The sequence below is a fragment of the Serratia sp. TSA_105.2 genome, assembly GCF_052692115.1.
On sequence record NZ_JBQZFT010000005.1, the window covers coordinates 1 to 56478 of the forward strand.

Genomic DNA, 56478 nt, shown 5'->3' on the forward strand with positions numbered 1-56478 from the left:
CGCCAGCCGATAAAAAAGCCGGTCATCGTGACCGGCTTTTTTTATCGGCGGAACCCGCGCTTACGACGCGGCGTTGGCGCTTTCGACGCTGCGCAACCGGTCGTAAGCCGCCGCCAGCAACAACACCAGCAGCGTAGGCTGCAGCCAGACCAGACCCTGTTCGGCCAGCGGCAGCTTATCGAACCAGGCGGGCAGCAGGCCGCTGAAGCTGGAGGCCTTCAGGCCGTCGGCGAGGCCAAACACCAGGCTGGTGGCGATCACCGGCGCGAAGACGCGCTTGGCGCTGCGCCAGCGGTTCTGGCTGAAGCTGAGCAACACCAGCGCGATACAAGGTGGATAGATCGCCGTCAGCACCGGCAGCGAGATGCGGATCAGGTTGGCCAGCCCCATGTTGGAGACGAGCATGGCGAAGAGGGCGAGGATAACCACCAGCGTGCGGTAAGAGAGCGGCAGATAGCGGGAGAAAAAGTCCGCGCAGGCGCAGGTCATGCCGATCGCCGTCACCAGGCAGGCGATGAACATCAGTACCGCCATAAAGACGCTGCCCAGATCGCCAAAGGTGTGTTGCACGTAGGCGTGCAGGATTGCCGCGCCATCCTGAGCGCCACTCTCGACCAGGCTGCCGCTGCCGGCGCCGAGTTTGAACATGCAGATATAGACCAGCGTCAGGCCGACGCCGGCGATCAGGCTGGCCCACAGGGTGTAGCGCAGCAGCAGGCCGCTGTCGCTGACGCCGCGCGAGCGGGCGGCGGTGACGATAATCGAGCCGAACATCAGCGCCGACAGCGTGTCCATGGTTTGATAACCCTGCACGAAGCCGGTGGAAAACGCCGATGCCTGATAGCTGCCGACGGCGGAGACCGGTTCACCGGCGGGCCAAACCAGGGCGGCGATGCCGAGCGCGGCCAGCGCCAGGATTTTCAGCGGCGCCAGAATATGGCCGACGTTATCGAGCAAGCGGCCGGGATACAGCGAGACGATCATCGCCAGGGTAAAGAACAGCAGGCTGTAGATGAACTGCGGCAGGGCGCCGTCGCCGGTGAAGGGCGCGATGCCGAGGGCGAAAGAGACATTGGCGGTTCGCGGCGTGGCGAACAGCGGGCCGAGCGCCAGATAGCAGACGGTCGCCAACAGCAGGCCGGCGGTGCGGCCGATGGGGCCGGTCAGCAGGCTGATGCTGCCGCCGACGCGCGCCAGCGCGATCACGGCGATCACCGGCAAGGCGACGGCGGTCACCATAAACCCGAGGGCGGCCGGCCACAAATGTTCGCCGGACTGCAGCCCCACCAGCGGGGGGAAAATGATGTTGCCGGCGCCGACAAACAGGGCGAAGGTCATAAAGCCCAGGGCGATAATGTCTTTCGGGGATAAACTCTTGGTCATAACGGTATGGCACTGCCTGTATTCATGAAATAAACGGCCTGCTGCGGAATGGATAACTGCAGAGGGCAGGCTCAGGGGGCAGCGAGCGCCCGCAAAATTTTCGTCTGGCAGGATATAATAATTCGGCGACAAAAACCTGATTAATCCAGCGCTGTTTATCCTGGCGTGAACCGGCCGCACAGAGGGATCATGGCGGCCGGCCCGGCTGCGCGTTAGCTCGCGCGCGCCACCATGTCTATCGACAGCGGGATTTCGATATGCGGTTTGAAAGAGTCATACGCGAAAGAGACGTGGCCGTCTTCGACCGGTTTGCGGGTGAAAAAGATCAGCATATCGCGGGTCGAATGCCGGCGTTTGTCCTGCGCTTCCACCGGTGAGAGGCTATGTTTGCGTTCATGATCGACAATCAGCAGGGTATCGAGGAAATGCCGATGCTGTATTTCGCCCAAAATCCATTCTGGCCGGGCCCGATCGAATTTGATCCCGCTGGTTTCGCGCATATCGTGAATAAAGGTCTTGGCGCTGTCGTCGGTCATGTTGTCGCAGCCGAGGAAGGTCGTCATGGTGTGGTCGACGCCGTCGCTGTGCACGCCTTCCAGTGCCGGTTCGCCCAGCATCTGCGGCGTGGTGACGGTGCGCAGGTTGAACACCGTGCAGACGAATTTGTTGATCTCCTGATTAAGCCGGGCGCGCGGCGTCACGCTCACGCCATCGATCACGTAGGCTTTGAATTTCATCAGCGCCTGGAATGCCGTATTCAACTGCAGATCGTCGTTGATGCCGCGGAAGTGGCGCACCTTTCCCGAATCGTAACGGATGAAGTCTTCCTCGACCGAGAGCACGAAAGGTTGGAACTCCAGCCGCTCAATCTGGGCGCGATCGAAGTCGAAACAGAAGCGGCCGTTTCTGGACTTGCGGAAAGGCAGCGTGGGATCGTCCGCCAGATTGCCGCTGACCTGCTGCAGCTTGGCGAAATCTTCCGGCCGCGCGCCCAGCGCCAGCAGGATCGCTTGCATGGTGGCGCCGGGGATAAAGGCTGAACGGTGTTCCTGGTACGCCTTCTTAACTTCATCAAGCAGGGATAACTGTCGCATTTCTCGGTGGCCTCACGAATGATGTGGCGATTATAAAATCTTGCTGCCGATCTCCACGTCGAAATCGGTTTTCAGCAAGACGGTGCCTTGATCCCGGGTGACCGCGGCAAGTACCAGCACTTCGGATTTAAATCCAGCAACCCGCCTGGCGGGGAAATTAACGACGGAGATGACTTTTTTGCCGAGCAGATCATCTTCCTGATAGTTTTCGCATAATTGCGCCGAGCTGTTTTTAATGCCAATTTCTTCGCCGAAATCAATGCGCAGCTTATAGGCGGGCTTTAACGCCTTGTCGTTATATTCCACGGAAATAATTTCGCCAATACGCATATCGAGTTTCATAAAATCAGTGATTTCGGCCATAAGTCAGTCCAGTTAATTAAGTGGCTTCAGGAAGGCTAGCAAAGGGGAATTATTCCGACAATGTTGCCAAGAGGGGAGAGTTATACCTGATGTAGCAATTAATTTACATTATCGTAACGTGGTGGGGTTAATTATAAGCTTGGTGAATTATATAAAGTTGAAACGTCATTATTTCCCGCAAGTGTATTCATTACGCAGGCTTGAGGGGGCGGCGTCGGTGCTGTTAAGCCGGTGTTAAATTGGTTAGTATGTTCCGCATTAATTCATCAGCCGCATTTTTTCAGGTAGTGATATGGAAATAACCCAGCGCGAAAAACGCGATCGGCGAAAGGCATTTATCGCGCCGTTTTTCCTGATATTAATTTGGTCGACCGGTTTTATTGCCGCGCGAGCGGTGGCGGATCATGCCGATCCCAACCTTTTCCTGACTTTTCGCTTTTTGATCGCCGCTGCGGTATTCGCCCTGCTGGCGCTGCATTGCGCCTGGCCAAAGGGGCGACAGTTCGTGATGCACCTGCTGACCGGCATGCTGATGAACGGCGTCTACCTCGCCGCAAGCTGGTGGGCGGTGGCGAACGGCCTGGCTGCCGGGGTGATGTCGCTCATTGGCGGATTGCAGCCGCTGTTCACCGCGCTGATTTTCGCGCTGGTGCTGCGTAAGCCGATAGGATTGCGTTCATGGGCCGGGCTGGCGGTCGGTTTTATCGGCGTTGCGCTGGTGCTCTCCCCTCGGCTGACCGGTATCGACGTCGGCAATATGGCGCTGTTGCCGATTCTGATGGGGTTTGGCAGCATCGTCGCGCTGACGATCGGCATCATGGTGCAGAAGTCTTCGCTGGCGGCGGCCGATCTGCGGGCGGCAGGCGCTATTCAGCACCTCGGCGCCGCGATCGTAACCGGCGTGCTGGCGGCCGTGATGGGCTCCGGCGCCTGGGATAATTCGCCGACGCTGTGGTTCTCGCTGCTGTGGTCGGCCGGCGTGTTGTCGCTGGGCGGCACCGCGCTGTTTATCTGGATGGTGCGCCACGGCGATTTGACTCGCATTACCGCGCTGATGCTGCTGGTGCCGCCGGCGGCGGCACTGCAGGCGTACGTGCTGTTTGGTGAGGCGCTGTCGCTGCTGCAGCTGGCAGGATTTGTGCTGACGCTGCTGGGAGTCGCCATCGTACAGCGAATTCGCCTGCTGCGGCGCTCTCGCCTGGCCGAATAGTCTGCAATAAGAAGTGCCGTAAAGCCCGCTCTGCCGGGCTTTTTTATTGGCTGAAAAATGGCCAACCTCACAAAACGGAAAGATAACAAAGCAACGGCGTTGCCTCGTCACACTTATTAACTATATGTTAATTTTTGGTTTATTAAATGTGATCAGGGGATGGATGATGATGAAAAAAATCAGCGCTACCGTAGCGGCAATCACCTTACTGGGCTCCGTTTCCGCCTATGCGGCCTTCCCGGCGGGCTACCCCGCCGACTATCAGAAGCGGGTCGACGGCGCGAAGAAAGAAGGCAAGGTGGTGATTTACTCGACCACCGACACCAAGGCGGCGGCGCCGCTGATCCAGGGGTTCGAGGCGTTGTATCCGGGCATCAAGGTCGAATACAACGACATGAACAGCACCGAACTGTATAACCGCTTTATCAGCGAGCAGGCGGCAGGCGGCACCAGCGGCGACGTGGTGTGGAGCTCGTCGATGGACACCATTTTGAAACTGGCGGGCGATTACGCACAGGAATACGCCTCCCCCGAGCAGGCTCAGCTACCGAAATGGGCGGTATGGCAAGATAAGGTGTATGGCACCACCTATGAGCCGGTGGTGTTTATCTATAACAAACGCCTGATCCCGCAAGGCGATGTGCCGGATTCGCACGCGGCGCTGGCTAAGCTGATCGCCGGCCAGACGGACAAATTCAAGAAGAAAGTCACCACGTACGACATCGAAAAATCCGGCGTCGGCTTCATGCTGTCGGTGCAGGACTTCAAGGCCGATCCTAACTACTTCAAAACGCTGGCCGACGTGGCCAAGGGCGGGCTGGCGGTACAATCCTCCACCGGCACCATGATGGAGCGCGTCTCCTCCGGTGAAAACCTGATCGGCTTCAATATCCTCGGTTCGTACGCCGAGGCCCGCGCCAAGAGCGATCCGTCGCTCGGCATCGTCTATCCGAAAGACTATACCCTGGTGCTGTCGCGCGTGAGCTTCATCAGCAAAGAGGCCGGCAATCCTAACGCCGCCAAGCTGTGGTTCGACTACGTGCTGTCGGAGAAAGGGCAAAATATTCTCGCCAATCAGGCGGATATCCCCTCGATCCGCAACGACATCGAAGGCAAGAACGACATCGACGGCATGACCAAGCTGCTGGGCAACGCGCTCAAGCCGATTCCGGTCGACGACAGCCTGCTGGAATACCTGCAGCCGGCCAAACGCCTCGACTACATCAAACAATGGCGCGCCGCCGCGGCGAAATAACAGGGACTGCATTCGGACGCGCGCCTGCCTTAGGGGCGCGCGCCCTTTGGTCGGCGTTTACAACCATAGGGAGCATTTATGCAAGCATGGCGCAGAAAGTGGCAGAGCCTGCCGCGCGGCCTGGTGGTGTTGATAACCGCACTGGTTATCTATGTCCCCCTGTCGTTTATCATCATTCAAAGCTTCCTCTCGGCACCGTTCTTCTCTCCCTCCAAGGTCTTCAGCCTGGAGGCCTTCGAGTTCATCTTTACCGATCCGGATTTCTACAAGGCGCTGAAGAGTGGCTTTATTCTGGCATTCGGGCTGGTGATCATCGCCATCCCGCTCGGCGGCATTTTGGCCTTCCTGATGGTTCGCACCGATCTGCCGGGGCGGCGGATCATCGAGCCGCTGATTCTGGTGCCGATCTTCGTGTCGCCGATGGTGCTGGGCTTCGGCTACGTGGTGGCGGCGGGGCCGGTGGGCTTCTTCTCGCTGTGGGCGGAGGCGTTGCTGGGCTTCGTGCCGTGGAACATCTATTCGATGGCCAGCATCGTGGTGATTGCCGGATTGACGCACGTGCCCCACGCGTATCTGTATATCTCCTCGGCGCTGCGCAGCGTGGGCTCCGACGTTGAAGAAGCGGCGCGCACCGCCGGCGCCACGCCGCTGCAGGTGATGACCGCTGTCAGTCTGCCGATGGTGCGGCCGTCTATCCTGTATGCCGGAGTGCTGCTGTTCTTTCTCGGGCTGGAAGTGTTCGGCCTGATGCTGGTGCTGGGGGATCCGGAGGGCAACCTGGTGCTGGCGACCTACCTGTACCAGTTGACCAACAAGCTGGGCACGCCGTCTTACCACCTGATGGCGGCGGTGGCGGTGGTGCTGATCTGCATCACCATTCCGCTGGTGATGCTGCAGCGCCGGCTGATGCGCACCGCCAACCGTTTCGTCACCGTCAAGGGCAAAGCTTCGCAGGCCCGCGCACTGCCGCTGGGCAAATGGCGCTGGGTGGCCGGCGCGGTGGTAGTGTTCTGGCTGACCGTCACCATCGGCGTGCCGCTGATCGGCGTGGTGCTGCGCGCCTTTATCTCCAACTGGGGCGTGGGCGTGTCAGTCTGGGACGAGCTGTCGATCAACACCTTCCGCACCATCTGGGCGCAGCCCAACCTGCTGCGCGCCATCGTCAACTCAATGGCGATTGGGGTAATCGGCGGGGCGCTGGCGGTGGCGTGCTACCTGTTTATCGGCATCGCCATGCACCGCAAGCCGGATGGCGCCACGCGTTTCCTCGACTACAGCGTGCTGGTGCCGCGTGCGGTACCGGGGCTGCTGGCCGGTCTGGCGTTCCTGTGGGTGTTTCTGTTCCTGCCGATGTGGCTGGACAAATCGCTCAAGGAGGGTTGGCTGTCGGCGCTGCCGATGGCCGAGTGGCTGCGTGCTAACTGGATTGTCTGGTTGCGTTCGCTGCGCAGCACTATCTTCAGCGTCTGGCTGGCGTACACCGTGGTGTGGATGGCTTACGGCCTGCGGCTGATCTCCTCGACGCTGCTGCAGGTGGGGCCGGAGCTGGAGGAGGCGGCGCGCAGCGCCGGCGCCAGCCGTGGCCAGATCACCCGCCACGTCACCATTCCGCTGTCGCGCTATGGCCTGATCGGCTCTTGGCTGCTGATGTTCCTGATTTTCGAACGCGAATATTCCACCGGGGTGTATCTGCTGTCTCCGGGCACGGAAACCATCGGCTCGATGCTGGTTTCCCTGTGGGCCGCGGGCGCTATCGATATCGTCGCCGCGCTGTCATTCATCAATATCCTGCTGGTGGTGCTGGGGTTGGGGATCGCCTTGCGCTTTGGAGTGAAATTACATGATTGAACTTTCGGTAGAGAATCTGCATTTGACCTATGGCGACAATCCGGTGCTGAAAGGGGTGTCGATGGATCTGAAACGGGGCGAAGTGGTCTCGCTGCTGGGCCCGTCGGGCAGCGGCAAAACCACGCTGCTGCGGGCGGTGGCCGGGCTGGAGAAACCGAGCCAGGGCCGGATCGTCATCGGCAATAATGCGGTGTACAACGGCAGCGCACGCAGCGAAATTCCCGCCGAAGAGCGCAACCTGGGGCTGGTATTTCAGTCCTACGCGCTGTGGCCGCATAAAACGGTGTTTGAGAACGTCGCTTACCCGCTGAAGCTGCGTAAGACCGCCTCGGCGGAAATCACCCAGCGGGTGCAGGCGGTGCTGGATCAGCTCGGGTTGGGGCATCTGGCCAAGCGCCATCCGCACCAGCTTTCCGGCGGCCAGCAGCAGCGCGTGGCGATTGGGCGTGCGCTGGTCTACAACCCGCCGGTGATCCTGCTGGACGAACCGCTGTCCAACCTTGACGCCAAGCTGCGCGAAGAGGCGCGGGTATTCCTGCGCGAGTTGATCATCAAGCTCGGCCTGTCGGCGCTGATGGTGACCCACGATCAGAACGAGGCGATGGCCATCTCCGATCGCATCCTGCTGCTCAATAACGGCAAAATCGAGCAGCAGGGCACGCCGCAGGAGATGTACGGTTCGCCCACCACGCTGTTCACCGCCGAGTTCATGGGCAGCAACAACCGCTTGCAGGGCAAGATCGTGGCGCTGGAAGGCGACCGGGCGCGCATCGAAGGCAAGGATTGGGCGCTGTGGGGCAAAGCGGGCGAAGGCGTGCAGGTCGGGCAGGAGGGCTCGGCGGTGATCCGCGTGGAGCGTGTGCGGTTGGGCGAAGATCCGCAGGGCAACCAGCTTGAGCTGCCGCTGTTGACCAGCATGTATCTCGGCGATCGTTGGGAATACCTGTTCCGCACCGTGGCTGAGGATTTCGTGGTGCGCGCCTATGGCTACGAAGCGCGCGATCGGGCGCTGTGTCGGCTCTCCCTGCCGGCCGAGCATCTGTGGATATTCCCGAAAGCCTAACCAGGACGCCCGCAGGCGCGGGCGCTCCGTTTACAGAGTTAAACCGCTAGCGGCGATCTTTTCCGGGCGGTGTACGTTTCCCGGTTGGCAACGTCGGCGAAAGTGCGGGTGACGGTCGAATTTTTGCGCGACTATTTCCGCGAGCACTACGGCGAAACGGGGTCGGCGAGCGAAAATCCGCCGCGGCCTTGAGGCCAAAAATGTGCGCCAGATCATCTTATGCTCGTAAAACTCCCCTCCGTTACTTGTGGAACTGTTGCACCTGTTCCTTTTGCCAAAACTTTGGTTTATGCTCAGCTGAAGCGTTTCAGTTGAAGCACTCTTCGACAGAAATGCCGATGTGGCGGCGGCGAAAAGCCGCTGAAGCGCGGGAATAATGCAAACGCGGCGATTCACAGCGGGCGGTGCGATCCACTACTCTATGCGGGTTAGTGGGACAACCAGTCAGCGCCGGCCCGGCGCCGGTGAGTCAGCCCGGCGGGAACGGCCCTTTTTCAGGAGCAGCATGACCATCCGCATAGCGATAAACGGCTTTGGCCGCATCGGCCGCAGCGTATTGCGCGCATTGTACGAATCGGGACGACGGGCGGAAATCTCCGTGGTGGCGATCAACGAGCTGGCGAATGCCGAGGGCATGGCCCATCTGCTGAAGTACGATTCCAGCCACGGTCGCTTCGCCTGGGATGTGCGGCAAGAGTGCGACACGCTGAGCGTCGGAGACGACGCGATTCGCCTGTTGCATCAGCCGGCGGTGGAGCAGTTGCCCTGGGGCGAGCTGGGCGTCGACGTGGTGCTGGACTGCAGCGGCGTGTACGGCAGCCGGGCGGATGGCGAAGCCCATCTGGCGGCGGGGGCGAAGAAAGTGCTGTTCGCCCATCCGGGCGGCAACGATCTGGACGCTACCATCGTGTTCGGCGTCAACCATCAGACGCTGTTGGCGGAACATCGCATCGTGTCCAACGCCTCGTGCACCACCAACTGCATTATTCCGGTGATCAAGCTGCTGGACGACGCCTACAGCATCGAATCCGGCACCGTGACCACCATTCACTCGGCGATGAACGATCAGCCGGTGATCGACGCGTATCACGCGGATTTGCGGCGCACCCGCGCGGCGAGCCAGTCGATCATTCCGGTCGACACCAAGCTGGCCGCGGGCATTACCCGTATCTTCCCGCAGTTTTGCGATCGCTTCGAGGCTATCTCGGTGCGCGTGCCGACCATCAACGTGACGGCTATCGATCTTAGCGTCAGTGTGAGCGCAGCGGTGAAGGTGGCGGAGGTCAACCAGCTGTTGCAAAAGGCCGCACGGGAATCATTTCGTGGTATAGTTGACTACACGGAATTACCATTGGTCTCGATCGATTTTAACCATGACCCGCACAGCGCTATCGTCGACGGTACGCAGACCCGGGTCAGCGGGCAGCACCTGATAAAGACCTTGGTCTGGTGCGACAATGAATGGGGCTTTGCCAATCGGATGTTGGATACAACACGGGCAATGGCCGCCAGCGGTTTCTAGTACGGCGGCGCCGGCGTGATTGGCGCGCTGCTCAGGCAATTTTATAGAGATTCAATAAAGAGGGTTCACCATGTCTGTAATTAAGATGACCGATCTGGATCTGGCGGGTAAACGCGTACTGATCCGCTCCGATCTGAACGTGCCGGTAAAAGACGGTAAAGTGACTTCCGACGCGCGTATCCGCGCTTCCCTGCCGACTATCGAAGCTGCGCTGAAGCAAGGCGCCCGCGTGATGGTAACCTCCCACCTGGGTCGTCCTACCGAAGGCGAGTACAACGAAGAATTCTCCCTGCTGCCTGTGGTCAACTACCTGAAAGATCACCTGAAATCCCCAGTGCGTCTGGCAAAGGATTATCTGGATGGCGTCGACGTCGCCGAAGGCGAACTGGTGGTGCTGGAAAACGTCCGTTTCAACAAGGGCGAGAAGAAAGACGACGAAACCCTGTCCAAGAAATACGCGGCGCTGTGCGACGTGTACGTGATGGACGCGTTCGGCACCGCGCACCGCGCGCAGGCTTCCACCCACGGCGTGGGCAAGTTCGCACCTGTCGCCTGTGCCGGCCCGCTGCTGTCCGCCGAGCTGGAAGCGCTGGGCAAGGCCCTGGGCAACCCGGCCCGTCCGATGGTCGCCATCGTGGGCGGTTCTAAAGTGTCCACCAAACTGACCGTGCTGGATTCCCTGTCCAAAATCGCCGATCAGCTGATCGTCGGCGGCGGCATCGCCAACACCTTCGTGGCGGCGCAGGGCAACAACGTGGGCCAGTCCCTGTACGAACCTGACCTGATCCCGAACGCGCAGAAACTGCTGGAAACCTGCGACATTCCGGTTCCGACCGACGTGCGCGTCGCGACCGAGTTCTCCGAAACCGCGACCGCAACCGTGAAGCAGGCCAACGAGATCCAGGACAACGAGCAAATTCTGGATATGGGCGACGTCTCTGCCGAGCGTCTGGCCGTTATCCTGAAGAACGCCAAGACCATTCTGTGGAATGGCCCGGTTGGCGTATTCGAGTTCCCTAACTTCCGTAAGGGCACCGAAATTGTCGCCCGCGCGATCGCCGATAGCGACGCTTTCTCCATCGCTGGCGGCGGCGACACTCTGGCAGCCATCGATCTGTTCGGTATCGCTGACAAAATTTCCTACATCTCCACCGGCGGTGGCGCATTCCTGGAGTTCGTTGAAGGGAAACCGCTGCCTGCAGTCGTGATGCTGGAAGAGCGCGCTAAGCAGTAATTCAGACAACGGGAGGCGAAAGCCGCCCGTTTGTTTTATACCGCGCGGCTAAGGCTGCGCGGCGTGAAAACATCGATTTACATCCATCTACGGCCGACGAAACAGGACAAAGTAACATGTCTAAAATTTTTGATTTCGTAAAACCGGGTGTCATCACGGGTGATGACGTTCAGAAAGTCTTCGCAGTTGCTAAAGAGAACAACTTTGCGCTGCCAGCGGTAAACTGCGTGGGTACCGACTCCATTAACGCAGTGCTGGAAGCCGCGGCTAAAGTGCGCGCGCCGGTCATCGTTCAGTTCTCCAACGGCGGCGCCGCGTTCATCGCCGGCAAAGGCGTGAAGACCGATGTGCCTCAGGGCGCAGCGATTCTGGGCGCCATCTCTGGCGCACACCACGTTCACCAGATGGCTGAACACTACGGCGTGCCGGTGATCCTGCACACCGACCACTGCGCGAAGAAACTGCTGCCATGGCTGGACGGCCTGCTGGACGCCGGCGAGAAGCACTTCGCCGCTACCGGCAAACCGCTGTTCTCTTCCCACATGATCGATCTGTCTGAAGAGTCTCTGGAAGAAAACATCGAGATCTGCAGCGCCTACCTGAAGCGCATGGCCAAAATCGGCATGACGCTGGAAATCGAACTGGGCTGCACCGGCGGTGAAGAAGATGGCGTGGACAACAGCCATATGGACGCATCCGCTCTGTACACTCAGCCGGAAGACGTGGCTTACGCGTACGAAAAACTGAACGCCATTAGCCCGCGCTTCACCATCGCTGCCTCCTTCGGTAACGTGCACGGCGTGTACAAGCCAGGCAACGTCAAGCTGACCCCGACCATCCTGCGTGATTCTCAGGACTACGTGTCCAAGAAATTCAACCTGCCGCACAACAGCCTGAACTTCGTGTTCCACGGCGGTTCCGGTTCTACCGACGCAGAGATCAAAGAGTCTGTGGGTTACGGCGTGATCAAGATGAACATCGACACCGACACCCAATGGGCGACCTGGGATGGCATCCTGCAGTACTACAAAGCGAACGAAGCTTACCTGCAGGGCCAGCTGGGCAACCCGAAAGGGGCCGATCAGCCGAACAAGAAATACTACGATCCACGCGTATGGCTGCGCGCAGCGCAGACCAGCATGGTGACGCGTCTGGAACAGGCTTTCAAAGATCTGAACGCGGTAGACGTTCTGTAATCTTCGGCACCTGTTGCACGATGCAAAAGGCTCCCTGCGGGGAGCCTTTTTCTTTTTCAGCCCAGCAGGCCGGCGCCGACGTTGATAGACAGGCCCAGGATCAGCATGTTGAACGCGAAGGAGATCACCGACTGCAGCAGGGTGACCTTACGCACCTCCGCCGCCCCGACCGCCACATCTGCGGTCTGCGACGCCACCGCGATGGTGAAGGAGAAGTAGGCGAAATCCAGATAGGTCGGCTCGGTGAGGTTGCCGGGGAACAGCAGCGGCAAAGGATCCTGCTGCGCACCCTGGCGATAAAATTGATGGGCGTAGTGCATGGTGAAGGCGGTCGGCAGCAGCAGCCAGGAGACCGCCAGCGTTCCGCCGGTTAACGCCAGATGCAGGGTTTTCAGCGAGTCGCTGGCCTGTTTGGCGCTGCTCAACTCGAACAGGATCGCCAGAATGCTCACCAGACAACCGAAACTAACCAGCGCCAACACCGTGCTGGCGCTTTCGTCCTGCCGCCGAGCGATCTGGCGAATGTGCTGCGGCGTGCTGACCAACATCAGCCGCCAGAGAAACAGCAGGTAAAGCCAGGCCAGCGTATTCCAGCCGATCATCAGGCGCTGTAGCAGCGAGAGCTGGGCGGGCAACAGCAGAAAACACAGCAGCCCGGCGCCGACGGAAAACAGCAGCCTGGGCCGCACTTGCCAATAATGTTTGAGCGAAGAGCGAACGTGCATGATTAACGGATCCCTTGTCGTGAAATGGCCAACGCGCTGTTCTCAGCATAGAAGAAGCGGCGGGCGGTTTCGGCTATTTTTAACGCTGACGGTTGGCATGAGCCTTTAATGTTGGTTACCCTTAGGCGGTGGTTTCCTACTGGCTGCCGAGGCCAGTGTATTTTTGCGAGTTTCTCCCGTTAGGGACTGAGTTAGGACGACACGAATGAAAGATTTGAATGTAGTAGACGGCATCAACGGTGCCGGCAACTGGTTGGTGAAGAACCAGGATCTGTTGATCCAATACGCGGTGAATATCGTCGCCGCCATCGTTATCCTCATCATCGGTTCGATCGTGGCCCGCGTAGTCGGTAATGCGCTGAACCGCGTGATGAAACTGCGCGGCATCGACGCCACGGTGGCAGACTTCCTGTCGGCAATCGTGCGCTACGGCGTGCTGGCGTTCACCTTCATTGCCGTGCTGGGGCGCGTCGGCGTGCAGACCACCTCGGTGATCGCCGTGCTGGGTGCCGCCGGTTTGGCCGTCGGCCTGGCGCTGCAAGGCTCGCTGTCCAACTTCGCCGCCGGCGTGCTGCTGGTGATCTTCCGTCCGCTGCGCGTGGGTGAATATGTCGATCTGGGCGGCGTGGCCGGTACCGTCGATCAGGTGCAGATTTTCTCCACCACCCTGCGCACCGCAGACAACAAAACCATCGTGGTGCCGAACGGTAAAATCATTGCCGGCAACATCATCAACTATTCTCGCGAGCCGAACCGCCGCGTGGATATCGTGGTAGGCGTGGCCTACAACGCCGATATCGACGTGGTGAAGAAGGTGCTGGGCGACGTGATCGCCGCCGACAAGCGCATCATGCACGCCAAAGGCGTGACCGTGCGTCTGAACGAGATGGCGCCGTCTTCCCTGAACTTCGTCACCCGTTCCTGGACCACCAACGCGGAATACTGGAACGTGTACTTCGATCTGATGGAAAACTTCAAGCGCGCGCTGGATGCCCACAACATCGGCATTCCGTTCCCGCAGATGGACGTACACCTGTATCGCACCGAAGACGCTTCCGCCAAGGCGGAATAACAGAGAAGGGGGCCTTGGCCCCCTTTTTCATGAAAGGCCGAGACGCCATCGAAGGCGTCTCGGCCTTTTCTTTTCTGCGAGCTTAGGCACCGGTAACCGGCGTGGAGAGCGATGTGCGGCGGTGCAGGCTGAGGCGATAGAGCAGGAAGATGGCGACCGCACCCAGCAGCGCCGGCAGCGCCAGCCAGAGGAAGAACACTTCCGCCGATCCGGCGGCGGTCATCATCCAGGCGCCGAGCATCGAGCCGACGATCGAGCCGAAGCGGCCGTTGGCCATGGCCCAGCTGACGCCGGTCACGCGGGCTGCGGTCGGGTAAAGGGTGGCGGAGACCAGGTTCAGGCCGTTTTGCGCACCGGCCACGCCGAAGCCGATCAGGAACACGACGGCGGCCAGCGTGTAGACGTCGCCCATCAGATACCCGGTCGCACCGATCACCAGCGCGGCGCCCAGGTAGGAGACGGCCAGCACGCGGTAGGGCCCGACCCGGTCCATCAGCAGCGCCATCAGAATGGCGCCCAGGGTGCCGCCGAGCGGCACCATCGCGCCGATGCGCGAGGCGTGGGCGATATCGTAACCGGCGTCTTTGAGGATCGTCGGCAGCCAGCTGGTGAGCAGGTAGAACACGAACAGCGAGCAGAAGAACGCCGCCCACAGCAGCAGGGTGCGCACGGCGCGCCCTTCGATAAACAGGTGTGAGATCGGCGACTTGGCCTGTGCCGGGCGCTCGTCATCGACGATGGTGACCCCCGTCCAACGCTGGCCGGTGATACGCTCGACCACCCGGCGCAGCCGATCGGCATGTTTGGCGTTGGCGGCCATAAAGCGTACCGACTCGGGCATCTGCCAGGCCAGCAGCGGCAGCAGCGCCAATGGCGCAATGCCGCCGACCAGCAGCAGGCCGCGCCAGCCGAACGCCGGGATGATCTGCCCGGCCAGCAGGCCGCCCAGGGCTAGCCCGGCGGTAAAGCCGCTCCAGCTCAGGGTGACCATCAGCATGCGGCGGCGCGCCGGTGAGTACTCCGAGCTGAGGGTGATGCAGGTCGGTATCGCGCCCCCGAGGCCAATGCCGGTGATGAAGCGCAGCAGGGTCAGGGATTCGATCGATTGCGTATAGGCCGAAGCCAGGGTGCAGCCGCCAAACACCAGCACCGCGACGAGCAGCACGCGTTTGCGGCCGATGGCGTCGGCGATCGGCCCGAACAGCAGGCTGCCGATCAGCAGGCCGAACAATCCCGCACCGAAGGCGGGGGAGAGCTGCGAGGGGTGTAGGCCCCACTCTTCACGCAGCGCCGGGGCGATATAGCCGATGATGGCGGTATCGAAGCCGTCCAGCAGGGCGATTAGGAAACACAGGGTAAGGATGAGGATTTGATAAGGCGAGATCCTGGCGCGATCGATGATTTCGCTGATGCGAGCGGTATCTGGGCTCATGAGGGTTCCACTGTTATTAAGCTGGTGTGGGCTGGCTGAGGGGCCGTTCAGGCCGCTGTGGCTGGCATCGCGTAGAAACCCGAGTATACACCAGAGGGGGGACGTTGCGGGGAGAGGGCGTCGATGATCATCGCCCGCCGCAGGAGGGGTCTGTGGCGGGCGCTTGGCAAGGCTATTTGGCTAACAGTTCACGGCGCACGATCTCGGCGCCCGCACTCAAGGCATTCAGCTTGCCGCTGGCGACCTGACGAGGCAGGGGAGCCATGCCGCAGTTGGTCGAGGGATAGAGCTTGTCGGCATCGACAAACTGCAGCGCTTTGCGCAGCGTAGCGGCCACTTCCTCCGGCGTCTCAATGGTATGATTCGCCACATCAATGGCGCCGACCATCACTTTCTTACCGCGAATCAGTTCAAGCAGATCCATCGGCACGTGCGAGTTATGACACTCCAGCGAGATAATATCGATAGTAGACGTTTGCAGCTTGGGGAACGCCTCTTCATATTGCCGCCACTCAGAGCCCAGCGTCTTTTTCCAGTCGGTGTTGGCCTTAATGCCGTATCCATAGCAGATATGTACCGCCGTTTCACACTTAAGCCCCTCAACGGCCCTTTCCAGGGCGGCGATGCCCCAGTCATTCACCTCGTCAAAGAACACGTTAAATGCGGGCTCATCAAACTGAATAATGTCGACGCCGGCGGCCTCGAGCTCTTTGGCTTCCTGATTGAGGATCTTGGCGAATTCCCAGGCCAATTTTTCGCGGCTTTTATAGTGGTTGTCATAGAGCGTGTCGATCATGGTCATCGGCCCCGGCAGGGCCCATTTAATCGGCTGCTTGGTCAGCTGGCGCAAAAATTTGGCGTCTTCAACGAAAACGGGCTTTTGGCGCGCGACCGCACCCACGACGGTTGGCACGCTCGCCTCATAGCGATTGCGGATTTTAACCACTTCGCGTTTCTCGAAGTCGACGCCGCTGAGGTGCTCGATAAACGTCGTGACGAAGTGCTGGCGCGTTTGCTCGCCATCGCTGACGATATCGATGCCGGCCTGTTGTTGTTCAGCCAGCGACAAACGCAAGGCGTCCTGTTTCCCTTCGATTAATTCTTCATTCTGCAATTTCCAGGGCGACCACAGGGTTTCCGGTTGGGCCAGCCAGGAAGGTTTGGGCAAGCTGCCGGCGGTCGAGGTAGGGAGCAATATTTTCATGATAGATGACCTGTAATTAAGTGAATCAAAGCGCGTAGTGGGCAGACCATTGCTCAAGAATGGGCTTGTAGGGCTTGATAAATTGCTCTTCCGTAAATTTCCCCTGCTCAATCGCTAACTGGCTCCGCTCTTCGCGATCGTAAACAATCTTGGTTAATGAATGATCCTGGTTATTCAGGCTGGGCTGATAGCATTGCCCCGCCGCCGAGTTGGCATTGTAAATTTCAGGCCGATAAATTTTTTGGAAGGTCTCCATCGTGCTGATGGTGCCGATCAGTTCCAGATCGGTGTAATCGCTCAGCAAATCCCCGGGGAAATAAAACGCCAGGGGCGCGACGCTATTTTTCGGCATGAAATAGCGCACCTGCAGGCCCATTTTTTTAAAATACCGGTCGGTCAGCGAAGCGCCGTCTTGCCGATACTCTTCGCCCAACACCGGATGTTGATTGCCCGTCCGATGATAGGTGTCTTTGCTGGACACGCTGAGGCAGATCACCGGCGGTTTGCTGAAATTCTCATGGTATGCGTTTGAATTGACGAAATGCTTAAAGATATTGCCGTGCAAATCGCCGAAATCATCCGGAATGTTGAACTCCGCCGTGTTTTTATTGTGCGCCGGCAGCAAGACGCTAAAGTCGTAATCGCGCACGTAAGAGGAGAAATTGTTCCCGACGATGCCCTCAAGACGCTTTTGCGTTTTTTTATCAATGATGTTGGTTTTCAGGATTTCGATCACCGGGAAGCTGGCACCCTGATCTTCAACGCGCATCTCAACCGAAATGATTTCAAGTTCGACCGAATAGCGGTCGGCCTTGGGGTTATCCCAATTCGCCAACGAATTGAAGCGATTGTTAATCATCACCAGCGTGTTGCGCAGGTTCTCCCGGCGGTTTTCCCCTCTGGCCAAATTGGCGAAATTGGTGGTGATACGCGTACTTTCAGAAGGGTTATAATCTTCATCGAAAGAACAGCTCTTAATCGTAAAGGCAAAGTCTCTATTCATCGTCTTATAGCATCCTGTTATATGATATGAAGGCTGGATTTATCCATTTATTTCAATGGGTTGTTTTTCTCTTTTTTCATTCAGCCGATTTCATATTGTCTGTCGTTAATGAGGTCTATTTTTGCCAGAGTCCCGCAGGGAGTGAAAGAGACTTAATTTCATTACCACATGAGCGGTATTCATGATCTGGCGTTCGGGCCGGTTTGCCGCCGTTGCCCTGCAGCGCAAACCGCCGGTGGGTTGGGCCGGCAACCTGGTGCAGCCTGAAAAATTACGGGTATAATCCCCCCATGACCCCACGGCTTCAGACACGAACATGACAAAACTCACCTTACAAGAGCAGATGCTCAAAGCGGGCTTGGTAACCAGCAAGAAAATGGCCAAAGTCCAAAGAACGGCTAAAAAATCACGCGTTCAGGCCCGTGAGGCCAGAGAGGCGGTGGAAGAAAATAAAAAGGCGCAGCTTGAGCGCGATAAGCAGCTGAGCGAGCAGCAAAAGCAGGCCGCGCTGTCCAAAGAATACAAGGCGCAAGTGAAGCAGCTGATCGAGATGAACCGCATCGTCCTGGCGAAAGGCGACATCGGTTTCAACTTCACCGACGGTAACCTGATCAAGAAAATCCTGGTGGATAAGGCGACGCAGACCCAGCTGATCAATGGCCGTCTCGCCATTGCCCGCTTGGTGGTCGAGAACCGGGAAGAGTGTGAATACGCGATTATCCCCGCGAGCGTCGCCGATAAAATCGCGCAGCGCGATGCGGCCAGCATTGTGTTGCACAGCGCGCTGAGTCAGGAAGAACAGGATGAAGACGATCCGTACGCCGACTTTAAAGTACCCGACGATTTGATGTGGTAAGCCGCGTTCAGAACGGCGCGGCGTGACGAGCGGCGATCCGCTCTCCAGTGATGGGGTGCACAAAGTCCAGCTCGCTGGCATGCAGCATCAGCCGTGGCGTCCGTTCGGTACCCGGCAGCAGTAGCCCGCCATACAGATCGCAGCCTAAAATAGGGTGGCCCAACTGCCGGCTGTGAATACGCAGCTGGTGGGTGCGCCCGGTCTCTGGGGTGAGCTGCACCCGCGTCAGCGGCAGCGAGATCCCGCCCTCCGCTTCACGATAAAAACGCTCGACGACCCGATAGCGGGAGCGGGCGGGTTTGCCGTGGAGGGCGCAAATTGACATCAGCGGGAACAGCGCCGGATCTTTGGCGATTGCCGCGTCTATGACCCCTTCGTTATCCGCCAGGTGGCCGCAGAGCAGCGCGCTGTACACTTTGCTGACGGTGCGCTCGCTGAACTGCCGGCAGAGCGCGGCGTTGGCGGCCTTGTTGCGGGCCACCACCATCAACCCGGACGTGCCGAAATCCAGGCGGTGCACCAGGGCGCAGCCGGGGAAGGTCTTTACCAGCCGATGGTGTACCGAATCGAGATTCTGCGGATTCTTGCCCGAGAGGCTGAGCAGCCCGGCCGGCTTATTGATCAGCGCCAGATGATCGTCCTGATAGAGGATCTCTATTTGGTCATGGCATGGCGGGGCGATAAAGGTATCGGTGATCGTAGACATCGGGCTGCCGGCTGGAAGGTGGGTGCGGATGATAGCGAATTTTTCGCCGATGGGCGAATGCGGTTATCGTTATCACTGCGCCTCATGCCCGCTGGCACCCGATGGGCAAAGCATCAGGTGCAGCGGTTAAGGCCCCGGCGCGCTACTGCCCGTAGTAGGCGTTTTGGCCGTGTTTGCGCAGGTAGTGTTTGTCCAACAGTTCGCGCTGCATGCTTTGAATGCCCGGCGTCAGCTGGCGTGAGAAAATACCCATGTAGGCGATCTCTTCCAGCACCACCGCATTATGCACCGCGTTGTGGGCGTCTTTGCCCCAGGCGAAGGGGCCGTGGGCGTTGACCAGTACCGCTGGGATAGCGTTGGGATTGATATCGCGCCGGCGGAAGGTTTCGACAATCACCTTGCCGGTTTCCAGTTCGTAATCGTGCTCAATTTCATCCTGGGTCATCAGGCGCGTGCAGGGAATAGCGCCATAAAAATAGTCAGCGTGGGTGGTTCCCCAGGCGGGGATGTCCAGCCCGGCTTGCGCCCAGATGGTGGCGTGGCGCGAATGGGTGTGGACGATGCCGCCGATATCGGCAAATTCGCGGTACAGCGCCAGATGGGTGGCGGTGTCCGACGACGGTTTTTTTGCCCCCTCGACGGTGCGGCCGCTGGCCAGATCGACCACCACCATATCCTCCGCCGTCATATGCTCGTATTCAACGCCGGAAGGCTTGATCACCACCAGACCGCGTTCGCGATCCACCGCGCTGACGTTGCCCCAGGTAAAGGTCACCAGCTTATGGCGCGGCAGATCGAGATTGGCCTCCAGCACCTGTTGTTTTAACTGAGTCAGCATGTCATGCCCCCTTGTTGCATTTTTTGTTCGATCCAGCGGCGGGCCTGAACGATCTCGGCCACCGGCTCCTCGGCCTTTTCTGTCCACATCTCAATCAGGAATGCGCCGCGGTAATTGAGGTGCTGCAACGTGCGAAACACCTCGACGAAGTCGACGCAGCCTTCGCCAAACGGCACGTCACGGAATTGCCCCGGCGAAGTGGCGGTGACCGGGTAGGTGTCCTTCAGGTGAATGGCGGCGATGCGATCGATGCCCAACTCCAATTCACGCGGCACGTCATTGCCCCAGGCGCTGAGGTTGCCGACGTCCGGATACACCGTGAACCACGGTGAGGCCAGCAGGGCATCCCAGGCTTTCCATTTACCGATCGAGTTCATAAAGGCGGTGTCCATAATTTCCACCGCCAGCATCACCTGGGCGGCGGCGGCACGGTCTACCGCCCACTGCATGCCTTCGCTAAAGCGCGCCAGCGTCCCCTCGTCCTGCTCTTCGTAATACACGTCGTAGCCGGCCAGTTGGATGGTGCGGATACCGACGTCTTGGGCCAGCTGAATGGCCTGTTCCATCACGTCGAAGGCGCGCTGTCGCAGCGCCGGATCGTGGCTGCCAAACGGAAAGCGCCGGTGGCCGGAGAGGCACATCGACGGGATGCGGATGCCGGTTTCCAGCATGGCGTCCACCAGCGCCAGGCGCTGCGCCTTGCTCCAGCTCAGGCGCGCCAGGCGTTCATCGCTTTCGTCCACCGACATTTCGACGAAGTCGAAGCCGCAGGCCTTGGCCAGCGCCAGGCGTTCGGGCCAGCTCAGGTGTTTCGGCAGCGCTTTCTCGTAAATTCCCAACGGGTGCTGACGCATATCATGATCTCCAGATGTCATCGATGGCGGTGCGGAACTGCCTGGCGGCCGCCGGCGGATCGCCGACCTCGGCCAGCGCGCGGCCGGCGATAAAAGCGGTGACGGCGATCTCTTTAAACAGCGGCAGGTCGGCGGGCGTGATGCCGCCGGTCACCGACAGCGCGATGCCCAGATCGGACAGTGCCTTCATCCGATCCAAATCCTGCCGGCCCCAGGTTTGCCCGCTGGCCTGCGCGTCGCGGCCGCGGTGATAGATCGCCTGGCGAATGCCGAGGCCGCGCCATTGCCGCGCATCCTCCAATGTCCAGCGGCCGAACAGTTCGATCTGGATTTCACCGCCGTGACGCTCGGCGACCTCCCGCGCGCTGGACATGGTGGCCAACGGCGCGGCGCAGATCACCGTCATCCAGTCCGCGCCCTGGCCGAAGGCCTGCTCGGCCAGCGTCGCACCGGCGTCGGCCACCTTGAGATCGGCCACCAGCGTGTGCTGCGGGCAGCGCTCGCGCAGCGCGCTAACCGCCTGAATGCCGGCGCTGATGCACAAAATGGTACCGGCCTCGATGATGTCCACATGGGGGCTGAGGGTCTCGGCGGTGCGCAGCGCCGTATCCAAACGGGTTTGATCGAGCGCCAGCTGCAGGCGCGGTTTCGTGCTCATGGGGCCTCCTTGTTGGCGGGCTGCAGATGTTGCAATGCAGCAATCAGCGCCTGATAACGTTGGTGTTTGTTGTCGTAAGCTTCGGCAGCGGCCGCATCTGGCAGCAGCCGCTCGATACGCGGTGCCAGCCGGTGTTGGGCGGCGGTGAAATCGTTGAAGACGCCGCTGCCGACCATGGCCGCCATCGCCGCGCCCAGACAGCCGGTTTCTTCTACCTGCGGCAGCTCCACCGGCAGGCCGCTGACGTCGGCGAACATTTGCATCCAGGGGAGGGATTTGGCGGGGCCCCCGGTCACGCGCAGCGCCTGTGTTTTGGGGAAACGCCGGCGCATGCGGTTAAGGTGCGTCATGTGGCAGAACACCACGCCTTCGTAGATCGCCTGTACCAGGTGCTCGCGCTGGTGGAAGGCCTGCAGGCCGTAGAAGCTGGCGCTCAGCCCCAGGCCGGCGTTGGAGCCATACAGGAAAGGGGCGAACAGCAGATCGCCGGCGGCTTTCGGCAGGGCGGCGACCCAGCAGTTAAGCTGGCCGTAGTCCTGCAGCCCCCATTGGCGGCAGAACCATTCCAGGTTGGCGGCGGAGGTGGGGCTGGCTTCGTGCACAATGTATTGGCCGTTTTCGGCGTGGCGGCCATAGACAAAGGGATGATCGAAACCCTCGACGATGGCGTCGGTGATGCCGCTGGTGACCGACCAGGTTCCCATCACCGCATTGAGCCGGGTTTCGTCCTGCAGGCCGGCGCACAGCGCGGTGGACACCACGTCGAACAGCCCGCCGACCACCGGGGTGCCGGTTTGCAGGCCGGTGATGGCCGCGGCGTTTGCCTCGACGCGCCCGGCGATCTCGGCCGAACCGACAATCGTCGGCAAGGCGGGCATGATGTCGCCGATACCCAGCAGCTGCGCCAGCGCCGGGTCATAGTGTCCGCTGCGCATCTGATACAGGTTGGATTCGGAGATATTGGTTTCTTCGCAGGCCAGCTCGCCGGTCAGGCAATAGCGCAGGTAGTCGTGCGCCATCAGCACGCTGCCGATGCGGGCGTAACGCTCCGGCTGATGCCGCTTCAGCCAGCGCAGCAGCGATACCGGGTGCCCGGTCCACAACGTTTGGCGCGTTTGCGGATACAGCGCCTGCGGCACGCCCTGCCGTTGCCATTCCTGCACCAGCGCCAGCGCGCGCTGATCGGAAGAGAGCATGGCGTTGCCCAGCGGCTGCCCCTGCTTATCCAGCAGAAATGCGCCCTTGCCCTGCGCCGAGATGCCGACGGCCTGGATGGCGCCGGCGGCGACGCCGCTGGCGGACAGCACTTCACGGATCACGTCGGCGGCGGTGCGCCACAGCGACGCCATATCGCGCTCGGCCCAGCCGGGCTGCGGCGCGACGATCGCCAGATTGCGCCGCGCAACGCCGTGTTCATGGCCCCTGCGGTCGTATAATCCCGCCTTGATGAAGGTACCGCCGCAGTCGAGCCCCAGCCAATATTCCATCATTCGCTCCTCGCGCTGTGGTCGCATTTATTGGGCAGCATCAACGCCAGCACGGAGGCGATCGCCAACGAGGCAGCCAGGCTGTAGACGCCGACATCCTTGTTGAACAGGCTGATCAGGACGCCGACCATATACGGGCCGCAAAAGCCGCCGAGGTTGCCCAGCGCATTGATCACGCCACGTGCGCCGCCGGCCACTTCGGCGTTGAACAATTTGGGCGGGATGGTCCAGAACACCCCGGCCGCCGCCTGAATAAACACGCCGCAGCCGACCAGCGCAGCGTAAGACCACCAGATGTGATCCTTCAGCAGCACCGACAGCGCCATGCAGGCGGCAAAGCAGGCCAACGGCAGGGCGACGAAGACTTTGCGCTTGCCGGTGCGATCGGAGAGGGTTGAGATGATCAGCATGCCGAAGATGGCGCCGATATAGGGCAAGATAGCCAGCATGCCCACTTGCTCCATATCGCCGTGGGTCAGCCCTTTCAAAATGGTCGGCAGCCACAGGGTGTAGCCGTAGATACCGGTCTGGTAGAAAAAATTCACCAGGATCAGCTGCCACATGATCCGGTCGCCCAGCACCCGGCGCAGCGAGGCGTTGCGCACTGTTTTTCCTTTGATCAGCAGCTGTTCGTCGTGCAGCGTCTTCACCAGATACTCTTTTTCCGCCTGCGAGATCCATTTGGCCTCTTGGGGCCGGTTGCTGATGGTGAAATACCACAGCGTCATGACTACCAGCGACAGAGCCCCTTCCACCAGGAACAGCATGCGCCAGTCCCAGGCGGTGATGATCCAACCCGACAGCGGGGCGGTGAGGATGCCGGCGATCGGCACGAACATGATGACGATGGCGTTGGCGCGGCCGCGCTCCTTATCCGGGAACCAGTTGCTGATCATGGTCAGCACCACCGGCAGCATGCCGCCTTCGGAAACGCCGAGGGCGAAGCGCAAGAACAGCAGCTGGTACTGGTTGGTGACCAGGCCGGTCAGCACCGAGATCACCGCCCAGGCCAACAGTGACCAGCCGATGAATTTCTTGCCGTTGCCGTATACCGCCAGCTTGCCGCCGGGCACCTGCAGAAACAGGTAACCGATGAAGAAGATGCCGCCGGCCAGCCCGGCCATCGAGGCGGTGATGCCGAGTTCGTCATCCATGCCGCCGGGCATGGCGAAGGCGATGTTGACCCGGTCCATGTAAGAAATGATGCAGGTGATGAGGATCGGCGGCACGATCCTCAGCCAGCGGAGCTTGGGTATCGCCTGGCTTTGGCTGACGGAAACGGAGGCTGTATTCATAAGGACCTCTTTCGATGTTCGCTTTTTTGTAGGGTCGGGCGTTATTGTTTTGCTTGATTTGGGCGCAAGGGCGCCCGCACAGGCCCCATGGACCGGTGTTGTTATGGTTACGGGTGTTGCGTCTATCAGCCGCTAAACGACGCCAGCGGTATCTTCACCACCACCTTGCGTATCGCGCTGGGGCGTTGGTTAATGCAGGCTGGGCGATGCACGTCCTGCGGAAAAAATACCGCGAAGTTGCCGGGTTGCATCGTGAGCCAGGATTCGTCGGCCACGTCCTGATAAAACAGGATGTCGCGCTGTACCAGCAGCTCCTGATGAATGACGTTGTCGCCGCTGTCCGCCGCGACGCCGATAAGCTCGGTACCGCTGACCAGAAACTGCACGTCGACGTTTTGCCGGTGTACTTCGGGGCGCAGCGCATCCGGTGGTTGGGTATGCAGATCCAGCACTTGCACCACGTAGCCGGTGGCGGGATCTTCATAGCGCCCTGCGGGCAAGACGCTGAAATCGGTGCGCTGCAAATAGGCGACGGCGTTGGCGACCGGCGCCGGGTACTGCTCGGGCGCGGTGTTGGCGATGTGGCCGAATATCATGATGACTTCTCCCGTTACAGCGCCTGAATGCGCGCCCAAACCCGTTCGTCGACGGGAATGCCGTCGCGCAGGTTTTCTTCCAGAATGCGCGGGAACTTGTGGCCCGGCAGGCGAATGGCGACGTCGGGGTTGTCCCGTTCGGCGCTGGTGACGTAATCCATGATGCGCTGCAGTTTTTGATCGCGGCTGTCGCCGTCGATCAACCGGTCTATCTCAATCGCGATGAACACCTGCGAGACGCCGTATTCGTCGCGGTGATCTTCCGTCACTTCCGCCACCGAGGCGCCGCCGGACAGCAGGGTGGCGATCATGTCCAGCACGATCGACAGCGCCGATCCTTTCCAATACCCCATTGGCAAAATGCGCCGATTCTCTTCGATGGTGGCCGGATCGCGGGTCAGGTGGCCGTCGTTGTCGAAGCCGCCGTCCACCGGCAGGGTTTTGCCCGCCAGCCGGTTCAGCTCCAGTGCGCCGTAGGAAAACATCGACATCGACATATCCACCATGGTGATCGGGTTGCCGGGCACGGCGACGATCAACGGGTTGGTGCCGATACGGCACGTTTTGGCGCCCCACGGCGGCATCACGGCGATCGAGTTGGTCCAGCAAATGCCGATATAGCCTTTCTCCGCCGCCTGCCAGCCGTAACCGCCGCCGCGCATCCAGTGGTTGGCATTGCGCAGCGCCACCAGGCCGATGCCATGATCGTCGGCCAACTGCATGGCGCGATCCATCATGCGGCGGGCGGTAAGGTTGCCGATGCCCTGATGCGCATCCCATTGCTCGATCGCCCCCAGAGACAACAGTTTGCTGGGTTCGGCGTCCGGCACGATATCGCCGGCGTCCAGCTGCTGAATAAAGCGCGGAAAGCGGTTAACGCCGTGGGAATAAACGCCGCTGGCGGTGGTGTCGGCGAACATGCCGGCGCAGTCGTCGGCGATAGGTTCCGCCACGCCGCGCGCCAGTAGCACGCGTTTGAATTGGTGTTTTAGCTCGCTGTAACTCACTCTCATGCCGGTTCTCCGCCTGTGCGAATCGTTTGTTTTTGGTTCGCTAAATTTCAATATACGAAATTGCATTTCAAATAAATGCTATCCCGGCGGTTCAGGGAAGTCAAAGCAAGGGGGAGTAAAATTGTTCATGAAAAACATGACGTTAAAATTGAGTGGTGATTTTGTGATCGCCGCCACGTTTTGGTGGAGATGGCGTGCTTCAGACGTGACAAAGCAGGGCGGATCGAAACCCACCCTGCGTCTTGCGAGACCCCGGCTAACCGCGGGTGTTCAGCACCATGCGGTAGAGCGAGGTGGTGGCGGTGATATAGAGTTCATCGCCGTTCGGGCCGCCGAAGGTACAATTGGAGACGCGTTCCGGCACGCTGATTTTGTCGATCTGTCGCCCCTCTGGATCAAAGACCAGCACGCCGTCGGCACAGCTGCAAAACAGATTGCCGGCCCGATCGACGCAGAAGCCGTCCGGGAAACCGGGCTCCACCGTCGCGAAACGGCGGCCGGCTTCCAGCCCGCGGCCGTTGACCGCATAGACGCGCAGCTCTCGGCGGCCCAGCGTCGGAAAATCCACGATCGACATGTCCGCAACGTACAGCCATTTTTCATCCGGTGAAAACGCCAGGCCGTTCGGGCGCTGCAGGTCGCAGGCGGCGATGGTCAGCGAACCATCGCGCGGATCGAAGCTGTAGAGATAACAGCCGATCACCTGGCTTTCCGATTTGTAACCCTCTTCGTCGCCGATGATGCCGTAGGGCGGATCGGTGAACCACAGGGTGCCGTCGGAACGCACCGCCACGTCGTTCGGCGAGTTAAAGCGCTTGCCGTCGACGCGATCGATCAACAGGCGCACCTCGCCATCGCTTTCGGTGCGGCTGATGCCGCGCCGCCCGTGTTCGCAGCTGACCACGCGCCCTTCGCCGTCGCGCGCATTGCCGTTGGCGTAGTGCGACGGCGAGCGGTATAGGGTCAGCTCACCCCGGCGCGACCAGCGGAACATGCGATTGCCTTTCACGTCGCTGAACACCACCGCATCCTCCTGCGGCAGCCAGACCGGCCCCTCGGCCCAGATCGCCGGCGAACACAGGCGCTCGAGCCGGGCGTGCCTGCGCAATGAATCGCCGTTCACTTCACGCCCCAGATCGCTTTGTAATGGCCCTGATAGTCGTTTTGCGGGTCATACAGGTTATTGGCGCCGCCGTCGGCAGCGATATTGTCGCGGGTCACCAGATGCGCCGGGGTCACGTAGCCGGAAGGCGGCTGCTTGGCGAAGGCGCGGTTGAATTCGTCCAGCAGTTGCCAACCGTGCAGCTTCAAGGGTTCCGGCACCGTCGCCGACTGGCTGTCGCCCGAGCGGATACGCTGGTAAGCGGAGATCGAACCGTCGCCGGCCGATACGTTGTAAGGTGCGTTCTTGCCGCCTTTGCCGGCGGTCTTCAGCGCCGGCGCCATAAAGTCGAAGTACAGATCGTTGATCGCCAGCGCATATTGGAATTTGTCGCCGTACTTCTGCAGCAGACTGAAGGTCATTGCCGGCATGCGGTTGGCGGTATCGGCCAGCGGCGTATCGATGAATTCCAGCAGCGTGCAGCCGCTGCATTTGGCGATCTCGTCTTTCATGACGTTGGCCTTGTCCAGCGCGATTTGATACAGCGAGTCGGTGAAGATCAGCACGCTCGCCTTGCCGCCGGACTGCACCACCGCGTATTGCGCGGCGATGCGCGCCACTTCGTTGGAGTCCGACGTGACGTTATAGAACACGTTGTATTTGGCGATGGGGCCCGGTTCCGGCACCGCGTGCCAGGCGGTCAGCACGATGCCCTGCTGCACGGCCTTTTTCAGCGGGATCTTGGCGACGTTAGGGTTCCAGCCGCCGATCACGATGCCGTCCGGTTTTTGGGCGATGGCCTGATTGAGCGATGCCAGCTGATCTTTCACCGAGCCGCCGCCGTCGAGCGTTTCCAGCTTCCAGCCGGCGGCTTTCGCCGCTTCGCTCAACCCCTGTTGCACCCCTTGTACGCCGCCGTTCTTCATGTCGGAGGCGATAAAAATGATCTTCTTGTTGGCCTGCAACTGCGGGCCGCTGGTGGGGCCGTCCCACTGGGTGGCGCTGGCAGTGGCCTTCGCGACGGCGGCGGTGGCCTGATCGAGATAGGCGTCGGCCCAGGCCGGCGATGCGGCGAGCAATAATGTGGTGAACCCCGGTAACAGCCAAATGCGTTTCATGGTGTGCTCCTGGTTTAAGAATGGGTCGCTGTCTGATTGTTGTTGTCAGCCGGCGTCGCCTGGCTGCGTTGTACCGCTTTCTGATTGAGCAGCCGACGGCGTTGGGCATAGCCGGCCAGGGTGATCGACAGCAGCAGCGTCGCGCCGTTGAACAGCGGCTCGACCCAGAATTCGCCGCCGAACTGCTGAATGCCGGCGATACCGATAGCCAGAATGGCGATGCCGACCACGGTGCCCCAGACGTTGACGCGCCCTGGGCGAATGGTGGTGCTGCCGAGGAAGGCGCCGACCAGCGCCGGCAGCAGATAGTCCATGCCGACGCTGGCCTGGCCGACGCCCTGTTCGGCGGCGATCAACACACCGCTGAAACCGGTGAGCACGCTGGAGGCGATGAAGGCGCCGATGGTGAAGCGGTTGACCGAGATGCCGTTCAGGCGCGCCGCCGCCGGGTTGCCGCCCACCGCATACATGCAGCGGCCGAGCGGGGTGTGTTCGGTGATGAGCCACAGCACCACTGCGACGATCAGCACGTAAAACGCCACGATCGGAATGCCGGCGATCTCGGTGTGGTGCAGCGCGATGAAGGCATCCGGCAAGTCGCCGACGATCTGCCGCCCGCCGGAGTGCCACAGGGCAATGGCGTACAGTACGGTGCCGGAGCCGAGAGTGGCGACGAAGCTGTCGATATCGGCCAGCGCCACCAAAATGCCGTTCAGCAACCCGTACAGCGCCGAGATCGCCAGCACCGTCAGCACCGCCATCTGCCAGGAGAAGCCGTATTCCACCTGCAGCGTGATCGCCAGAATGTGCCACAGCACAATGCCGAAACCGACGTTAAGATCGATCTTGCCCACGATCATCGGGATGGTCGCCGCCAGCGCCAACAGGGCGATTTTGGCCTTGCTCGACAGGATCGCCTGCAGCGTCAGCATCGATGCGAAAGAGGGCGTGATCAGTGAGAACAGCACGACCAGTGCGACGCACAGCAGCAGCAGGCCATAGCGGGTGAGAACCTGCATCAGCCACGGGCCGGCGCCGTCCTGCGCCAGGCTGACGCGCTGCTCCAGCGCGGTTGATTTAACGGATGTTTTAGACATGGCCTACCTCGGATTCTGACGTGATTGCGACGCTTTCCCCGGTGCTGGCAGAGGCCAGCTCCAATAAATTGGCGAATGACACCTGCTGATTTCTCAGCTCGCCGACCACTTTCCCGCGGTTGAATACCAGTGCACGGTTGCAAATATGGGCGATCTCCTCGAAATCGTTGGAGATAACCAGCACCGCCACGCCTTCCGCCAGGGATTTATTCAGCAGGTGGTAGATTTCCGCTCGCGCGCCGACGTCCACGCCGGCGGTGGGATCTTCGAGGATCAGCAGCGGCGCCCCCAGATGCATCCAGCGCGCCATCACCACCTTTTGCTGGTTGCCGCCGGACAGCGCGCTGATGTCGATATTGACGTCCTTGGGGCGCACGTCGAACAGCTGCACTTTCCACCAACTGGCGCCGATCTCCGCTCGCCGCCCGTAGCGGGAGAGCAGCCGGTGGCCGCTGGCGCAGGGGTTGATAAACAGGTTTTCACGCACGCTCATCGACATCACCAGGCTTTCGCCGGTGCGATCGCCCGCCACCAGCGAAACGCCGCACGCCATCGCCTGCTGCGGGGAGCTCGCCTGATAGGGCCGATCGCGAAACCGAATCGCGCCGCCGTCGGCCTGGCGCAACCCGAACAGCAGCCTGCCAATCTCTTCTTGCCCGGCCCCGCGCAGGCCGGCCAGCGCCAGCATCTCGCCCGGCTGCAAATCGAAGCTCACCGGGCCGATGTCGCCTACCGTGACGCTATCGAGCTGCAGCACCGGCGGACGATGTTCCGGCAGCGGTTCGCGCTGATCGTCCGCCATCGCTTCGCCGACGATGGTTTGCACCAGATCCCGTAGCGAGTAGTCGGCGGTGCGGCCGCCGGCGACATAGCGCCCGTCGCGCATTACGCAGACCCGATCGGCGATTTCGATCACTTCGTCCAGACGGTGGGTGACGTAAATTATGCCGACCTTTTTGGCGCGCAGCCGGTTGATCACGGCGAACAGATGGCGCACGTCGTTGGCGGGCAGGGAGGCGGTCGGTTCATCCAGCACCAGCAGCTCGGCGTTGACCGCCACCGCGCGGGCGATCGCCAGCAGCGATTTTTCGGTGCGCGACAGTTCGAAGACGCGCGCATCGGGATCGAGCGCGATACCGACGTCGTACAGCGCCTGCGCCGCCCGGCGGCGAATGGCGCGCCAGTCGATCAACCCAAAGCGGCGGGGAAACCCCATCACCAGCGCCATGTTCTCCGCCACCGTCATCCATTCAATCAGGCCGAGATCCTGATGAATAAAGGCGATCGGCTGGCGGCTGGCGCTTTTGATGGCGGCGGCGGAGGCGATGCTTGCGCCCTGAAAACGAATATCGCCGCCGTCGCGCGGGTAGACGCCCGCCAGCACTTTGATCAGCGTCGATTTGCCGGCGCCGTTTTCGCCCAGCAGCGCCAGAACCTCGCCCGGCATCACCTGCAGGCTGACGTCGTTAACCGCCACGTTGCCGCCAAATCGCTTGACGATGTGGCTGAGGGTAAGGATGGGTTGTGCCGCATTATCGATAGTCATGTGATGCGCCCCTGGTGTTGTGCCCATGCGACGATGCCGGGCAAATCAGCTAAACCGCTGGTGAGTATCTGGTCTTTAAATTTCAATATGCGAAATTCAATTTCAAAAATAATATGACGTTCGTTGCGCTAAATCAAAGGCGATGAGGTTTTAATTGTTTTTATTAAACAATTAGTTATTTTTTACTTTGCGGAAGTGTGACCGATGGCTCACTTCAATGCGGGGGAAATATTGCGGATTTTTGGCCCGCTGCGGACAATGAAACGGCGTTCCGTCTTCACCTGATGCAGGCCTTGGGGTAACATGCCCGGCAAAGAGCCTGCTGACTTCGCCGCAGCGCCGGTTGGCGGTTCGACACTGGAGAGATTTTCGCTATGAGCCTGAAAGACGTCGACGAGAAAGATGACAAGAAAGACAAACCGCTGGGCAGCCAAAGCCTGTTCCGCGGTTTGCAGTTGATCGAGATCCTGAGCAATTTCCCCAACGGATGCCCACTGGCGCATCTGTCCGAGCTGGCCGGCATGAACAAGAGCACGGTGCACCGCTTGCTGCAGGGGCTGCACACCAGCGGCTATGTGACCCAGGCGCCGTCGCCGGGCAGTTACCGCCTGACCACCAAGTTCATTTCCATCGGCCAGAAGGCGCTGTCGTCACTCAATATCATTCACGTGGCCGCGCCGCATTTGGAACAGCTGAACCTGGAGGTGGGCGAGACGGTCAACTTCTCCAGCCGCGAAGACGACCACGTCATCCTGATCTACAAGTTGGAGCCGACCACCGGCATGATGCGCACCCGCGCCTATATCGGCCAGCATATGCCGCTGTATTGTTCGGCGATGGGGAAAATCTTCATGGCCTACGGCAACGATGATTACCCGGCTCACTACTGGCAGACTCACCAGCAGGAGATTCAGACGCTGACGCGCAATACCATTACCGAGCTGCCGAAGATGTATGAGGAGTTGGCCGATATTCGCCAGCGCGGCATGGCGATGGATCGTGAAGAAAACGAGCTGGGGGTCTCCTGCGTGGCGGCGCCGGTGTTCGATATTCAACAGCGCGTGCCTTATGCGGTATCTGTCTCATTGCCGACCGCCAAGCTGCAGCAAATCGGCGTCAAAAGCCTGATTAAACCGGTACTGGCCACCGCGCAACGCATCTCTCAGGAGCTGGGGTTCGTCACGCCGATTTGAGTATTAGTTCCGCTGATGCGGGATTAGAAACATCAATTTCACCTAATGATCGCTTCCTCGTATGATGCGCGTGTTGACCGACACGCGCCCTCGTCCGGCGCCTTTTATCATTCGAGGAATCCCCATGTTAGCCGTCTTCCTGCAGGGTTTTGCCCTGAGCGCCGCCATGATCCTGCCGCTGGGCCCGCAGAACGTATTCGTGATGAATCAGGGCATTCGCCGCCAGTATCATTTGATGATCGCTTCGCTGTGCGCATTGAGCGATATCGTGCTGATCTGCGCCGGTATTTTCGGCGGCAGCGCCCTGCTGACCCGCTCGCCGCTGCTGCTGGCGCTGGTCACCTGGGGTGGGGTGGCGTTTCTGCTGTGGTACGGGTGGGGCGCGTTCCGTTCTGCCTTCAGCCCCCAACCGGCGCAGGCCGCGGCGCAGGAGCTGGCGCAGAGCCGCTGGCGCCTCGTGGTCACCATGCTGGCGGTCACCTGGCTGAACCCGCACGTTTATCTGGATACTTTTGTGGTGCTCGGCAGCCTGGGCGGGCAGCTGACGGCGGACGTGCGCTCCTGGTTCGCGCTCGGGGCGGTCAGCGCGTCGGCGGTGTGGTTCTTCGGGCTGGCGCTGCTGGCCTCCTGGCTGGCGCCGTGGCTGAACACGCAGCGGGCGCAGCGCATCATCAACGCGCTGGTCGGGCTGGTGATGTGGGGCATCGCGCTGCAGCTGGCCTGGCAGGGGGCAAATTTATAAGAATTTGTCACTAATCCGAATTCAAAACGCCGCGTGATATGCTACGTTTGATGCCAGGAATCCGGCGGTTCTCACAGGGAAAAGCCGGCGATCAGAGACAGCCTGTCATTAAGGAGACACTGTGAAGCTAAAAGCATTGGCTATGGCCGCAATGGTCGGATTAGGGACGTTACCGATGGCGCTGCAGGCGGCTGAAGTGCCTGAAGGGCCGCACGTCGTCACCTCCGGCACCGCCAGCGTGGACGCCACGCCGGATATCGCCACCCTGGCGATCGAAGTAAGCGTTTCCTCCAAAGACGCCGCCCAGGCGAAGAAGCAGGTGGACGAGCGCGTGGCGCAGTACTTTGATTTCCTGCAGAAAAATAACATCGAGAAGAAAGACATCAGCGCCGCCAATCTGCGCACCCAGCCGGAATATGACTACCTGAAAACCGGCGAGTCGGTGCTGAAGGGCTACCGGGCGGTGCGCCAGGTGCAGGTGACCCTGCGTCAGTTGGACAAGCTGAACGAGCTGCTGGACGGCGCGCTGAAATCCGGCCTGAACGAGATCCGCGCGGTGGAGCTGGGCGTCGCCAAACCGGACGTGTATCGCGAGCAGGCGCGGCAAAAAGCGATCGAAAACGCGACTCAGCAGGCCGAATCCCTGGCCAAAGGCTTCCACGCCAAGCTGGGGCCGGTGTACAGCATTCGCTACCGGGTTGCCAACTACCAGCCGATGCCGGTGGCGCGGATGTATAAGGCGGCCGGTGCGGCGGCGGAAAGCGACGCGGCGCAAACCTATGAGCAGCAAAGCATTCACTTCGACGATCAGGTGGATGTGGTGTTCGAGCTGCAGCGCAACGCCGCGCAGTAAGGTGTTCGTATTGAAGAAAAGGTTCGCTGCGGCGAACCTTTTTTCGTTTTAATCCTGGCGCAGCACCTGGTGGCCGTGTTCCAGCAGCGCGTCGGTCACTTTGCGCATCATGCGGCTTTCCGGCGCGAAGCGGTGCCAGTACAGCATGCGGCGCTGGTACAGCCCCGGCGTCAGATCGATCAGTTCACCGGATGCCAGCTCCTTTTCGATCTGCAGGTGAGGGATCATACAGCAGGTTGTGCCCTGGCGTGCCAGCTGCACGAAGGCTTCCGACGAGTTCACGATGTGGCAGGGCACGCTGCCCGGCGACAGATCGAAGTTCTGCTGCAGGAACGCCTGATGCATGTCGTCGAGATGATCGAAGGCCACCGCCGGCGCTTTCAGCAGCGCGGAGCGGGTGACGCCGTTCGGGAAGTAGCGCTCGGCGAAGCCGCTGGAGGCCACGAACAGGTAGTCCAGCGCCCCCAGCCGATCCACCAGGCAGCTCGGCAGCGGCTGCGGCTGAATACTCACTGCGCCCACCACCTCACCGCGGCGCAGCCGCTCCTGGGTGCGGGTTTCATCTTCCACCTGCAGATTCAGGCGAATGGGGGAGTCCGCCAGCACCGGCTTCAGCGCCGGCAGCAGCCAGGTTGCCAGACTGTCGGCGTTGACCGCGAGCGACAGCAGCAGCGGCGTATCGACGCCGGTATCGTTGCCCAGCCACTCTTCTTCCAGCAATTCCACCTGATGCAGCAGCGCGAGCAGCTTTTGCCCTTGTTCGGTGGGGCGCGGCGGCACGGTACGGACCAGCAGCGGTTGGCCGAACAGATTTTCCAGCTGTTTGATGCGTTGGGATACCGCCGATTGCGTGATACAGAGTTTTTGAGCGGCGCGCTCGAAGCCGCGCTCACGGATCACCGCGTCCAGCGCTTGCAGCGTACGATAGTCTGGGCGTTTCATCGGAAAGATATCCCTTAAATTAGAATGATACCGGCACTATGCCACATTTTGCGCACGGCGCAGGTGGAAAAATCACGCCCCCACCTCGCCGCCAAGCGGGCAAAAATGCGGGCTGCGGTAAATAAGTGTGATCCTGCCGGCGTGAAAAACAGCGTTTTACCCTATAATACGCACACGTTTTCGTACAGAGGCAAGGGACATATTATGACGCAGGATGAACTGAAAAAAGCGGTGGGCTGGGCGGCGCTGGAATACGTGACGCCGGGCACCATCGTCGGGGTCGGTACCGGCTCTACCGCCGCCCACTTTATTGACGCGCTGGGCTCCATCAAGCACCAGATCGAAGGCGCGGTGTCCAGCTCCGATGCCTCCACCGCCAAGCTGAAAAGCCTCGGCATCCACGTGTTCGACAGCAACGAAGTGGATTCGCTCGATATCTACGTGGATGGCGCGGACGAAATCAACGGCCATATGCAGATGATCAAGGGCGGCGGCGCTGCGCTGACGCGCGAGAAGATCATCGCCGCCATCGCCAAGAAATTTATCTGCATCGTCGACGCCAGCAAGCAGGTGGACGTGCTGGGCAAGTTCCCGCTGCCGGTGGAAGTGATCCCGATGGCCCGCTCTTACGTGGCGCGCGAGCTGGTGAAACTCGGCGGCCTGCCGGAGTATCGCCAGGACGTGGTGACCGACAACGGCAACGTGATCCTCGATGTGCATAACCTGAGCATCACCGACGCCATCGCGCTGGAGAACAAGATCAACGGCATCGCCGGCGTGGTGACCGTGGGGCTGTTCGCCAACCGCGGCGCGGACGTGGCGCTGGTCGGCACCCCGGAAGGCGTGAAAGTGGTCAAATAAGCCTCCGCCGTCTGTGGCCCGGCAGTGCCGGGCCGCATAATTCTTCGGTTAAAATATCTTTTCTGAAAAACGGCAAATTTGGTGACTTATGTCACATTGTGAAACCTGACTCCCCAAAGCTTCTGCCGAAAACTTTCCCTATGGCATTTTCTGCCGTAAACCGCCATCAACGCTGCGCCTTGTCCTGCCGGGCAGGCAATCGTTTGTATTGCCGCCCGCGTTATTTTTGTTATGTTGGATGGGAGCTGTGTCGTCACAGCCGCTTCTGAAGTCTGAACATAGGGTCGGGTAAATGGCAAAAGTATCATTGGAGAAAGACAGGATTAAATTCCTGTTGGTGGAAGGGGTTCATCAGAGCACGGTCGATAATTTACGTGCCGCCGGTTATACCAACATCGAATACCACAAGGGTGCGTTAGACACCGAATCGCTGAAGGCATCCATCCGCGATGCACACTTCGTCGGCATCCGATCGCGTACGCATCTGACCGAAGAGGTGTTTGCCGCCGCAGAAAAACTGGTGGCGGTGGGCTGCTTCTGCATCGGCACCAACCAGGTTGATCTGAAAGCGGCGACCAAGCGCGGTATTCCGGTCTTCAACGCTCCCTTCTCCAATACCCGATCCGTGGCCGAAATGGTGCTGGGCGAGCTGCTGTTGATGCTGCGCGGCATTCCGGCCGCCAACGCCAAGGCGCACCGCGGCGTGTGGCACAAACTGGCCGTGGGCTCCTATGAGGCGCGCGGTAAAAAGCTGGGTATCATCGGCTACGGCCATATCGGCACCCAGCTTGGCATTCTGGCCGAAGGGCTGGGCATGAAGGTGTTCTTCTACGATATCGAGAACAAGCTGCCGTTAGGTAATGCGCAGCAGGTGCGCCATCTGTCCGATCTGCTCAATATGAGCGACGTGGTGACGCTGCACGTGCCGGAAACGCTGGCCACCAAGAACATGATGGGAGCGGAAGAGCTGGCGCTGATGAAACCAGGCGCCATTCTGATCAACGCCTCGCGCGGCACCGTGGTGGATATTCCCGCGCTGTGCGATGCGCTGGCCAGCAATCACCTGGCGGGCGCGGCGATCGACGTCTTCCCGGAAGAGCCGGCAACCAACAGCGATCCGTTCAACTCGCCGCTGTGTGAGTTCGACAACGTGCTGCTGACGCCGCACATCGGCGGCTCCACTCAGGAAGCGCAGGAGAACATCGGCGACGAAGTGGCCGGCAAGCTGGCGAAATACTCCGACAACGGATCGACCCTGTCCGCCGTTAACTTCCCGGAAGTGTCGCTCCCGGCGCATGGCCCGAACGCCAGCCGCCTGCTGCACATCCACGAAAACCGTCCGGGCGTGCTGACGCAGATTAACCAGATCTTCGCCGAAGAGGGGGTTAACATCGCCGCGCAGTATCTGCAAACCGGCCCGGAAATCGGCTACGTGGTGATCGACATCGAAGCGGAAACCGCGCGCGCCGACGCCGCGCTGCAGCGCATGAAGGCCATCGACGGCACTATTCGCGCCCGTCTGCTGTTCTGATTAGGCGGCATGCCGCAACGAAAAAGGCCGGAGCGATCCGGCCTTTTGCTATTTAGGTTCGTGCCACGCCCAGCTGCAGAGCGGGGTGAGGATTTCCGGTAGCGGGATATCCCAGTGCTCGGTCGGCAGGTGCTCCACCTGCTGGCAATCATGGGCCAGCCCGATGGGATAGGGGCCGTCGCTCTGCCAGTTTTGCAGGGTGCGATCGTAAAAGCCGCCGCCCATACCCAGACGCTGCCCGGTATGATCGAATGCCACCAGCGGCGTCAGCACGACGTCCAGCTCGCCCAGCGGCAACACCTGGCGCACATCGAGGCGCGGTTCGAGAATATTGAAGCGATTGCGCACCAGCGGCGTTTCCGGCGCATAGCGCAGGAACAGCAGATGGCCCGGGCTGAACGGGTGCAGCACCGGCAGGTAAACCCGTTTTCCGAGGGTCCACAGTTGCTCTATCAGCGGCCCGGTGTCGAGTTCACCGTCAAACGACAGGAATACCGCGATGCTGTGCGCCGCCTGAATGCGTGCATGTGCGGCAAGGCGCTCGGTTATCTTGTCTGCGGCAAAGCGTTGCTGATCCGGCGTAAGTTCGCGTCGGCGTTGGCGAATGAGTTGGCGAATGGCTTGGCGCTGCTGCGCGAATTGGGGTTGAAAAGGCATCGTATCAGGCTTGCTCAGTGTGGCGTTCGGCACACATAAACCGCTGAGAAGGGGAATCTCCGAGATGCCGTCGCAGGCTGTAACCCTTGAACCCATGGTTCAAGGTGAACGTGCCGTCGCAATCTTAAGGCTTCTCGGCGCACCGAGCGTGCTCACCGATCGCGGAGCAACACATTCTGTTTGTACTAAATATCGGCTCAGGGGACTGGCCCGCTGGCGAACATCTCAGAGAAATTTTGTACTCGTTGCCGAAACTGTGATTTCAACAACTTAAGTTATTCGAATTGTGCATCCTGACGTTCAGAGATGCGACCTTGTTCAAGCAGCGCTTGTTCAATGGTCTGCTGCAGCATCCGTATGCGTTGTTCCATATTGGACGCATAGTCACGGGTTTTCAACCGTTCTTGAGCAAGTTCGTGACAGACGTTCAATGCCGCGATGAAAACCAGTTGCTCAGTATTGGAGACTCTAGTGCGAACTTTAAGATCTTGCAACCGTTGGTTAAGATCGTCCGCCGCCATATTCAACGCATCTTGTTGTTCTGGCGGGCAATTGACTCTTAACGAGCGGCCAAAAATTTGAATATCTACCGGTTGTGCAGACATGCCACCTTCCTGCCTAAATTTCGCGCCAGCCTTGTCCGCCCTGGCCGGGCCGTCAAAGCGGGCGCCACTATATATACCTCGGTACCAAGATACAACCCCTTTTTCAGTACCTGGTTGTAATCTACTGTGGCGCACATTGCCAGTCAAAAAAGGGTTTCAAAATGCGTATTTACCGCACTTTCGCCACCCGACGGCGCAGTGTGAAACCTGCCACATCGCGATTATAACTAGCCACTGAGGTGTCGCGCTTATCTGGTATAGCGACGGACCTTGGTGGTAGCATAACACGAACTTATCCTGCCAACGATGACGAATGCGCATGTCTATACAGAATACATTTCCAAGTTACCAATCTTTGACCGTGGCCCTCAACCAGCAGTCGGTGGCGCTGACCGCGGCAGAAATGCATGGCCTGATCAGCGGCCTGTTGTGCGGCGGCAGCCGTGATGCCGGCTGGCAGGCGCTGGTGCACGATCTGACCAACGAAGGCGTCGCCTTCCCGCAGGCGCTCAGCCAACCGCTGCAACAGCTGTATGAAGTGACGCGCGAAACGCTCGAAGACGACGAATTCCTGTTCCAACTGATGCTGCCGGAAGGGGAGATCGTCAGCGTGTTCGACCGCGCCGACGCGCTGGCCGGTTGGGTCAACCACTTCCTGCTCGGCCTGGGGATGATGCAGCCGAAGCTGGCCCAGGTGAAAGACGAAGTCGGGGAAGCGATCGACGATCTGCGCAACATCGCGCAGTTGGGCTACGACGAAGACGAAGATCAGGAAGAATTGGAACAGTCGCTGGAAGAAGTGGCGGAGTATGTGCGGGTTGCCGCCATCATGTGCCACGGCGAATTCACCCGTCACAAACCAACGGCGCCGGAAAACATCAAACCGACGTTGCACTAAGCGTCTTATCGCCCCTCCGCCGGCGGTGCGGATGGCATGATTTCAGGAGAAGGTAATGACTCAGCAGGAATTCAACAACCGCCGTCAGGCGCTGTTGGCGAAAATGGCGCCGGCCAGTGCGGCGGTTATTTTCTCTGCGCCGGAAACGACGCGCAGTGCAGATTCAGACTATCCCTATCGGCAGAACAGCGACTTTTGGTACCTGACCGGCTTCAATGAGCCGGAGGCGGTGCTGGTGCTGATCAAAAGCGACGAAACGCACAACCACAGCGTGTTGTTCAACCGGGTGCGCGATCTGACGGCGGAAATCTGGTTTGGCCGCCGCCTGGGGCAAGACGCTGCGCCGGCGAAGCTGGGCGTGGATCGCGCGCTACCGTTCGATGAAATCAATGATCAGCTGCACCTGCTGCTCAACGGCCTGGACGTGGTCTACCACGCGCAGGGCGAATACGCCTACGCCGATCAGATCCTGTTCGATGCGCTGGACAAGCTGCGCAAGGGGTTCCGCCAGAATCTGCAGGCGCCGGCCACCGTGACCGACTGGCGGCCGTGGCTGCACGACATGCGCCTGTTCAAATCGCCGGAAGAGCTGGCGGTGATGCGCCGCGCCGGTGAGATCAGTGCGCTGGCGCATACCCGCGCGATGGAAAAATGCCGTCCTGGCATGTTCGAATACCAGCTGGAAGCGGAAATTCACCATGAATTCACCCGCCTCGGCGCCCGCTACCCGTCTTACAACACCATCGTCGGCAGCGGCGAAAACGGCTGCATCTTGCACTACACCGAGAACGAGAGCCAGATGCGCGACGGCGATTTGGTGCTGATCGACGCCGGCTGCGAGTATCAGGGGTACGCCGGCGACATTACCCGCACCTTCCCGGTCAACGGCAGGTTCAGCAAGCCGCAGCGCGCGGTGTACGACATCGTGCTGGCGTCGCTGTTGCGCGCTTTGGCATTGTTCAAACCCGGCACCAGCATCCGCGAAGTCAACGACGAAGTGGTGCGCATCATGGTGGTCGGGCTGGTGGAACTGGGCGTATTGAAAGGTGAAGTCGACCAGTTGATCGCCGAGCAGGCGCACCGGCAGTTCTTCATGCACGGGCTGAGCCACTGGCTGGGCCTCGACGTGCACGACGTCGGCCACTACGGCACGCCGAGCCGCGATCGGCTGCTGGAGCCGGGCATGGTACTGACCGTGGAACCGGGTCTGTACATTGCGCCGGATGCGGACGTACCGGCGGAATACCGCGGCATCGGCATCCGCATCGAGGACGACATCGTGATCACCGCCGACGGCAACGAAAACCTGACCGCCACCGTGGTGAAAGACGCCGATGCCATCGAGGCTTTGATGGCGGCGGCAAGGTAACGGAATGAGCGTAATTATCGTTGGTGGCGGTATGGCGGGCGCGACGCTGGCGCTGGCTATCTCGTCGCTTACTCAGGGAAGAATGGCCGTGGATCTGGTCGAGGCGACTCGGCCGGGCGACCGCAGCCACCCGGGCTTTGACGCGCGCGCCATCGCATTGGCGCAGGGTACCTGCCAACAGCTGGCGCGCATCGGCGTTTGGCCGGCGCTGCGCGACTGCGCCACGCCGATCACTCAGGTGCACGTCAGCGATCGCGGCCACGCCGGTTTCGTGAATCTGCAGGCGCAGGATTATCAGGTCGATGCGCTTGGCCAGGTGATCGAACTGCACGACGCCGGGCAGCGGCTGTTCGCGCTGCTGGCGAAGGCGCCGGGCGTTACGCTGCATTGCCCCGCGCGGGTGGTGGACGTGATTCGCACCGCAGAGCGGGCGGAGGTACAACTGGATACCGGTCTGCGCCTGTGCGGGCAACTGCTGGTGGCGGCCGACGGTTCGCGTTCGGCGCTGGCGCAGGCCTGCAACGTGCAGTGGCGGCAGGAGGACTATCCGCAGTTCGCCACCATCGCCAACGTCACCACGGCGGAAGATCCGCAGGGGCGCGCCTTCGAGCGTTTTACCCGCTACGGGCCGCTGGCGCTGCTGCCGATGTCGCAGGGGCGCAGTTCGCTGGTGTGGTGCCACGCGCGCGAAGATCGCGCCCGGGTGGATGCCTGGGACGACGAGCGTTTTATCGCCGAGCTGCAACAGGCCTTCGGCTGGCGGCTGGGGCGTATCCTCAAGGCCGGTAAACGGCACAGTTATCCGCTCAGCCTGCTGACCGCCGATCGCCATGTCAGCCATCGTCTGGCGCTGGTGGGCAACGCGGCGCAGACGCTGCACCCGATCGCCGGGCAGGGGTTCAACCTCGGCCTGCGCGACGTGATGTCGCTGGCGGAAACGCTGGCGGAAGCGGTAGACAGCGGCGAAGACGCCGGCGGTTATGCGCTGCTGAGCCGCTATCAGCAGCGGCGGCAAAACGATCAGCAGGCGACGATTGGCGTGACCGACGGATTGATCCGCCTGTTCGCCAACCGTTATGCCCCGCTGGTGGTCGGCCGAAATCTGGGGCTGATGGCGATGGAGCGTTTGCCGGCGGTGCGCGACGCCTTCGCCAAGCGCACGCTGGGCTGGGTGGAACGTTAGACACAGAATCGGGCGCCCTGTGGTGCGCCCAAAACGCGGCGCGGCAAGGCGTCGCGCGTTATTTAAGGAAATCGAGCAGCATGCAATCATTTGACGTGATTATCGCCGGTGGCGGTATGGTGGGGCTGGCGTTGGCCTGCGGCCTGCAGGGCAGCGGATTGCGCGTGGCGGTGCTGGAGCAGCGCCAGCCGGACATGGCGCCGCCGTCGGAACAGCCAGCGCTGCGCGTCTCCGCCATCAATGCCGCCAGCGAGCGTTTGCTGCAGCACATCGGCGTGTGGGACGACATTCTCCAGCTGCGCGCCAGCGCCTACAACGCGATGGAAGTATGGGAGCGCGACAGCTTCGGCAAAATCGCCTTCCGCGGCGACGAGTGCGGCTTCAGCCACCTCGGCCACATCATCGAAAACTCGGTGATCCAGCAGGCGCTGTGGAAACGCGCCGAAAGCCTGTCGGACATCACGCTGATTACCCCGGCCGCGCTCAAGCAGGTGGCGTGGGGCGAGAACGACGCCTTCGTCACGCTGGAGGATGGCCGCATGCTGACTGCTCGGCTGGTGATCGGCGCCGACGGTGCCCAGTCGTGGCTGCGCCAGCACGCCGACATCCCGCTCACCTTCTGGGATTACCGCCACCATGCGCTGGTTGCCACCATTCGCACCGAAGAGCCGCATCAGGCGACGGCGCGGCAAATTTTCCACGGCGACGGCATTCTGGCGTTCCTGCCGTTCAGCGATCCGTATTTGAGTTCCATCGTCTGGTCGGTGACGCCGGAAGACGCCGAGCGGCTCAAACAGCTTGAGCCGGAGCAGTTCAACCGCGAACTGGCGATGGCCTTCGATATGCGTCTGGGCGCCTGCAGCCTGGAAAGCGAGCGGTTGGCGTTCCCGCTGACCGGCCGCTATGCGCGCAGCTTCGCCGCGCACCGCCTGGCGCTGGTGGGCGATGCGGCGCATACCGTGCATCCGCTGGCCGGGCAGGGCGTGAACCTGGGCTTTATGGACGCCGCCGAGCTGATTGCCGAACTGCGCCGCCTGCAGCGGCAGGGCAAGGATATCGGCCAGCACCTCTATCTGCGCCGCTATGAGCGCCGCCGCAAACATGGCGCGGCGGTGATGCTGGCCAGCATGCAGGGTTTCCGCGAACTGTTCGACGGCAACCACCCGGCCAAAAAGCTGCTGCGCGACGTGGGGCTGCGGCTGGCGGACAGCCTGCCGGGCGTCAAGCCAAAGCTGGTGCGTCAGGCAATGGGCCTGAACGATCTGCCCGAGTGGCTTGCCTGATACCTGCCTTCTGCGAGCCCCCAGCGGGCTCGTGCTTCTCGCCTTATGCCATCGTCTTTCCTTATATAACCCTTCATTTGAAATAATCTAATTTCAGCCGCTTTTTATCATTACTTTTTCTAATTCCATGTTCGGTTATCAAAAGTCGGAATCTCATGTGCGGCCGTCGGTTTGTTATATAACTTCGGAGTTTTGCCGCTTTAATTGTTAATTTTGTGCCTTAAAGCGCATTTTTCCAGTGAAAAACTCTGCACACTAGCCCGGCATTTTACCGCCCTGGAACGGCGATGAGCCTATTTTAACTTATGGTTAATGTGGTCGTTCGGTGATAAGTTCGAGGGAAAGGTATCGTTTGCGTCACGGCGGTTGCACGCAGTTTCCGCCCGTCCCGGCGCAGCATTTGTGTTGAGCAGTCAGTGCGCCATGGCGATCGGGCCGCGAGCCAGGCTCCGCCGCATTGCGTGGCAGCACCCTAACTTCTAGCGACGAGTGGAAAGAGGGAAAAGATGGCAAAGCAAACCCCACTGTACGACCAGCACGTGGCGTGCGGTGCGCGCATGGTAGACTTTCACGGCTGGATGATGCCGCTGCACTACGGCTCGCAGCTCGATGAGCACCACGCGGTGCGTCAGGATGCCGGTATGTTCGACGTGTCTCACATGACCATCGTGGATCTGCACGGCGCCCGCACCCGAGAGTTCCTGCGCTACCTGCTGGCGAACGACGTCGCCAAACTGACCCAACCCGGCAAGGCGCTGTACACCGGCATGCTGAATGCCTCCGGCGGCGTGATCGACGACCTGATCGTTTATTTCCTCACTGAAGACTATTTCCGCCTGGTGGTGAACTCCGCCACGCGCGACAAAGACCTGGCCTGGATCGAAGAGCACGCCGCGCCGTATGGCGTTGCGCTGACGGTGCGCGACGATCTGGCGCTGATCGCGGTACAGGGCCCGCAGGCCAAAGAGCGTGCCGGCACGCTGTTCACCCCGGAACAAAAAAGTGCGGTCGAAGGCATGAAGCCGTTCTTCGGCGTGCAGGCCGGCGAGCTGTTCATCGCCACCACCGGTTACACCGGCGAGGCCGGCTATGAGATCGCGCTGCCGAAAGAGCAGGCGGCGGATTTCTGGCAAAAATTGCTGGCCGCGGGCGTCAAGCCGGCCGGTCTGGGCGCGCGCGACACGCTGCGTCTGGAAGCAGGCATGAACCTCTACGGGCAAGAGATGGACGAAGGCGTTTCACCGCTGGCCGCCAACATGGGCTGGACCATCGCCTGGCAGCCGGAAGATCGTCGTTTCATCGGCCGCGAAGCGCTGGAACAACAGCGCGAGCAGGGCACCGAGCAACTGGTCGGCTTGATCATGACGGAAAAAGGCGTATTACGTAATGAGCTGCCGGTGCGTTTCACCGACGCGGCGGGGCAAACCCACGAAGGCGTGATCACCAGCGGTTCGTTCTCTCCGACGCTGGGCTTCAGCATCGCGCTGGCGCGCGTGCCGTCAGGTATCGGCGAGCAGGCCATCGTGCAGATCCGCAACCGTGAAATGCCGGTCAAAGTGACCAAGCCCGGTTTTGTTCGCGCCGGCAAGCCGCTGACAAATTGATTTTTATTGATTCTTCCCTAGGGATTTCGCGCTGCGGCTAGGCGGCAACTGCGCGAGTCCTCGGGAGCTTACTGCGGTAAGTGACCGAGGTGAACGTACGCAGCCAACAACGCTGCAGTGTGAAAGACGACGGGAAATTATTTCTTCGAAGGAGTAACCGGCTATGAGCAATGTGCCAACAGAATTGAAATACGCATCCTCCCACGAGTGGGTTCGTTCAGAAGGTAACGGCGTTTACACCGTAGGCATTACCGAACACGCGCAGGAACTGCTGGGCGATATGGTGTTTGTCGATCTGCCGGAAGTGGGCCGCAACGTCGCCGCCGGTGAAGATTGCGCCGTGGCGGAGTCCGTCAAGGCGGCGTCGGACATTTACGCGCCGATCAGCGGCGAAATCGTGGCGGTGAACGGCGAGCTGGAAAGCTCCCCGGAGCTGGTGAACAGCGAGCCCTACGGTGACGGCTTCCTGTTCCAGATTAAAGCCGCCGACGAAGGCGAGCTGGCGAACCTGCTGGACGCCGCGGCTTATCAGGCCTCGATCGACGAGTAATCGTGACCACGCCCCGGGCCTTTCGGCCGGGGCGTTTTAGTTACCGTTCAAGCTATATCCCGTATCACGCAAGCATTCAGGAATTTGTAGCAATGACTCAGACACTCAGCCAACTCGAACACAGCGAAGCGTTCATCGAACGCCACATCGGCTCTTCTGCGGAACAACGCCAGGAGTTGCTGGCAGCGGTGGGCGCTCGCTCGCTCAGCGCGCTGATCCAACAGATCGTGCCGGCGGACATTCAGCTGCCGGGGCCGCCGCCGGTCGGCGACGCGGCGACCGAACATCAGGCGCTGGCTGAGCTGAAGGCGATCGCCTCGCAGAATCAGCGCTACAAATCCTATATTGGCATGGGCTACAGCGCCGTGCTGACGCCGCCGGTGATCCTGCGCAACATGCTGGAAAATCCGGGCTGGTACACCGCTTACACCCCTTATCAGCCGGAAGTGTCGCAGGGCCGCCTGGAAGCGCTGCTGAACTTCCAGACCGTGACTCTCGATCTGACCGGCCTGGATCTGGCTTCCGCTTCGCTGCTGGATGAAGCCACCGCCGCTGCCGAATCGATGGCCTTGGCCAAACGCGCCAGCAAGCTGAAAGACGCCAACCGCTTCTTTGTGGCCGACGACGTGCATCCGCAAACGCTGGACGTGGTGCGCACCCGCGCCGAAACCTTCGGCTTCGACGTCATCGTCGATAAAGCGGAAAAAGTGCTGGAGCTGGACGGCGTGTTCGGCGTGCTGCTGCAACAGGTGGGCACCACCGGCGAGCTGCACGACTACAGCGCGCTGCTGGCCGAATTGAAATCGCGCAAAATCATCACCAGCGTGGCCGCCGACATCATGGCCCTGGTGCTGCTGACCGCGCCGGGTAAGCAGGGCGCCGATGTGGTGTTCGGCTCCGCGCAGCGCTTCGGCGTGCCGATGGGCTACGGCGGCCCGCACGCCGCCTTCTTCGCCTGCCGCGACGAGTTCAAGCGTTCGATGCCGGGCCGCATCATCGGCGTTTCCCGCGATGCCGCCGGCAACACCGCGCTGCGCATGGCGATGCAGACCCGCGAGCAGCATATCCGCCGCGAGAAGGCCAACTCGAATATCTGTACCTCGCAGGTGCTGTTGGCCAACATTGCCAGCCTGTATGCGGTATATCACGGCCCGCAAGGGCTGCAGCGCATCGCCGGGCGTATCCATCGCCTGACCGACATTCTGGCCGCCGGGCTGCAGAAGGCCGGCCTGACGCTGCGCCACAGCACCTGGTTCGACACCCTGACCGTTGAAGTGAAAGACAAAGCGGCGGTGCTGGAACGCGCGCTGAGCTTCGGCATCAACCTGCGTACCGATATCCACGGCGCCGTGGGCATCACGCTGGATGAAGCCACCTCGCGTGAAGACGTGCAAACGCTGTTCGCACTGCTGGCCGGCGACGAGCACGGCCTGGACATCGACGCGCTGGACGCGGCGGTGAGCAAGAACAGTCAATCGATCCCGGTCGCCATGCTGCGTCAGGATCCGATCCTGACCCATCCGGTATTCAACCGCTATCACAGCGAAACCGAGATGATGCGTTACATGCATCGCCTGGAGCGTAAGGATCTGGCGCTGAACCAGGCGATGATCCCGCTGGGCTCTTGCACCATGAAATTGAACGCTGCGGCGGAAATGATCCCGATCACCTGGCCTGAATTCTCCGAGCTGCACCCGTTCTGCCCGCCGGAGCAGGCTGCCGGCTACCAGCAGATGATCGGCCAACTGTCTCAGTGGCTGGTGCAGCTGACCGGCTATGACGCGGTGTGCATGCAGCCGAACTCCGGCGCGCAGGGTGAATACGCCGGCCTGCTGGCGATCCGTCGTTACCACGAAAGCCGCAACGAAGCGAGCCGCCACGTCTGCCTGATCCCGAGCTCGGCACACGGCACCAACCCGGCCTCTGCCCAAATGGCGGGCATGAGCGTGGTGGTGGTCGCCTGCGACAAGAACGGCAACATCGATCTGCACGATCTGCGCGTCAAGGCAGAGCAGGCGGGCGAAGAACTCTCTTGCATCATGGTGACCTACCCGTCGACCCACGGCGTGTATGAAGAAACCATCCGCGAAGTGTGCCAGATCGTGCATCAGTTCGGCGGTCAGGTGTATCTGGACGGCGCCAACATGAACGCCCAGGTGGGTATCACCACGCCAGGCTACATCGGCGCGGACGTTTCGCACCTCAACCTGCATAAAACCTTCTGCATCCCACACGGCGGCGGCGGTCCGGGCATGGGCCCGATCGGTGTGAAAGCGCACCTGGCGCCGTTCGTGCCGGGCCACAGCGTTGTGCAGATCGACGGCGTAACCACCCAGCAGGGTGCGGTTTCCGCAGCGCCGTTCGGCAGCGCCTCCATCCTGCCTATCAGCTGGATGTACATCCGCATGATGGGCGCGGAAGGCCTGAAGCAGGCCAGCCAGATGGCGATCCTGAACGCCAACTACATCGCTACCCGCCTGAAAGGCGCATACCCGATTCTGTATACCGGCCGCGATCACCGCGTGGCGCACGAATGTATCCTCGATATTCGCCCGCTGAAGGAAGAGACCGGCATCAGCGAAATGGACATCGCCAAGCGCCTGATCGACTTCGGCTTCCACGCGCCGACCATGTCGTTCCCGGTGGCGGGCACGCTGATGGTCGAGCCGACCGAGTCGGAAAGCAAGGTGGAGCTGGATCGCTTTATCGATGCGATGCTGGCGATCCGCAGCGAGATCGATCGCGTCGCCAAAGGCGAATGGCCGCTGGAAGATAACCCGCTGGTGAATGCGCCGCACGTGCAGGCGGAGCTGGTCAGCGACTGGCAGCACCCGTACAGCCGCGAGCTGGCGGTGTTCCCGGTGGCCGGCGTGCGCGAGAACAAGTACTGGCCGAGCGTTAAGCGTTTGGACGACGTCTACGGCGACCGTAACCTGTTCTGTTCTTGCGTGCCGATGAGCGATTACGAATAACACGTTCGGCAAAGTTTGTGTTCGGGGGACACCGCATCATGCGGTGTCCCTTTTTATTTTATTGCGGCCTATTCTTTTCTGTACGTTCCCACGATTTGAGGAGTCACCATGCAAGCGGCAATCGTAACAGCGCTGGGGCAAGCCCCGGTTTTCGGCACCTTTGAGGAGCCCCAGGCGCAGGCGAATGAAGTGCCGATCGAGGTTCTGGCGGCCGGCATCAAACAGCTGGATCGCGCTACCGTCGCCGGCACCCATTACTCCAGCCCCAAGCAGCTGCCGATCGTGCCCGGCACCGACGGCGTGGGCCGGACGGCCGACGGGCAACGGGTCTATTTCGCCTCCTTCCGCCGTCCTTACGGCGCGATGGCTGAGCGCAGCGTCGCGTCATGGACGGTGCCGGTGCCGGAGGCGGTAGACGACGCCACGGCGGCGGCGCTGATCAATCCGGCCTTCGCCGCCTGGCTGCCGCTGCGCTGGCGAGCGGATCTGCAGCCCGGTGAAACGGTGCTGATCATCGGCGCTACCGGCACCTCGGGCAAACTGGCGGTTGCGGCGGCGCGTCAGGCGGGAGCCGGGCGCATCGTTGCCGCCGGCCGTCGGCTGAGCGTGTTGGAGGCGTTGGGCGTGGATGCCACGGTGGATCTGAGCCTGCAGGGCGAGGCGCTGACGCAGGCCTTCGCGGCGGCGGCGGGGCCGGGCGGTTATCAGGTGATCGTCGATTATATCTGGGGCCCGGCGACCGAAGCGCTGCTCGCGACGCTCAATAATCACGATCTCTCGTCTTACGCCGGCGGGCGCGGCATTCGCCTGGTCAACGTTGGCTCGATGGCCGCGCCGGACATCCGGCTGCCGGCGGCGGTATTGCGCAGCAATCAGCTGCAGATCCTCGGCAGCGGCACCGGCAACTTCCCGCCGATCCCGGAGATGCAGCGCTACGCGACCGAAATTCTGGCGCTGGCGGCGACGGGCGCGCTCACTATCGAGACGCAGGAGCACGCGTTGGCGGAGATCGCCGAGGTGTGGGATCTGAACAAGAAAAGCGACGTGCGTTCGGTGATACGCATCGCCCGTTAGGCCCTTGCCGTTAACGGCAAGGGCAGACCAGGTGAATATCCTCCGGCTCACGGGCGAACAGCTCGGCATCCGGGCGCTCGATGAGCCGGCAGCCCTGCGCCAGATAGAAGTCTACGGTGCTTTTGTTAGGGATGGAGGAGACGTATAGCCCGGCGGCGCCTTCCTGTGCCGCCTGACGCAGGCAGAGTTGAAACAGCTGCTTGCCCAGCCCCAGGCCGCGTTGGTGCGCGCTGACGTAAAAGAACAACAGCTGGCGCAGATCCCGCTGCGGGCCGCGCGGCTCGGTGTCCAGCGCCGCCGCCGCGACGATCTCCTCGCCTTCGAACCGCGCGAAGAACGCGCCGCCGCGATCGAAGCAGGCTTCGTGGATTGGCGTATAGGTTTCCCGGTCGTGCGGATCCCAGCCGCGCACGTCGTAGTAGTCCGGGTAGGCTTGCAGCTTGCCGTCCTGCAGGCGATACAGGGTGTCGATGATTTCACTGCGGTCGATATCCCATAGGCGGTCGAGTTGCTGCCGTTGCATCAGAACAGGGGCGCTCATGATCGTTATTCACTCTCAGTCTGTGGCCGGTAACTTTCCGGCAAATCGATAATAAAACCGATGCCGCGATCGTCGAGGCCTTCGGTGACGCGCAGCTGCGCGCCGATTTTGTCGGCCAGGTTCCGGGCGATGGCCAATCCCAGCCCGCTGCCGGTTTGCTGCGTGCCGGGCACGCGGTAAAAGCGTTCAAACAGGCGCGGAAGGTGCTCTTCGCTCACTCCGGGGCCGTTGTCGCGCAACGTAATATAGCAGCCGAGCGGTGCCAGCGAACGGATATTGGCTTCGATGCGGCTACCGGGCGGCGCGTACTTGAGCGCGTTGTCCAGCAGATTGGTGAAGATGGCGATCAGCGCATGGCGATCGGTGTTTATCACCACGTCCTCGCTGCCGTCGAGCGAGAGTTCCACATCCTTTTCCAGCGCATAGGGGACGTGCTGCGCGATGCATTTGCCAATGTCGGCGTAGATGTCCACCGCCTCGATTTTCAGCGGAAAATCCTCCGCCTCCAGCTTGGCCAGGTTGATCAGCTGGCGCGACAGCGACGCCGCGCGATCCAGCCCCTGTTGCATGTCGCCGATGATCTCCCGGCGCTCCTGTTGCTCCGAGACCTGGGTCAGCAGATGCAGCTGCGCCAGCACGGCGGCGATCGGCGTGCGCAGTTCGTGTGCCGCATCGGCCATAAAGCGTTTTTCGCGCTGGTTGGCGGCGTCGATGCGCGCCATCAGCTTGTTGACCTCCACCACCACCGGCCGGATTTCCTGATACTGCTCGCTGACGTTGATCGGCGACAGGTTACCCGGCTGGCGATCGGAGATGGTGCGGGCGATCTGGCGCAGCGGCCGCAGGCTGAAGTAGGCGGTAAACAGCAGGGTGATGATGATCGCCGCCAGAATGCCCAGCAGCGGCATGGCGGTGCTTTCCGCCGGGTTACCGAACAGCGTGGTGCGATCGTTGAACGACTCGCCGACGATCACCCGGTATTGGCGCTTTTCGCTCCAGCTGCCGGCAAGATGCCAGTTGGCGCCGGCGTACTTAACGGAGCCGGACAGCACCGAAGGCGGCAGGCGCAGCGGCTCTCCCTGCGTTTGCGAACTGTAAAGCACCCGGTTGTCCCGATCGTAAACCACGAACAGCGGGTGGTAATCGATTTGATCCTGCATGCCGTTATTGATGGAATCAATGTACATGCCTTCAATGGTCTTGATGATGCCGCGGTAATCGATATTGTCGGTGCCGGTTTCATCGAGAATATTGGCGATACCCACGGCGACGATGCGTTGCTGGTTATCGAAATATTTCTCCATGTCGGGGTAATACCAATATTTCACCCAGGCGACGAGGAGCCCCCACAATAATAAAATGGCCAGCACCTGGAAAATAATGGTGCGCATAAAGAAGGATTTGAAACCGATCATGCCGCTACTCTTTCTTCAGCAAATAGCCAATGCCGCGTACGGTAATAATTCTTTCTTTACCGATCTTGCGCCGTAAATTATGCATATGCACTTCCAGCGAGTTGCTTTCCACGCTGTCGCCGTGGCCGAATAACCGCTGTTCCAACACCGCTTTGCGCACCACGGTGCCGGCACAGCGCATCAGTTCGTGCAGCAGGTGATACTCCTTTTTCGACAGCATCAGCAGTTCGTTATCCAGCGTCACCTGATGGTTGACCGGATCGAGATACAGCGTGCCGAGGCTCCAGGTTTGCGACGCGAAGCCCGCCATGCGGCGGTTGACCGCCTTGACGCGCGAGATGAGTTCGGGCAGCGCAAAGGGTTTGGCCAGAAAGTCGTCCGCGCCGGAATCCAGGCTGTTCACCAGGCTTTCGATGCGGTCGCGGGCGGTCAGGATGATGATGGGGATATTTTGCCCGGCGGCGCGCCAGGCGATCAGCTTTTGCAAACCGTCGCCGTCCGGCAGCGTAAGATCCAACAGCATCAGGTCGAACCCGCCGGGTGAAAGTTTATTTTCTGCGTCCGCGAGCAGGCGCACCCAGCACAAATTAAAGCCGGTGAGCTCCAATGCGCGGCACAGCGCCTTGCCTAATTGCAGGTCGTCTTCCACCAACAGTATGTTCACGTTTGTTCCGCTGAGATCCTCAAATCGCGATTATCTAACTATAACCCTGCCGGGAAGACAACGGGGAAACTCGCTTTGCCTGCGCGTTCTTAAGCAAACCTTAATCTGGCTTTAATCTCGCGTTAAGGGAACGCGGTGGAATTTCAGTTATTTTGCTGCCATTCGATGCCACAACAGAAGGAGCGAAACATGCAGACTGACGGTTCCCCGCTCGCGGGCACCTCGCGGCGGCTGATATATGCAGGCGTGGCGGCCGTGCTCGTTCTGTTGATGCTGTCTTTTCGCGGCGACGCCCAGAGCCATGGCCATAGCGGCCTGCATGCTGCCGGCTTACAACGGGGGCATCAGGTGACGACGCCGGACGCCTACGGCTGCGTCAAAGCGCGCATTAAAAAGCAGCTGCGCCGCCTGGCTCAGCTTTAAAGCGTTTTTTAGCGCGCGGCTCTATACTCTGACGGGCAAACGGGGCGCCTGTGCACAGGCCGCTGTGTTGATATCGCCAACCAGAGAAAAACAATATGACGAAAGTGGCATTGGTCACAGGCGCGAGCCGGGGAATTGGTCGTACGACCGCTTTGCTGCTGGCCCGGCAGGGCTATGCGGTGGGGGTGAATTACCTGCGCGACGAAAGCGCGGCGCGGCAGGTGGTGGCGCAGATTGAGGCGCAGGGCGGCAAGGCGCTGGCGCTGCAGGCCGACGTGGCCGATGAAGCACAGGTGATGGCGATGTTCGCTGCGCTGGACGCCGGGCTGGGCACGCTCAGCGCGCTGGTCAACAATGCCGGGATTCTGTTCCAGCAGGCGAACATTGAACAATTGACCGCCGAGCGCATAAATCAGGTGCTCGGCACCAACGTGACCGGTTACTTCCTGTGTTGCCGCGAGGCGGTGAAGCGCATGGCGCTGCGCCATGGCGGGCAGGGCGGCGCTATCGTCAACGTTTCCTCCGCGGCGTCCCGGTTGGGGGCGGCCGGGGAATACGTCGATTACGCCGCCTCGAAAGGCGCCGTCGATACCCTGACCATCGGGTTATCGCGCGAGGTGGCGGCGCAGGGCATCCGCGTCAACGGCGTGCGGCCCGGATTCATCTATACCGAGATGCACGCCAGCGGCGGCGAGCCGGGCCGAGTGGATCGCGTGAAGGACAGTTTGCCGATGCAGCGCGGCGGGCAGCCGCAGGAAGTGGCGGAGGCGATCGCCTGGCTGCTGTCTGACGCTGCGTCTTACGTGACCGGCACCTTTATCGAGGCCGCAGGCGGGCGTTGAATGCATGAGGGAGTTTTGACATCCCGCTGTGCGGAGTGTATTTTGATTAAATAACAATCAAAATGTAGTTACAAAAATGTATGTTTATTTTGAATGGAATCAGGATAAAAATCACAGCAACCAGCGCAAACACCGCGTCAGTTTTGAGATTGCGCAACGGGTTTTTCTGGATCCCAACCATTTGGCCGTGCTGTAGAGGATCGAGGGCGGAGAAGAACGCTGGCAAACGCTCGGTATGGTCGGCTCCTGTTTGCTGCTGCTGGTGGCGCATACGACGATCGAAACGGATGTCGAAGGCGATACAGTAGAGATCGTGCGTATCATTTCAGCACGCAAGGCCGATGCCAAAGAGAGGGGAAGATATGAAGCGCAAAAATTCAGCCAAAAATCTGGCACATAGCGTACTCCCTCCGTTGACGGAGGAGCAAAAAGCGCAAATTGCTTCGTTGAGCGCGCTGCCGGATGAGGATATCGATTATGCCGATGCCCCGGCTCTGGGTGAGGAAAAGTGGCAGGCGGCGGTGCAGGGGCGTTTTTATAAACCGATGAAAGTATCGAAAACCATCCGAATCGATGCGGATGTGTTGGCCTGGCTTCAGCGGCCAGGCAAAGGCTATCAGAAACGCCTGAACGCCGTGTTGCGTGAGGCAATGTTGAAAGAGCATGAGCACGAGGAATAAGTCGTGTCAGGCGGGTAACGGTCCGGTGAGGTTCTCACCGGATTTTTTTTGCAGTTTTTCAGGTAAAGCCTACCAGCATTAGCCGTCGCTCGGCAGCGTTCGGTCAAAACCACAAAAACGGTCATTAACGGTCATGTTGCGGAACGTGGAATTGTGACCGTTTACCGTTTCTCTCCTGCCTGTCTAAGACGCACACATATCATAACTGCCTGTTGCTCCACACTTTCGTAATTATTCATTTCATTTCCTTCCCGATTTTTTTGACAACTATCACACCGCGATCGTTGCCCGATCGCGGGGCGATGCGCTTTGCGTCTGCGCGCAAAACGCGGCGCGGCAAATCGATATCTTAATCATCGTCGTGGAGGAGAAAAGAAACATGCTGCCTGTAGAACGTCATCGCTTTATCACCGAAGTCTTGAGCCAGCGCGGCCGCGTAATGGTGCAGGAGGTGGCGCAGCTGTGCCACATCTCTATCGAGACGGCGCGGCGTGATCTGGCCTTGCTTGAACGGCGTGGCCTGCTGCTGCGCAGCCACGGCGGCGCGGTGTTTGTCGAGCCGCCGGCAGTGGAAAAAACCTATGTGCCCGCCGAGATAGACCAGGGGGAATCTTTCCGCCAGCGCAGCAACGAGGCGCCGGAACAGAAGACGCGCATTGCCAAACGCGCGCTGGAATTTATCGCGCCAGGGGATTGTCTGCTGCTGGACAGCAGCTCCACCAGCTGGTTTTTGGCGCGCCAACTGCCGGATATCTCGCTGGTGGTATTGACCAACTCGCTGCACATCATCCAGACGCTGGCCTGCAAGGCCAACGTGCGCACCATCGGCCTGGGGGGCGAGTATTCCGCCAAGTACGAGGATTTTATCGGCGTGCTGGCGGAGCAGATGTTGAAGGAGTTTGTGATCAACAAGCTGTTCTTCTCTTGCCACGGCATCTGTCAGGACGGCGGCATCCGCGAGAGCAACGAGCACCATGCGCGGTTGAAGCAGCAGATGCTGCTGGCGTCGGAGCGCAAGTTCCTGCTGGTGGACAGCAACAAGTTCGGCCGCCGCTCGTTCGCGCGCATCTGCCACTACCGGGAGATAGATACCTTAATCACCGATCGGCTCAGCGACGACGAATTTCGTCAGGAACTGGCCTGGAACAACGTCGACGTGATTGAAGTTTCACCCGCCGCGAAAAGGGCGGCGCGATAACAACAACGAAAACTCTTTATTACAGCCAACACTTGTGGAGAGAGAACAATGAAAAAATCCGTACTGGTCGGTCTGTTTGCCTCGCTGCTGCTTTCGGTCTCCGCGCAGGCGGCGGACAAACTGAAAATGGGCGTGGTGGTGAAGATAGGCGGCATTCCCTGGTTCAACGCCATGGAGGCCGGCATCAAAAGCGAAGGCGCCAAACGCGGCATCGATGCCTGGATGGTCGGACCGACGGCGGCGGATCCGGCGCTGCAGGTGCGCGCCATCGAAGATCTGATCGCGCAGAAGGTGGACATCATCGGCGTGGTGCCGAACGACGCTCGGGTGCTGGAGCCGGTGCTTAAGCGCGCGCAGGAAGCGGGCATCAAGGTGATCGTGCACGAATCCCCCGGCCAAAAGTACGCCGACTGGGACTTTGAGCTGGTGGACGCCTCGCAGCACGGCGTCAACCACATGAAAGCGCTGGCCGCCTGCATGAAAGAGCAGGGCAAGTACGCGGTGTACGTCGGCAGCCTGACGGTGCCGCTGCACATCACCTGGTCGGACTCGGCGATCAACTACCAGAAGCAGCACTACCCGAACATGCAACTGGTGGGCGACAAGTTCGGCGTGGGCGAATCGCTGGATGACAGCGTGCGCACCACCAACGATCTGATGGCTAAATATCCCGATCTGAAAGGCGTGCTGGCCTTTGGTTCACAGGGGCCGATCGGCGCCGGGCGCGCGGTGCTCAACCGCGGCAAAAGCAACGATATCTGCGTCATCGGGCCATTCAGCCCGGGCCAGGGCGCTTCGCTGGTCAACCGTGGCGCCATCAAGGGCGGCTATATCTGGAATCCGCTGGTGGCCGGCGAAGTGTTCGTGCGCATCGCAGACATGATGCATAAGGGAGAAAAGATCACCGATGGCATGACCATCGAAGGCATGGGCAAGGTGCAGGTGGATGCGCAGCAGCACACCCTTCTCGGCAACGCCACCGAAAGCCTGGATAAGCAAAACCTGCCGAAGCTGGTGAAGATGGGGCTGTAATCATGGCGATTTCCGGCAATACGGCAACGCAGGGCACGCCGCTGATCGCGCTGCAACAGCTGTCGATGACCTTTGGCGGACAGCGTGCGCTGAACGCTATCTCGCTGGCGCTGATGCCGGGGGAAGTGCACTGCCTGGCCGGCACCAATGGCTGCGGAAAAAGTACGTTGATCAAGGCGATCGCCGGCGTGTATCAACCGGACGACGGCAGCCGCATCACCATCGACGGGCAAACCTTCGGTCGGCTGTCGCCGGATCAGGCGCGCGCCTTCGGCATTCAGGTGATCTACCAGGATCTGTCGCTGTTTCCCAACCTGACGGTGGCGGAAAACATCGCCTTCGAGCACAACCTGCATGGGCTGCTGGGATGGTACCGCCCGGAACGGCTGCGGCGCACCGCCGAGCGGCTGCTGCAGGAGCTGAGTTTCCATCTGGATCTCGACAAACGGGTGGCGGAGCTGCCGATCGCCCAGCGCCAGCAGGTGGCGATCTGCCGCGCGCTGGTGGCGGAGGCGCGGCTGGTGATCATGGATGAACCGACCGCCTCGCTGACCCGCACCGAGGTCAATCAGCTGCTGCGCACGGTGGATTACCTG

General features: G+C 60.6%; 53 protein-coding genes, 1 other RNA gene and 2 pseudogenes (1 of these 56 only partly in view). 30 read left to right on the forward strand and 26 right to left on the reverse strand.

The genetic code is table 11. From position 1 onward, the window contains the following. Window positions 1-60: 60 nt before the first annotated feature. From brnQ to ACUTSC_RS16535, 3 genes are all read right to left on the reverse strand, one after another. On the reverse strand, window positions 61-1383 hold the full coding sequence (gene brnQ, locus ACUTSC_RS16525; RefSeq protein ID WP_197768491.1) for a branched-chain amino acid transport system II carrier protein: 1323 nt from the start codon (window positions 1381-1383) through the stop codon (window positions 61-63). A gap of 212 nt (window positions 1384-1595) precedes the next feature. Next, the gene (locus tag ACUTSC_RS16530) at window positions 1596-2477 is read right to left on the reverse strand and encodes a 2OG-Fe dioxygenase family protein (RefSeq protein ID WP_038871106.1); all 882 of its coding nucleotides are present in this window, start codon (window positions 2475-2477) and stop codon (window positions 1596-1598) included. Between the two features lie 30 nt (window positions 2478-2507). Further along, window positions 2508-2840 carry a tRNA-binding protein gene (locus ACUTSC_RS16535; protein ID WP_048234649.1) on the reverse strand — a complete coding sequence of 111 codons (333 nt, stop codon included), beginning with the start codon at window positions 2838-2840 and terminating at the stop codon, window positions 2508-2510. Between the two features lie 292 nt (window positions 2841-3132). Here ACUTSC_RS16535 and ACUTSC_RS16540 point away from each other — a divergent pair, with 292 nt between their 5' ends. The 8 genes and pseudogenes from ACUTSC_RS16540 (at window position 3133) to fbaA (ending at window position 12168) form a co-directional block, all read left to right on the forward strand. Continuing rightward, the gene (locus ACUTSC_RS16540; RefSeq protein WP_197768490.1) at window positions 3133-4050 is read left to right on the forward strand and encodes an EamA family transporter; all 918 of its coding nucleotides are present in this window, start codon (window positions 3133-3135) and stop codon (window positions 4048-4050) included. A gap of 166 nt (window positions 4051-4216) precedes the next feature. Beyond that, the gene (locus ACUTSC_RS16545; protein WP_060441366.1) at window positions 4217-5305 is read left to right on the forward strand and encodes an ABC transporter substrate-binding protein; all 1089 of its coding nucleotides are present in this window, start codon (window positions 4217-4219) and stop codon (window positions 5303-5305) included. A 78-nt stretch (window positions 5306-5383) separates the two neighbouring features. Continuing rightward, window positions 5384-7153: an ABC transporter permease gene (locus ACUTSC_RS16550; protein WP_004931567.1), complete on the forward strand. Its 1770-nt coding sequence runs from the start codon at window positions 5384-5386 to the stop codon at window positions 7151-7153. Continuing rightward, entirely contained in the window at window positions 7146-8216 is a 1071-nt protein-coding gene (locus ACUTSC_RS16555; RefSeq protein WP_197768489.1) for an ATP-binding cassette domain-containing protein, read from the forward strand. Before ACUTSC_RS16550 ends, ACUTSC_RS16555 begins: the two co-directional genes overlap by 8 nt. Before the next feature lie 66 nt (window positions 8217-8282). Continuing rightward, window positions 8283-8408, forward strand: a pseudogene (locus ACUTSC_RS16560) (LysR family transcriptional regulator); the annotation flags it as partial. Between the two features lie 313 nt (window positions 8409-8721). Next, window positions 8722-9738: an erythrose-4-phosphate dehydrogenase gene (gene epd, locus ACUTSC_RS16565; protein WP_004931582.1), complete on the forward strand. Its 1017-nt coding sequence runs from the start codon at window positions 8722-8724 to the stop codon at window positions 9736-9738. Between the two features lie 70 nt (window positions 9739-9808). Continuing rightward, window positions 9809-10972 (forward strand): phosphoglycerate kinase, encoded by a 1164-nt coding sequence (gene pgk / locus ACUTSC_RS16570; RefSeq protein ID WP_025160206.1) that lies wholly within the window; start codon window positions 9809-9811, stop codon window positions 10970-10972. A gap of 116 nt (window positions 10973-11088) precedes the next feature. Next, entirely contained in the window at window positions 11089-12168 is a 1080-nt protein-coding gene (gene fbaA, locus ACUTSC_RS16575; protein WP_025304179.1) for a class II fructose-bisphosphate aldolase, read from the forward strand. A gap of 56 nt (window positions 12169-12224) precedes the next feature. Here fbaA and ACUTSC_RS16580 read toward each other — a convergent pair whose 3' ends face one another. Then, entirely contained in the window at window positions 12225-12893 is a 669-nt protein-coding gene (locus ACUTSC_RS16580) for a DUF1345 domain-containing protein (protein ID WP_060426922.1), read from the reverse strand. Between the two features lie 205 nt (window positions 12894-13098). Here ACUTSC_RS16580 and mscS point away from each other — a divergent pair, with 205 nt between their 5' ends. Then, the gene (gene mscS, locus ACUTSC_RS16585) at window positions 13099-13965 is read left to right on the forward strand and encodes a small-conductance mechanosensitive channel MscS (protein WP_025304177.1); all 867 of its coding nucleotides are present in this window, start codon (window positions 13099-13101) and stop codon (window positions 13963-13965) included. A gap of 82 nt (window positions 13966-14047) precedes the next feature. Here the strand turns inward: mscS and ACUTSC_RS16590 are convergent, their stop codons facing one another. The 3 genes from ACUTSC_RS16590 to ACUTSC_RS16600 form a co-directional block, all read right to left on the reverse strand. Beyond that, on the reverse strand, window positions 14048-15397 hold the full coding sequence (locus tag ACUTSC_RS16590) for an MFS transporter (protein ID WP_197768488.1): 1350 nt from the start codon (window positions 15395-15397) through the stop codon (window positions 14048-14050). A gap of 172 nt (window positions 15398-15569) precedes the next feature. Next, the gene (locus tag ACUTSC_RS16595) at window positions 15570-16601 is read right to left on the reverse strand and encodes a methionine synthase (protein WP_047729896.1); all 1032 of its coding nucleotides are present in this window, start codon (window positions 16599-16601) and stop codon (window positions 15570-15572) included. Window positions 16602-16626: 25 nt separating this feature from the next. Next, a complete protein-coding gene (locus ACUTSC_RS16600; protein ID WP_197768487.1) occupies window positions 16627-17604 on the reverse strand; it encodes a putative oxygenase MesX in 978 nt (325 codons plus the stop codon). Window positions 17605-17920: 316 nt separating this feature from the next. Here ACUTSC_RS16600 and ACUTSC_RS16605 point away from each other — a divergent pair, with 316 nt between their 5' ends. Then, window positions 17921-18460 carry a DUF2058 domain-containing protein gene (locus ACUTSC_RS16605; protein ID WP_025160208.1) on the forward strand — a complete coding sequence of 180 codons (540 nt, stop codon included), beginning with the start codon at window positions 17921-17923 and terminating at the stop codon, window positions 18458-18460. A 7-nt stretch (window positions 18461-18467) separates the two neighbouring features. On the opposite strand, the gene ACUTSC_RS16610 is transcribed toward ACUTSC_RS16605, so the two are convergent. The 12 genes from ACUTSC_RS16610 to ACUTSC_RS16665 form a co-directional block, all read right to left on the reverse strand. Beyond that, window positions 18468-19166 carry a pseudouridine synthase gene (locus ACUTSC_RS16610; RefSeq protein WP_197768486.1) on the reverse strand — a complete coding sequence of 233 codons (699 nt, stop codon included), beginning with the start codon at window positions 19164-19166 and terminating at the stop codon, window positions 18468-18470. A gap of 142 nt (window positions 19167-19308) precedes the next feature. Continuing rightward, window positions 19309-20004, reverse strand: a complete 696-nt coding sequence (araD, locus tag ACUTSC_RS16615) for an L-ribulose-5-phosphate 4-epimerase (RefSeq protein WP_197768485.1) — start codon at window positions 20002-20004, stop codon at window positions 19309-19311. Then, complete coding sequence (locus ACUTSC_RS16620; protein ID WP_077038679.1) at window positions 19998-20858, reverse strand: L-ribulose-5-phosphate 3-epimerase; 861 nt, start codon at window positions 20856-20858, stop codon at window positions 19998-20000. The genes araD and ACUTSC_RS16620 overlap by 7 nt, the downstream gene beginning before the upstream one ends. Before the next feature lies 1 nt (window position 20859). Then, entirely contained in the window at window positions 20860-21516 is a 657-nt protein-coding gene (gene ulaD / locus ACUTSC_RS16625; protein ID WP_197768484.1) for a 3-keto-L-gulonate-6-phosphate decarboxylase UlaD, read from the reverse strand. Further along, complete coding sequence (locus ACUTSC_RS16630) at window positions 21513-23003, reverse strand: FGGY-family carbohydrate kinase (RefSeq protein ID WP_443006808.1); 1491 nt, start codon at window positions 23001-23003, stop codon at window positions 21513-21515. The genes ulaD and ACUTSC_RS16630 overlap by 4 nt, the downstream gene beginning before the upstream one ends. After that, window positions 23003-24298 (reverse strand): MFS transporter, encoded by a 1296-nt coding sequence (locus ACUTSC_RS16635; protein WP_197768482.1) that lies wholly within the window; start codon window positions 24296-24298, stop codon window positions 23003-23005. Before ACUTSC_RS16635 ends, ACUTSC_RS16630 begins: the two co-directional genes overlap by 1 nt. Before the next feature lie 125 nt (window positions 24299-24423). Next, on the reverse strand, window positions 24424-24894 hold the full coding sequence (locus tag ACUTSC_RS16640; RefSeq protein WP_197768481.1) for a YhcH/YjgK/YiaL family protein: 471 nt from the start codon (window positions 24892-24894) through the stop codon (window positions 24424-24426). Between the two features lie 14 nt (window positions 24895-24908). Then, window positions 24909-25907 carry a 3-dehydro-L-gulonate 2-dehydrogenase gene (gene yiaK / locus ACUTSC_RS16645; protein WP_197768480.1) on the reverse strand — a complete coding sequence of 333 codons (999 nt, stop codon included), beginning with the start codon at window positions 25905-25907 and terminating at the stop codon, window positions 24909-24911. A 256-nt stretch (window positions 25908-26163) separates the two neighbouring features. Further along, entirely contained in the window at window positions 26164-27030 is an 867-nt protein-coding gene (locus tag ACUTSC_RS16650) for an SMP-30/gluconolactonase/LRE family protein (RefSeq protein ID WP_443006805.1), read from the reverse strand. Continuing rightward, window positions 27027-28127 (reverse strand): ABC transporter substrate-binding protein, encoded by a 1101-nt coding sequence (locus ACUTSC_RS16655; protein WP_063990670.1) that lies wholly within the window; start codon window positions 28125-28127, stop codon window positions 27027-27029. The genes ACUTSC_RS16650 and ACUTSC_RS16655 overlap by 4 nt, the downstream gene beginning before the upstream one ends. A gap of 14 nt (window positions 28128-28141) precedes the next feature. Further along, window positions 28142-29224 carry an ABC transporter permease gene (locus ACUTSC_RS16660; protein WP_123892566.1) on the reverse strand — a complete coding sequence of 361 codons (1083 nt, stop codon included), beginning with the start codon at window positions 29222-29224 and terminating at the stop codon, window positions 28142-28144. Then, on the reverse strand, window positions 29217-30770 hold the full coding sequence (locus ACUTSC_RS16665; protein ID WP_445653461.1) for a sugar ABC transporter ATP-binding protein: 1554 nt from the start codon (window positions 30768-30770) through the stop codon (window positions 29217-29219). Before ACUTSC_RS16665 ends, ACUTSC_RS16660 begins: the two co-directional genes overlap by 8 nt. A 374-nt stretch (window positions 30771-31144) precedes the next feature. Here ACUTSC_RS16665 and ACUTSC_RS16670 point away from each other — a divergent pair, with 374 nt between their 5' ends. The 3 genes from ACUTSC_RS16670 to ACUTSC_RS16680 all read left to right on the forward strand — a co-directional run bounded on the left by ACUTSC_RS16670 (window position 31145) and on the right by ACUTSC_RS16680 (window position 33558). Further along, complete coding sequence (locus ACUTSC_RS16670; protein ID WP_445653462.1) at window positions 31145-31963, forward strand: IclR family transcriptional regulator; 819 nt, start codon at window positions 31145-31147, stop codon at window positions 31961-31963. 124 nt (window positions 31964-32087) lie between these two features. Beyond that, window positions 32088-32705 carry an arginine exporter ArgO gene (argO, locus tag ACUTSC_RS16675; protein ID WP_025304159.1) on the forward strand — a complete coding sequence of 206 codons (618 nt, stop codon included), beginning with the start codon at window positions 32088-32090 and terminating at the stop codon, window positions 32703-32705. A gap of 121 nt (window positions 32706-32826) precedes the next feature. Then, a complete protein-coding gene (locus tag ACUTSC_RS16680) occupies window positions 32827-33558 on the forward strand; it encodes an oxidative stress defense protein (protein WP_025160209.1) in 732 nt (243 codons plus the stop codon). A gap of 48 nt (window positions 33559-33606) precedes the next feature. Here the strand turns inward: ACUTSC_RS16680 and ACUTSC_RS16685 are convergent, their stop codons facing one another. Then, window positions 33607-34500 carry a LysR family transcriptional regulator ArgP gene (locus tag ACUTSC_RS16685; RefSeq protein WP_004931613.1) on the reverse strand — a complete coding sequence of 298 codons (894 nt, stop codon included), beginning with the start codon at window positions 34498-34500 and terminating at the stop codon, window positions 33607-33609. Window positions 34501-34704: 204 nt separating this feature from the next. Between ACUTSC_RS16685 and rpiA the strand changes: the two genes are divergently transcribed. Then, a complete protein-coding gene (gene rpiA / locus ACUTSC_RS16690; RefSeq protein WP_039567261.1) occupies window positions 34705-35361 on the forward strand; it encodes a ribose-5-phosphate isomerase RpiA in 657 nt (218 codons plus the stop codon). A 292-nt stretch (window positions 35362-35653) separates the two neighbouring features. Continuing rightward, window positions 35654-36892, forward strand: coding sequence for a phosphoglycerate dehydrogenase (serA, locus tag ACUTSC_RS16695; protein ID WP_025304156.1), 1239 nt, complete (start codon window positions 35654-35656; stop codon window positions 36890-36892). A gap of 48 nt (window positions 36893-36940) precedes the next feature. Here serA and ACUTSC_RS16700 read toward each other — a convergent pair whose 3' ends face one another. From ACUTSC_RS16700 to zapA, 3 genes are all read right to left on the reverse strand, one after another. Next, window positions 36941-37549, reverse strand: a complete 609-nt coding sequence (locus ACUTSC_RS16700) for a 5-formyltetrahydrofolate cyclo-ligase (RefSeq protein ID WP_060441302.1) — start codon at window positions 37547-37549, stop codon at window positions 36941-36943. Between the two features lie 52 nt (window positions 37550-37601). Next, window positions 37602-37784, reverse strand: a non-coding RNA gene (gene ssrS, locus ACUTSC_RS16705) — 6S RNA. 40 nt (window positions 37785-37824) lie between these two features. Beyond that, on the reverse strand, window positions 37825-38154 hold the full coding sequence (gene zapA / locus ACUTSC_RS16710) for a cell division protein ZapA (RefSeq protein WP_004931621.1): 330 nt from the start codon (window positions 38152-38154) through the stop codon (window positions 37825-37827). Window positions 38155-38473: 319 nt separating this feature from the next. Between zapA and ACUTSC_RS16715 the strand changes: the two genes are divergently transcribed. The 8 genes from ACUTSC_RS16715 (at window position 38474) to ACUTSC_RS16750 (ending at window position 49087) form a co-directional block, all read left to right on the forward strand. Further along, window positions 38474-39052 (forward strand): YecA/YgfB family protein, encoded by a 579-nt coding sequence (locus tag ACUTSC_RS16715; protein WP_038871164.1) that lies wholly within the window; start codon window positions 38474-38476, stop codon window positions 39050-39052. Between the two features lie 55 nt (window positions 39053-39107). Then, the gene (gene pepP / locus ACUTSC_RS16720) at window positions 39108-40421 is read left to right on the forward strand and encodes a Xaa-Pro aminopeptidase (RefSeq protein WP_197768478.1); all 1314 of its coding nucleotides are present in this window, start codon (window positions 39108-39110) and stop codon (window positions 40419-40421) included. Between the two features lie 4 nt (window positions 40422-40425). After that, entirely contained in the window at window positions 40426-41604 is a 1179-nt protein-coding gene (ubiH, locus tag ACUTSC_RS16725) for a 2-octaprenyl-6-methoxyphenyl hydroxylase (protein WP_197768477.1), read from the forward strand. 80 nt (window positions 41605-41684) lie between these two features. Beyond that, window positions 41685-42887 carry an FAD-dependent 2-octaprenylphenol hydroxylase gene (gene ubiI, locus ACUTSC_RS16730; RefSeq protein ID WP_197768476.1) on the forward strand — a complete coding sequence of 401 codons (1203 nt, stop codon included), beginning with the start codon at window positions 41685-41687 and terminating at the stop codon, window positions 42885-42887. A 506-nt stretch (window positions 42888-43393) separates the two neighbouring features. Then, a complete protein-coding gene (gcvT, locus tag ACUTSC_RS16735; protein ID WP_197773503.1) occupies window positions 43394-44491 on the forward strand; it encodes a glycine cleavage system aminomethyltransferase GcvT in 1098 nt (365 codons plus the stop codon). A 163-nt stretch (window positions 44492-44654) separates the two neighbouring features. Continuing rightward, window positions 44655-45041 (forward strand): glycine cleavage system protein GcvH, encoded by a 387-nt coding sequence (gcvH, locus tag ACUTSC_RS16740; RefSeq protein WP_063990680.1) that lies wholly within the window; start codon window positions 44655-44657, stop codon window positions 45039-45041. Between the two features lie 92 nt (window positions 45042-45133). Further along, entirely contained in the window at window positions 45134-48013 is a 2880-nt protein-coding gene (gene gcvP / locus ACUTSC_RS16745; protein WP_445653463.1) for an aminomethyl-transferring glycine dehydrogenase, read from the forward strand. A gap of 108 nt (window positions 48014-48121) precedes the next feature. Next, window positions 48122-49087, forward strand: coding sequence for a quinone oxidoreductase family protein (locus ACUTSC_RS16750; RefSeq protein ID WP_060441306.1), 966 nt, complete (start codon window positions 48122-48124; stop codon window positions 49085-49087). 10 nt (window positions 49088-49097) lie between these two features. On the opposite strand, the gene ACUTSC_RS16755 is transcribed toward ACUTSC_RS16750, so the two are convergent. The 3 genes from ACUTSC_RS16755 to ACUTSC_RS16765 are packed head-to-tail and all read right to left on the reverse strand — an operon-like array spanning window position 49098 to window position 51707. Further along, window positions 49098-49628 (reverse strand): GNAT family N-acetyltransferase, encoded by a 531-nt coding sequence (locus tag ACUTSC_RS16755; protein WP_443002891.1) that lies wholly within the window; start codon window positions 49626-49628, stop codon window positions 49098-49100. 5 nt (window positions 49629-49633) lie between these two features. Next, complete coding sequence (locus ACUTSC_RS16760) at window positions 49634-51043, reverse strand: ATP-binding protein (RefSeq protein WP_445653464.1); 1410 nt, start codon at window positions 51041-51043, stop codon at window positions 49634-49636. A gap of 4 nt (window positions 51044-51047) precedes the next feature. Further along, a complete protein-coding gene (locus ACUTSC_RS16765; RefSeq protein WP_019455640.1) occupies window positions 51048-51707 on the reverse strand; it encodes a response regulator in 660 nt (219 codons plus the stop codon). 189 nt (window positions 51708-51896) lie between these two features. Between ACUTSC_RS16765 and ACUTSC_RS16770 the strand changes: the two genes are divergently transcribed. The 7 genes and pseudogenes from ACUTSC_RS16770 to ACUTSC_RS16800 all read left to right on the forward strand — a co-directional run. Beyond that, window positions 51897-52130, forward strand: a complete 234-nt coding sequence (locus ACUTSC_RS16770) for a hypothetical protein (protein WP_060422831.1) — start codon at window positions 51897-51899, stop codon at window positions 52128-52130. A gap of 95 nt (window positions 52131-52225) precedes the next feature. Next, a complete protein-coding gene (locus ACUTSC_RS16775) occupies window positions 52226-52972 on the forward strand; it encodes an SDR family oxidoreductase (protein ID WP_126179048.1) in 747 nt (248 codons plus the stop codon). A gap of 76 nt (window positions 52973-53048) precedes the next feature. After that, window positions 53049-53372, forward strand: a pseudogene (locus tag ACUTSC_RS16780) (BrnT family toxin). Beyond that, window positions 53335-53652, forward strand: coding sequence for a BrnA antitoxin family protein (locus ACUTSC_RS16785; protein WP_063990687.1), 318 nt, complete (start codon window positions 53335-53337; stop codon window positions 53650-53652). The pseudogene ACUTSC_RS16780 and the gene ACUTSC_RS16785 overlap by 38 nt, the downstream one beginning before the upstream one ends. Before the next feature lie 379 nt (window positions 53653-54031). Beyond that, the gene (locus tag ACUTSC_RS16790; RefSeq protein ID WP_004931653.1) at window positions 54032-54850 is read left to right on the forward strand and encodes a DeoR/GlpR family DNA-binding transcription regulator; all 819 of its coding nucleotides are present in this window, start codon (window positions 54032-54034) and stop codon (window positions 54848-54850) included. Between the two features lie 48 nt (window positions 54851-54898). Beyond that, window positions 54899-55882: a substrate-binding domain-containing protein gene (locus ACUTSC_RS16795; RefSeq protein WP_193158368.1), complete on the forward strand. Its 984-nt coding sequence runs from the start codon at window positions 54899-54901 to the stop codon at window positions 55880-55882. A 2-nt stretch (window positions 55883-55884) separates the two neighbouring features. Continuing rightward, a protein-coding gene (locus tag ACUTSC_RS16800; RefSeq protein ID WP_445653465.1) for a sugar ABC transporter ATP-binding protein crosses the window boundary here: on the forward strand, window positions 55885-56478 show its beginning. 924 nt of this gene lie beyond the right edge of the window; the window shows 594 of its 1518 coding nt (coding positions 1-594); its start codon is at window positions 55885-55887; its stop codon lies beyond the right edge, outside the window.

Coding starts and splice junctions, on each gene's coding strand:
- brnQ (WP_197768491.1), bottom strand. CDS start 1,383: ATGACCAAGAGTTTATCCCCGAAAGACATTATCGCCCTGGGCTTTATG.
- ACUTSC_RS16530 (WP_038871106.1), bottom strand. CDS start 2,477: ATGCGACAGTTATCCCTGCTTGATGAAGTTAAGAAGGCGTACCAGGAA.
- ACUTSC_RS16535 (WP_048234649.1), bottom strand. CDS start 2,840: ATGGCCGAAATCACTGATTTTATGAAACTCGATATGCGTATTGGCGAA.
- ACUTSC_RS16540 (WP_197768490.1), top strand. CDS start 3,133: ATGGAAATAACCCAGCGCGAAAAACGCGATCGGCGAAAGGCATTTATC.
- ACUTSC_RS16545 (WP_060441366.1), top strand. CDS start 4,217: ATGATGAAAAAAATCAGCGCTACCGTAGCGGCAATCACCTTACTGGGC.
- ACUTSC_RS16550 (WP_004931567.1), top strand. CDS start 5,384: ATGCAAGCATGGCGCAGAAAGTGGCAGAGCCTGCCGCGCGGCCTGGTG.
- ACUTSC_RS16555 (WP_197768489.1), top strand. CDS start 7,146: ATGATTGAACTTTCGGTAGAGAATCTGCATTTGACCTATGGCGACAAT.
- epd (WP_004931582.1), top strand. CDS start 8,722: ATGACCATCCGCATAGCGATAAACGGCTTTGGCCGCATCGGCCGCAGC.
- pgk (WP_025160206.1), top strand. CDS start 9,809: ATGTCTGTAATTAAGATGACCGATCTGGATCTGGCGGGTAAACGCGTA.
- fbaA (WP_025304179.1), top strand. CDS start 11,089: ATGTCTAAAATTTTTGATTTCGTAAAACCGGGTGTCATCACGGGTGAT.
- ACUTSC_RS16580 (WP_060426922.1), bottom strand. CDS start 12,893: ATGCACGTTCGCTCTTCGCTCAAACATTATTGGCAAGTGCGGCCCAGG.
- mscS (WP_025304177.1), top strand. CDS start 13,099: ATGAAAGATTTGAATGTAGTAGACGGCATCAACGGTGCCGGCAACTGG.
- ACUTSC_RS16590 (WP_197768488.1), bottom strand. CDS start 15,397: ATGAGCCCAGATACCGCTCGCATCAGCGAAATCATCGATCGCGCCAGG.
- ACUTSC_RS16595 (WP_047729896.1), bottom strand. CDS start 16,601: ATGAAAATATTGCTCCCTACCTCGACCGCCGGCAGCTTGCCCAAACCT.
- ACUTSC_RS16600 (WP_197768487.1), bottom strand. CDS start 17,604: ATGAATAGAGACTTTGCCTTTACGATTAAGAGCTGTTCTTTCGATGAA.
- ACUTSC_RS16605 (WP_025160208.1), top strand. CDS start 17,921: ATGACAAAACTCACCTTACAAGAGCAGATGCTCAAAGCGGGCTTGGTA.
- ACUTSC_RS16610 (WP_197768486.1), bottom strand. CDS start 19,166: ATGTCTACGATCACCGATACCTTTATCGCCCCGCCATGCCATGACCAA.
- araD (WP_197768485.1), bottom strand. CDS start 20,004: ATGCTGACTCAGTTAAAACAACAGGTGCTGGAGGCCAATCTCGATCTG.
- ACUTSC_RS16620 (WP_077038679.1), bottom strand. CDS start 20,858: ATGCGTCAGCACCCGTTGGGAATTTACGAGAAAGCGCTGCCGAAACAC.
- ulaD (WP_197768484.1), bottom strand. CDS start 21,516: ATGAGCACGAAACCGCGCCTGCAGCTGGCGCTCGATCAAACCCGTTTG.
- ACUTSC_RS16630 (WP_443006808.1), bottom strand. CDS start 23,003: ATGGAATATTGGCTGGGGCTCGACTGCGGCGGTACCTTCATCAAGGCG.
- ACUTSC_RS16635 (WP_197768482.1), bottom strand. CDS start 24,298: ATGAATACAGCCTCCGTTTCCGTCAGCCAAAGCCAGGCGATACCCAAG.
- ACUTSC_RS16640 (WP_197768481.1), bottom strand. CDS start 24,894: ATGATATTCGGCCACATCGCCAACACCGCGCCCGAGCAGTACCCGGCG.
- yiaK (WP_197768480.1), bottom strand. CDS start 25,907: ATGAGAGTGAGTTACAGCGAGCTAAAACACCAATTCAAACGCGTGCTA.
- ACUTSC_RS16655 (WP_063990670.1), bottom strand. CDS start 28,127: ATGAAACGCATTTGGCTGTTACCGGGGTTCACCACATTATTGCTCGCC.
- ACUTSC_RS16660 (WP_123892566.1), bottom strand. CDS start 29,224: ATGTCTAAAACATCCGTTAAATCAACCGCGCTGGAGCAGCGCGTCAGC.
- ACUTSC_RS16665 (WP_445653461.1), bottom strand. CDS start 30,770: ATGACTATCGATAATGCGGCACAACCCATCCTTACCCTCAGCCACATC.
- ACUTSC_RS16670 (WP_445653462.1), top strand. CDS start 31,145: ATGAGCCTGAAAGACGTCGACGAGAAAGATGACAAGAAAGACAAACCG.
- argO (WP_025304159.1), top strand. CDS start 32,088: ATGTTAGCCGTCTTCCTGCAGGGTTTTGCCCTGAGCGCCGCCATGATC.
- ACUTSC_RS16685 (WP_004931613.1), bottom strand. CDS start 34,500: ATGAAACGCCCAGACTATCGTACGCTGCAAGCGCTGGACGCGGTGATC.
- rpiA (WP_039567261.1), top strand. CDS start 34,705: ATGACGCAGGATGAACTGAAAAAAGCGGTGGGCTGGGCGGCGCTGGAA.
- serA (WP_025304156.1), top strand. CDS start 35,654: ATGGCAAAAGTATCATTGGAGAAAGACAGGATTAAATTCCTGTTGGTG.
- ACUTSC_RS16700 (WP_060441302.1), bottom strand. CDS start 37,549: ATGCCTTTTCAACCCCAATTCGCGCAGCAGCGCCAAGCCATTCGCCAA.
- zapA (WP_004931621.1), bottom strand. CDS start 38,154: ATGTCTGCACAACCGGTAGATATTCAAATTTTTGGCCGCTCGTTAAGA.
- ACUTSC_RS16715 (WP_038871164.1), top strand. CDS start 38,474: ATGTCTATACAGAATACATTTCCAAGTTACCAATCTTTGACCGTGGCC.
- pepP (WP_197768478.1), top strand. CDS start 39,108: ATGACTCAGCAGGAATTCAACAACCGCCGTCAGGCGCTGTTGGCGAAA.
- ubiH (WP_197768477.1), top strand. CDS start 40,426: ATGAGCGTAATTATCGTTGGTGGCGGTATGGCGGGCGCGACGCTGGCG.
- ubiI (WP_197768476.1), top strand. CDS start 41,685: ATGCAATCATTTGACGTGATTATCGCCGGTGGCGGTATGGTGGGGCTG.
- gcvT (WP_197773503.1), top strand. CDS start 43,394: ATGGCAAAGCAAACCCCACTGTACGACCAGCACGTGGCGTGCGGTGCG.
- gcvH (WP_063990680.1), top strand. CDS start 44,655: ATGAGCAATGTGCCAACAGAATTGAAATACGCATCCTCCCACGAGTGG.
- gcvP (WP_445653463.1), top strand. CDS start 45,134: ATGACTCAGACACTCAGCCAACTCGAACACAGCGAAGCGTTCATCGAA.
- ACUTSC_RS16750 (WP_060441306.1), top strand. CDS start 48,122: ATGCAAGCGGCAATCGTAACAGCGCTGGGGCAAGCCCCGGTTTTCGGC.
- ACUTSC_RS16755 (WP_443002891.1), bottom strand. CDS start 49,628: ATGAGCGCCCCTGTTCTGATGCAACGGCAGCAACTCGACCGCCTATGG.
- ACUTSC_RS16760 (WP_445653464.1), bottom strand. CDS start 51,043: ATGATCGGTTTCAAATCCTTCTTTATGCGCACCATTATTTTCCAGGTG.
- ACUTSC_RS16770 (WP_060422831.1), top strand. CDS start 51,897: ATGCAGACTGACGGTTCCCCGCTCGCGGGCACCTCGCGGCGGCTGATA.
- ACUTSC_RS16775 (WP_126179048.1), top strand. CDS start 52,226: ATGACGAAAGTGGCATTGGTCACAGGCGCGAGCCGGGGAATTGGTCGT.
- ACUTSC_RS16785 (WP_063990687.1), top strand. CDS start 53,335: ATGAAGCGCAAAAATTCAGCCAAAAATCTGGCACATAGCGTACTCCCT.
- ACUTSC_RS16790 (WP_004931653.1), top strand. CDS start 54,032: ATGCTGCCTGTAGAACGTCATCGCTTTATCACCGAAGTCTTGAGCCAG.
- ACUTSC_RS16795 (WP_193158368.1), top strand. CDS start 54,899: ATGAAAAAATCCGTACTGGTCGGTCTGTTTGCCTCGCTGCTGCTTTCG.